General features: G+C 63.3%; 49 protein-coding genes and 2 pseudogenes (1 of these 51 running past the window's edge). 21 read left to right on the top strand and 30 right to left on the bottom strand.

What is annotated here, in order from left to right; translation table 11 throughout:
* The first annotated feature begins 136 nt into the window (after window positions 1-136).
* Window positions 137-769: a trimeric intracellular cation channel family protein gene (locus tag ISX93_RS10265; protein WP_195778641.1), complete on the top strand. Its 633-nt coding sequence runs from the start codon at window positions 137-139 to the stop codon at window positions 767-769.
* Between the two features lie 43 nt (window positions 770-812).
* Here ISX93_RS10265 and ISX93_RS10270 read toward each other — a convergent pair whose 3' ends face one another.
* Complete coding sequence (locus ISX93_RS10270; protein WP_195778642.1) at window positions 813-1,850, bottom strand: NAD(P)H-dependent flavin oxidoreductase; 1,038 nt, start codon at window positions 1,848-1,850, stop codon at window positions 813-815.
* 57 nt (window positions 1,851-1,907) lie between these two features.
* Window positions 1,908-2,609, bottom strand: coding sequence for a YebC/PmpR family DNA-binding transcriptional regulator (locus tag ISX93_RS10275; protein ID WP_195778643.1), 702 nt, complete (start codon window positions 2,607-2,609; stop codon window positions 1,908-1,910).
* A gap of 303 nt (window positions 2,610-2,912) precedes the next feature.
* Here ISX93_RS10275 and ISX93_RS10280 point away from each other — a divergent pair, with 303 nt between their 5' ends.
* The 5 genes from ISX93_RS10280 to ISX93_RS10300 all read left to right on the top strand — a co-directional run bounded on the left by ISX93_RS10280 (window position 2,913) and on the right by ISX93_RS10300 (window position 8,147).
* Window positions 2,913-4,244: a TAXI family TRAP transporter solute-binding subunit gene (locus ISX93_RS10280; RefSeq protein ID WP_195778644.1), complete on the top strand. Its 1,332-nt coding sequence runs from the start codon at window positions 2,913-2,915 to the stop codon at window positions 4,242-4,244.
* A 180-nt stretch (window positions 4,245-4,424) separates the two neighbouring features.
* Complete coding sequence (gene yejK / locus ISX93_RS10285) at window positions 4,425-5,432, top strand: nucleoid-associated protein YejK (protein ID WP_195778645.1); 1,008 nt, start codon at window positions 4,425-4,427, stop codon at window positions 5,430-5,432.
* Window positions 5,432-6,253: a hypothetical protein gene (locus ISX93_RS10290; RefSeq protein WP_195778646.1), complete on the top strand. Its 822-nt coding sequence runs from the start codon at window positions 5,432-5,434 to the stop codon at window positions 6,251-6,253. The genes yejK and ISX93_RS10290 overlap by 1 nt, the downstream gene beginning before the upstream one ends.
* 189 nt (window positions 6,254-6,442) lie before the next feature.
* On the top strand, window positions 6,443-7,225 hold the full coding sequence (locus ISX93_RS10295) for an alpha/beta fold hydrolase (protein ID WP_195778647.1): 783 nt from the start codon (window positions 6,443-6,445) through the stop codon (window positions 7,223-7,225).
* Between the two features lie 340 nt (window positions 7,226-7,565).
* Entirely contained in the window at window positions 7,566-8,147 is a 582-nt protein-coding gene (locus ISX93_RS10300) for a flavin reductase family protein (protein ID WP_195778648.1), read from the top strand.
* A gap of 24 nt (window positions 8,148-8,171) precedes the next feature.
* On the opposite strand, the gene ISX93_RS10305 is transcribed toward ISX93_RS10300, so the two are convergent.
* Both ISX93_RS10305 and ISX93_RS10310 read right to left on the bottom strand, forming a co-directional pair.
* Window positions 8,172-8,891, bottom strand: coding sequence for a TetR/AcrR family transcriptional regulator (locus ISX93_RS10305; protein WP_195778649.1), 720 nt, complete (start codon window positions 8,889-8,891; stop codon window positions 8,172-8,174).
* Window positions 8,892-9,190: 299 nt separating this feature from the next.
* Window positions 9,191-10,765, bottom strand: coding sequence for a bifunctional 3-(3-hydroxy-phenyl)propionate/3-hydroxycinnamic acid hydroxylase (locus tag ISX93_RS10310; RefSeq protein ID WP_195778650.1), 1,575 nt, complete (start codon window positions 10,763-10,765; stop codon window positions 9,191-9,193).
* 202 nt (window positions 10,766-10,967) lie between these two features.
* Here ISX93_RS10310 and ISX93_RS10315 point away from each other — a divergent pair, with 202 nt between their 5' ends.
* The 8 genes from ISX93_RS10315 to ISX93_RS10350 all read left to right on the top strand — a co-directional run bounded on the left by ISX93_RS10315 (window position 10,968) and on the right by ISX93_RS10350 (window position 20,503).
* Entirely contained in the window at window positions 10,968-12,041 is a 1,074-nt protein-coding gene (locus ISX93_RS10315; RefSeq protein ID WP_195778651.1) for a VOC family protein, read from the top strand.
* Window positions 12,042-12,231: 190 nt separating this feature from the next.
* Window positions 12,232-13,185 (top strand): fumarylacetoacetate hydrolase family protein, encoded by a 954-nt coding sequence (locus ISX93_RS10320; RefSeq protein ID WP_195778652.1) that lies wholly within the window; start codon window positions 12,232-12,234, stop codon window positions 13,183-13,185.
* Between the two features lie 120 nt (window positions 13,186-13,305).
* On the top strand, window positions 13,306-15,201 hold the full coding sequence (locus tag ISX93_RS10325; protein ID WP_195778653.1) for an acyl-CoA synthetase: 1,896 nt from the start codon (window positions 13,306-13,308) through the stop codon (window positions 15,199-15,201).
* A gap of 108 nt (window positions 15,202-15,309) precedes the next feature.
* Entirely contained in the window at window positions 15,310-16,182 is an 873-nt protein-coding gene (locus ISX93_RS10330) for a lysophospholipid acyltransferase family protein (RefSeq protein WP_195778654.1), read from the top strand.
* A 227-nt stretch (window positions 16,183-16,409) separates the two neighbouring features.
* The gene (locus ISX93_RS10335) at window positions 16,410-17,111 is read left to right on the top strand and encodes a nuclear transport factor 2 family protein (RefSeq protein ID WP_195778655.1); all 702 of its coding nucleotides are present in this window, start codon (window positions 16,410-16,412) and stop codon (window positions 17,109-17,111) included.
* 49 nt (window positions 17,112-17,160) lie between these two features.
* On the top strand, window positions 17,161-18,216 hold the full coding sequence (locus tag ISX93_RS10340; RefSeq protein ID WP_195778656.1) for an MBL fold metallo-hydrolase: 1,056 nt from the start codon (window positions 17,161-17,163) through the stop codon (window positions 18,214-18,216).
* A gap of 132 nt (window positions 18,217-18,348) precedes the next feature.
* Window positions 18,349-19,110 (top strand): NAD(P)-dependent oxidoreductase, encoded by a 762-nt coding sequence (locus ISX93_RS10345; protein ID WP_195778657.1) that lies wholly within the window; start codon window positions 18,349-18,351, stop codon window positions 19,108-19,110.
* 223 nt (window positions 19,111-19,333) lie between these two features.
* The gene (locus tag ISX93_RS10350; protein WP_195778658.1) at window positions 19,334-20,503 is read left to right on the top strand and encodes a fumarylacetoacetate hydrolase family protein; all 1,170 of its coding nucleotides are present in this window, start codon (window positions 19,334-19,336) and stop codon (window positions 20,501-20,503) included.
* A gap of 48 nt (window positions 20,504-20,551) precedes the next feature.
* Here ISX93_RS10350 and ISX93_RS10355 read toward each other — a convergent pair whose 3' ends face one another.
* Complete coding sequence (locus tag ISX93_RS10355) at window positions 20,552-22,210, bottom strand: acetolactate synthase large subunit (RefSeq protein WP_195778659.1); 1,659 nt, start codon at window positions 22,208-22,210, stop codon at window positions 20,552-20,554.
* Between the two features lie 28 nt (window positions 22,211-22,238).
* Entirely contained in the window at window positions 22,239-23,852 is a 1,614-nt protein-coding gene (locus ISX93_RS10360; RefSeq protein WP_195778660.1) for an FAD-binding protein, read from the bottom strand.
* Window positions 23,853-23,981: 129 nt separating this feature from the next.
* On the opposite strand from ISX93_RS10360, the gene ISX93_RS10365 reads away from it, so the two are divergent.
* A complete protein-coding gene (locus ISX93_RS10365; RefSeq protein WP_229732155.1) occupies window positions 23,982-25,004 on the top strand; it encodes an AraC family transcriptional regulator in 1,023 nt (340 codons plus the stop codon).
* A 100-nt stretch (window positions 25,005-25,104) separates the two neighbouring features.
* On the opposite strand, the gene ISX93_RS10370 is transcribed toward ISX93_RS10365, so the two are convergent.
* The gene (locus ISX93_RS10370; RefSeq protein WP_195778662.1) at window positions 25,105-26,367 is read right to left on the bottom strand and encodes an esterase/lipase family protein; all 1,263 of its coding nucleotides are present in this window, start codon (window positions 26,365-26,367) and stop codon (window positions 25,105-25,107) included.
* A 303-nt stretch (window positions 26,368-26,670) separates the two neighbouring features.
* On the opposite strand from ISX93_RS10370, the gene ISX93_RS10375 reads away from it, so the two are divergent.
* The 6 genes from ISX93_RS10375 (at window position 26,671) to ISX93_RS10400 (ending at window position 33,081) form a co-directional block, all read left to right on the top strand.
* Window positions 26,671-26,931 (top strand): hypothetical protein, encoded by a 261-nt coding sequence (locus tag ISX93_RS10375; RefSeq protein WP_195778663.1) that lies wholly within the window; start codon window positions 26,671-26,673, stop codon window positions 26,929-26,931.
* A 5-nt stretch (window positions 26,932-26,936) separates the two neighbouring features.
* Window positions 26,937-28,700 (top strand): arylsulfatase, encoded by a 1,764-nt coding sequence (locus ISX93_RS10380; RefSeq protein ID WP_195778664.1) that lies wholly within the window; start codon window positions 26,937-26,939, stop codon window positions 28,698-28,700.
* 72 nt (window positions 28,701-28,772) lie between these two features.
* On the top strand, window positions 28,773-29,678 hold the full coding sequence (locus ISX93_RS10385; protein WP_195778665.1) for a haloalkane dehalogenase: 906 nt from the start codon (window positions 28,773-28,775) through the stop codon (window positions 29,676-29,678).
* A 160-nt stretch (window positions 29,679-29,838) separates the two neighbouring features.
* Window positions 29,839-30,588 carry an SDR family NAD(P)-dependent oxidoreductase gene (locus ISX93_RS10390; protein WP_195778666.1) on the top strand — a complete coding sequence of 250 codons (750 nt, stop codon included), beginning with the start codon at window positions 29,839-29,841 and terminating at the stop codon, window positions 30,586-30,588.
* A 37-nt stretch (window positions 30,589-30,625) separates the two neighbouring features.
* A complete protein-coding gene (locus ISX93_RS10395) occupies window positions 30,626-31,735 on the top strand; it encodes a glutathione S-transferase family protein (RefSeq protein ID WP_195778667.1) in 1,110 nt (369 codons plus the stop codon).
* A gap of 377 nt (window positions 31,736-32,112) precedes the next feature.
* Complete coding sequence (locus ISX93_RS10400; protein ID WP_195778668.1) at window positions 32,113-33,081, top strand: NAD(P)H-dependent flavin oxidoreductase; 969 nt, start codon at window positions 32,113-32,115, stop codon at window positions 33,079-33,081.
* Between the two features lie 74 nt (window positions 33,082-33,155).
* Here the strand turns inward: ISX93_RS10400 and ISX93_RS10405 are convergent, their stop codons facing one another.
* The 23 genes and pseudogenes from ISX93_RS10405 to ISX93_RS10510 all read right to left on the bottom strand — a co-directional run.
* A complete protein-coding gene (locus ISX93_RS10405; protein ID WP_195778669.1) occupies window positions 33,156-33,893 on the bottom strand; it encodes a hypothetical protein in 738 nt (245 codons plus the stop codon).
* The gene (locus ISX93_RS10410) at window positions 33,890-34,615 is read right to left on the bottom strand and encodes a tyrosine-protein phosphatase (protein ID WP_195778670.1); all 726 of its coding nucleotides are present in this window, start codon (window positions 34,613-34,615) and stop codon (window positions 33,890-33,892) included. The genes ISX93_RS10405 and ISX93_RS10410 overlap by 4 nt, the downstream gene beginning before the upstream one ends.
* Before the next feature lie 302 nt (window positions 34,616-34,917).
* Window positions 34,918-36,939, bottom strand: a complete 2,022-nt coding sequence (locus ISX93_RS10415) for a polysaccharide biosynthesis protein (protein ID WP_195778671.1) — start codon at window positions 36,937-36,939, stop codon at window positions 34,918-34,920.
* Window positions 36,940-37,205: 266 nt separating this feature from the next.
* On the bottom strand, window positions 37,206-38,360 hold the full coding sequence (locus ISX93_RS10420; protein ID WP_195778672.1) for an MraY family glycosyltransferase: 1,155 nt from the start codon (window positions 38,358-38,360) through the stop codon (window positions 37,206-37,208).
* Window positions 38,361-38,811: 451 nt separating this feature from the next.
* Complete coding sequence (locus ISX93_RS10425; RefSeq protein WP_219841012.1) at window positions 38,812-39,642, bottom strand: nucleotidyl transferase AbiEii/AbiGii toxin family protein; 831 nt, start codon at window positions 39,640-39,642, stop codon at window positions 38,812-38,814.
* Complete coding sequence (locus ISX93_RS10430) at window positions 39,639-40,280, bottom strand: type IV toxin-antitoxin system AbiEi family antitoxin domain-containing protein (RefSeq protein WP_195778673.1); 642 nt, start codon at window positions 40,278-40,280, stop codon at window positions 39,639-39,641. The genes ISX93_RS10425 and ISX93_RS10430 overlap by 4 nt, the downstream gene beginning before the upstream one ends.
* A 523-nt stretch (window positions 40,281-40,803) precedes the next feature.
* Window positions 40,804-41,853, bottom strand: a complete 1,050-nt coding sequence (locus tag ISX93_RS10435) for a nucleotidyltransferase family protein (RefSeq protein ID WP_195778674.1) — start codon at window positions 41,851-41,853, stop codon at window positions 40,804-40,806.
* A 280-nt stretch (window positions 41,854-42,133) separates the two neighbouring features.
* Window positions 42,134-42,904 carry a glycosyltransferase family 2 protein gene (locus ISX93_RS10440; RefSeq protein ID WP_195778675.1) on the bottom strand — a complete coding sequence of 257 codons (771 nt, stop codon included), beginning with the start codon at window positions 42,902-42,904 and terminating at the stop codon, window positions 42,134-42,136.
* A 14-nt stretch (window positions 42,905-42,918) separates the two neighbouring features.
* Window positions 42,919-43,215, bottom strand: a pseudogene (locus ISX93_RS17330) (cupin domain-containing protein); the annotation flags it as partial.
* A 50-nt stretch (window positions 43,216-43,265) separates the two neighbouring features.
* Window positions 43,266-43,328: pseudogene (locus ISX93_RS17335) on the bottom strand (sugar phosphate nucleotidyltransferase); the annotation flags it as partial.
* Between the two features lie 197 nt (window positions 43,329-43,525).
* Window positions 43,526-44,500 (bottom strand): GDP-L-fucose synthase, encoded by a 975-nt coding sequence (fcl, locus tag ISX93_RS10450; protein WP_195778676.1) that lies wholly within the window; start codon window positions 44,498-44,500, stop codon window positions 43,526-43,528.
* 32 nt (window positions 44,501-44,532) lie between these two features.
* Window positions 44,533-45,657, bottom strand: coding sequence for a GDP-mannose 4,6-dehydratase (gmd, locus tag ISX93_RS10455; protein ID WP_195778824.1), 1,125 nt, complete (start codon window positions 45,655-45,657; stop codon window positions 44,533-44,535).
* Between the two features lie 118 nt (window positions 45,658-45,775).
* Entirely contained in the window at window positions 45,776-46,657 is an 882-nt protein-coding gene (locus tag ISX93_RS10460; RefSeq protein ID WP_195778677.1) for a glycosyltransferase family 2 protein, read from the bottom strand.
* Window positions 46,658-46,698: 41 nt separating this feature from the next.
* The gene (locus ISX93_RS10465; RefSeq protein ID WP_195778678.1) at window positions 46,699-47,334 is read right to left on the bottom strand and encodes a class I SAM-dependent methyltransferase; all 636 of its coding nucleotides are present in this window, start codon (window positions 47,332-47,334) and stop codon (window positions 46,699-46,701) included.
* Window positions 47,331-49,088 (bottom strand): carbamoyltransferase family protein, encoded by a 1,758-nt coding sequence (locus ISX93_RS10470; protein ID WP_195778679.1) that lies wholly within the window; start codon window positions 49,086-49,088, stop codon window positions 47,331-47,333. Before ISX93_RS10470 ends, ISX93_RS10465 begins: the two co-directional genes overlap by 4 nt.
* A gap of 19 nt (window positions 49,089-49,107) precedes the next feature.
* Complete coding sequence (locus tag ISX93_RS10475) at window positions 49,108-50,274, bottom strand: glycosyltransferase (RefSeq protein ID WP_219841014.1); 1,167 nt, start codon at window positions 50,272-50,274, stop codon at window positions 49,108-49,110.
* 77 nt (window positions 50,275-50,351) lie between these two features.
* The gene (gene asnB / locus ISX93_RS10480) at window positions 50,352-52,154 is read right to left on the bottom strand and encodes an asparagine synthase (glutamine-hydrolyzing) (protein WP_195778680.1); all 1,803 of its coding nucleotides are present in this window, start codon (window positions 52,152-52,154) and stop codon (window positions 50,352-50,354) included.
* A gap of 3 nt (window positions 52,155-52,157) precedes the next feature.
* Window positions 52,158-53,369, bottom strand: a complete 1,212-nt coding sequence (locus tag ISX93_RS10485; protein WP_195778681.1) for a glycosyltransferase family 4 protein — start codon at window positions 53,367-53,369, stop codon at window positions 52,158-52,160.
* A gap of 102 nt (window positions 53,370-53,471) precedes the next feature.
* The gene (locus ISX93_RS10490) at window positions 53,472-54,233 is read right to left on the bottom strand and encodes a class I SAM-dependent methyltransferase (protein ID WP_195778682.1); all 762 of its coding nucleotides are present in this window, start codon (window positions 54,231-54,233) and stop codon (window positions 53,472-53,474) included.
* Window positions 54,234-54,443: 210 nt separating this feature from the next.
* Entirely contained in the window at window positions 54,444-55,646 is a 1,203-nt protein-coding gene (locus tag ISX93_RS10495) for a glycosyltransferase family 4 protein (RefSeq protein WP_195778683.1), read from the bottom strand.
* The gene (locus ISX93_RS10500; RefSeq protein WP_195778684.1) at window positions 55,643-57,001 is read right to left on the bottom strand and encodes a hypothetical protein; all 1,359 of its coding nucleotides are present in this window, start codon (window positions 56,999-57,001) and stop codon (window positions 55,643-55,645) included. The genes ISX93_RS10495 and ISX93_RS10500 overlap by 4 nt, the downstream gene beginning before the upstream one ends.
* A complete protein-coding gene (locus ISX93_RS17235) occupies window positions 56,998-57,624 on the bottom strand; it encodes an acyltransferase (protein WP_308705322.1) in 627 nt (208 codons plus the stop codon). The genes ISX93_RS10500 and ISX93_RS17235 overlap by 4 nt, the downstream gene beginning before the upstream one ends.
* A protein-coding gene (locus ISX93_RS10510) for a hypothetical protein (RefSeq protein ID WP_195778685.1) crosses the window boundary here: on the bottom strand, window positions 57,618-57,671 show its 3' portion. 939 nt of this gene lie beyond the right edge of the window; only the last 54 of its 993 coding nucleotides appear in the window; its start codon lies beyond the right edge, outside the window — the gene reads right to left on this strand; the stop codon is at window positions 57,618-57,620. The genes ISX93_RS17235 and ISX93_RS10510 overlap by 7 nt, the downstream gene beginning before the upstream one ends.

Genomic DNA, 57,671 nt, shown 5'->3' on the forward strand with positions numbered 1-57,671 from the left:
CACCCGCCCACCCCACGCCACCCTGCGCGGGAAAAAGCACGTTCAACCACTAACGCCGACAGAGCCATAATCAAGCCCGGCGCAGCCACCTGCGGGTGCCGCGCCATCCGTACCCTCCAGCCGCGAGCAGCCCTGCATGCAGACCCTCAATTACCTGATCGGCATGACCGCCATCGCCGCCTTCGCCATGTCCGGCGTGCTCGCCGTGGCGCGCAAGGACATGGACATCGTCAGCCTGGCCTTCATGGGCGTGGTCACCGCCCTCGGTGGCGGCACCCTGCGCGACCTGCTGCTCAACACCAGCGTGTTCTGGGTAGTGGATTTCAACTACGTGTGGATCGCCATCGGCGCCTCGCTGCTGGCGTTCTTCCTGGAGAAGTACCTGCGCGACGAGAATGTCTGGGCGGCGATCCTCTACCTGGACGCCTTCGGCATCGCCCTGTTCGGCGTGCAGTCGATCGACAAGGCGCTGCTGCTGGGGTTTTCCGCCCCGGTGGCACTGGTAATGGCGACCATCACCGGCATCGGCGGCGGGCTGATCCGCGACGTGCTCGGGCAACGCCCGAACCTGCTGCTCAGCCGCGAGATCTATGCCACCACCATCATCAGCGGCAGCCTGGTCTACCTCGCCCTGCTCGGCCTGAGCGGCAAGACCCTGCTGACCAGCATGGTCGGCGTGGCGTTCACCTTCCTCTTCCGCGCACTGGCGATCTACCGGCACTGGCGCATGCCGAAGTGGCTGACCCTGCGCAGCCATCTGAATGGCTGACGGCCCGCGTGCGCGCAGGCGGGCCGGGCGCGCCCAGGCACACCTAGGCCAGGCCGGCCAGTTCCCGGGTCAGCTGCGCCGCGCCGATCGCCCGGCAGCCAGTGGCGTTCTGCCCGCACCAGAGCGGTGAAAAATCGCCGCGACCGAGGCTTTCCGCCCGGCTGCGCAGGGTTGCGAGGGCACCCCCGGCCAGCGGGAACTCCGGCGCCAGCGGGTTGAGCGGGCCGAAGTCGCGCATCAAGCGGTTGACGATGGCGCGCGCCGGGCGACCGGTGAACAGGTTGGTCAGCGCCGTGTGCCCGGCGCCCGGCGCCTGCAGGGCGGCGCGGTGCACCGCACTGGTCGTGGCTTCCGGACACAGCAGATAGGCACTGCCGACCTGTACCCCGGCGGCCCCCAGGGCCAGGGCCGCGCGCACCCCGGCCGCATCAGCAATCCCGCCGGCGGCGATCACCGGCACGCTGACCGCCCGCACGATGCGGGGTAGCAAGGCAAAGGTGCCGGCCTGTTCGGTCAGGTCCGCCGAAAGGAAATGCCCGCGATGGCCACCGGCTTCCAGGCCCTGGGCGATGATCGCGTCAACCCCCTGTGCCTGCAGCCACACGGCTTCGGCCACCGTGGTCGCCGAGGCGATGACCTTGCTGCCCCAACTGCGTACCTGTGCCAGCAGCGCCGGAGCCGGCAGGCCGAAGTGGAAGCTCAGCAGCGCCGGGCGGAACTCCGCCAGCAGCGCAGCCGCCGCGGCGCTGAATGGCGCGCGCCCGGCAGCCGCGGGAATCTGTGCCGGGTCCAGGCCCAGCTCGGCGTAATACGGCGCCAGCGCGGTTCGCCAGGCGGCCTCGCGCGCGGCATCCGGCGGCGGCGGGGTATGGCAGAAGAAATTGACGTTGACCGGGCGCTGCGTCTGCGCCTTGAGCGCCACCAGTTCGTCGCGCAGCGCGTCCAGGCCGAGCAGGGCCGCCGGCAGCGAGCCGAGCCCGCCGGCGTTGCTCACCGCCGCCGCCAGCCGATGGTCCTGCACCCCCGCCATCGGCGCCTGGATGACCGGCAGTTCAATCCCCAGCAATTGCTGCAACGTCATCGGTGGCACCTCGGAACGAAGGGTGGTGGCCGGCACAGCGGCCCGCCGCGCGCGGTCCTACTCGGCCAGGCCTACGTACATGTTCTGCACATCGTCGTGCGCGTCGATGGCGGCGAGGAAGGCCTCGACCTCTTCCAGTTCGGCGCCACTGAGGCTCACCGGGTTCTTCGAGCGGTAGCCCAGCTCCGCCGAATTCACGCTGAAGCCGAAGGCCGGCAAGGCGCGGCACACCGCGTCGAGGTCAGCCGGGTCGGTAAGGAACAGGGTCGCGCCCTCCTCGCCCGGCTCGAAATCCTGCGCGCCGGCTTCGATGGCGGCCAGCTCAGGATCGGCATCGGCGCTGGTCGGCGAAGCCTCGATCATGCCCAGGTGATCGAAATCCCAGGCCACCGAACCGGAGGCGCCAAGCTGGCCCTTGCGGAACAGCACGCGGATTTCCGCCACGGTGCGCTTGATGTTGTCGGTCAGGCACTCGACGATCAGCGGTACCTGGTGCGGGGCGAAGCCTTCATACATCAGGCGCTCGTAGTGCACCGCGTCACCGAGCAGGCCGGCGCCCTTCTTGATCGCCCGTTCCAGGGTCTCCTTGGGCATCGAGGCCTTCTTCGCCTGCTCCACCACCAGGCGCAGGCGCGGGTTCATGTCCACGTCAGCGCCGGCGCGCGCGGCGATGGCGATCTCCTTGGCCAGCTTGCCGAAAATCTTGCCGCGGGCATTGGCTGCCGCTTCTTTACCTTTGACCTTCCACTGTGCGCCCATGGCTGCTCTCTTGGTTCCAATTGAAAAAATGACCGGCCGGCCGTCACCGGCGCGGAGCGTTAAACCCCGCCATGTTAACAGGCCGTTGAAAAATGTTGGCGAGGCAGCCGAGACAAGGCGAAAGCAGGCGAGAAAGCGCAGTTTACGAGTGGTAAATGAGCATTCCGAGCCTGTTTTCAACGCCCCCTTTCTTTAATCAAGAGGGGCAACGTAGGTAGTTTTTCAACGGCCTGTTAATGCCTTCGACAGCTTCCGGGCCAACTGACTATTCTTGCAGAACCACCGACCACTCCGGAATAGCCCATGCCGCGCCTGCTCAACGACCTGAAGATCATGCTCCTGGCCAATGCCTGGATCATTCCGGTACTCGGCGCGCTGGTGGGGGCGGTGTTCTTCTTCGTCGCGCCACCGCCACCGATGACGGCCACCCTGGCCACCGGCCAGGCCGGCAGCGCCTATGCCGAGTTTGGCGAAAAATTGCGCGCGGTGCTGGCCCGGCAGGGCTTCGAGCTGACCCTGGTGAACAGCGGCGGCTCGCGTGACAACCTGCAGCGCCTGCTCAACGAAGACAGCGGCATCAGCCTGGCGATGGTGCAGAGCGGGCTGGAACGCCAGCTCGATGCCAACCAGCGCGAACGCCTGCTGAGCCTTGGCGCGCTGTATCAGGAACCGCTGTGGCTGTTCCACCAGAAGCACCTCAACGTCGACCGCATCGCCGACCTGCGGCAGCTGCGCGTCGGCCTGGGCGGCCGCAACAGCGGCACCGCGGAAGTCAGCGAAGCGATCATGCAGGCCAACCAGATCGCCCCCGCCGACTATCCTCCGGGCTGGCAGTCGCTCGGCGGCAGCACGGCGGCCCAGGCACTGCTCAAGGGCGAACTCGACGCGGCCTTCTTCATCGCCACGCCGGACAGCCCGCTGGTGCAGCAGCTGGCGCTCAGCCCGGCACTGCGCCTGGGCAGTTTCACCCGCACCGCTGCCTATGAAGCGCGCCTCCCGTTCCTGCGCCATGTCGCGGTCGGTGAAGGCCTGCTCAACCTGGCGCAGAACAGCCCCGACCGCGACATCCTCACGCTGGCGCCGGTGGCCACCCTGGTCAGCAACGAGCAGTTCCACCCGGCGCTGGTACCGCTGCTCCTGCAGGCCGTGCGCGAGGTCATGCAGGAGGGCAGCCTGCTCGATGCGCCCGGCGCCTATCCGAGCGCCGAACCGACCACCTTCAGCCTGTCGCCGGATGCGGCGCATTACTACGCCAAGGGTTTGCCGCTGCTGCAGCGTTACCTGCCGTTTCGCATCGCCTCGCTGGCCGACCGCTACATCATCCTGCTGATCCCGCTGCTGGTGGTGCTGATCCCGCTGTTCAAGGCGGTCGGCCCGCTGTACCGCTGGCGCATCCGCGCGCGCATCTACCGCTGGTACAAGCACCTGCGCGAGATCGACCGGCAGCTCAACGCCGGCACCCTGCCCGAGCGCCTGGATGCGGAAATCCTCAAGCTGGAGCAGCTCGAGGATGAACTGGCCAAGGTCGACGTACCGCTGTCCTACTCCAACGAGCTGTACGAACTGCACGTGCACCTGCGCTACGTGGTCGAACGTCTACGGGCCTTGCAGCAGCGCCAGGGGCTGAACGGCTGAACGGTCACGCGCAGCAATTGCAGGAGCGCCGCCCCCGGCGCGAGCTGTTGCTTTGGCCTGGCGGCGCGAAGCCGGCTCCATCGCGGCGAGGGCGCCGCTCCTACAGACCCGCGCCAACACAGGCAGTCGTGCCGCAGCCTGTTAAACTGCCGCTCCCGATGACCCGATGACCGAAACCCCATGCCGATCCGCCACTGCATCGTCCACCTGATCGACAAGAAACCCGACGGCACCCCCGCCGTGCTGCACGCCCGCGCCACCGAACTGGGCAACAGCGCAGCCATGGAAAACCTCCTGGCCGACCTCAACGAAAGCTACAACGCCAAGCAGGGCAAAGCCTGGGGCTTCTTCCACGCGGAATCCGGGGCCTACCCGTTCAGCGGCTGGCTCAAGCTGTACCTGGAAGACAGCGAAGACTTCACCACCTTCAGCCGCAAGGCCGTCGAGCAGCTGAAGAAGCTGATGGAGGAGTCCAACCTGTCGGTTGGCGGCCACGTGCTGCTGGCGCACTACCAGCAGGGCATGACCGACTACCTGGCGATCGCCCTGCTGCACCACAGCGAAGGCGTGACCGTCACCGAGGCGCTGGATGTGGAACCGGCGCGGCACCTCGACCTGTCGCAGCTGCACCTGGCGGCGCGCATCAACCTCTCCGAATGGCGCAACAACGCGAATTCGAAGCAGTACATTTCTTTCATCAAGGGCAAGAACGGCAAGAAGGTCTCGGAGTACTTCCGCGACTTCATCGGCTGCCAGGAAGGCGTGGATTCGCCCGGCGAGACCCGCACCCTGCTCAAGGCCTTCAGCGACTTCGTCGAAAGCGAAGACCTCGGCGAAGACCAGGCCCGCGAGAAGACCGACGTGCTGGTCGACTACGCCAGCAGCCAGGCGCGCATCGGTGAGCCGATGACCCTGCGCGAACTCTCCGGGCTGATCGACGAAGAGCGCCCGCAAGCCTTCTTTGATCACATCCGCAACAAGGACTACGGCCTGTCGCCGGAGATTCCGGCGGACAAGCGCACCCTCAGCCAGTTCCGTCGCTTCACCGGGCGCGGCGAGGGCCTGTCGATCAGCTTCGACGCGCACCTGCTCGGCTCGAAGATCGAGTACGACGAAAGCCGCGACCTGCTGATCATCCGCCAGCTGCCGACCCAGCTGCGCGACCAGCTCAAGCGCAGGAAAGACTGATGCTCGAGCGCCTGGCCGACACCCTGCTCGACAGCTGCCGCTGCGATCCGGATGCGCCGCTGGGCGGCGATCCGGCACGCACGCTGGGGCTGGACAAGGCCAGCAGCAAGGCGCAGTTCGACACCCTCAAGCAATACCTCGACGAACAGCAGCAACTGCTCTGGGCCAACCGCGCACCCGCCGTGCTGCTGTGGCTGCAAGGCCCCGACTGTGCCGGCAAGGACGGCGTGATCCGCCACCTGTTTCGCGGCATCAATCCGCAAGGGGTGACGGTGTGCAATTTCCAGCAACCGACACTCGCCGAGCGCAGCGAAGACTTCCTCGCCCGCTATCGCCGGCGTCTGCCGGCCGGCGGGCGCATCGGCATTTTCAACCGCACGCCCTATGAAGGCGTGGTCAGCGACCTGCACGACGGCTTTATTCAGCCCGGGGATGTTGCCGGCCGGCTGCAACAGATCGCCCGCTTCGAGGACGAGATCCGCGCCAGCGGCATCCACCTGCTCAAGGTCTACCTGCAGATCTCCAAGGCCGAGCAGAAGGCGCGCCTGCAGCAGCGCCTGCTGGCCCCGCGCAAGCAATGGAAGCTCAGCGCCGGCGACCTGCCGGCGCACCGCCAGTTCACCCAACTGCAGGCCGAATGGGCCGAAGTGCTGCGCCACAGTCAGCGTGACAGCGCCCCCTGGTACGTGCTGCCGGCCGACCACAAGTGGCTGCGCAACCTGCTGCTCGCCAGCCTGGTCGCTCGCCAGCTCGACAGCCTGCAGCTGCACTGGCCGCAGCCGCCGCTGCCGTTCAGCCTGGAAGAGCTGGAAGGAAGCTGAACTGCAGGCTTGGATTGATTTCATGGGGAAGATTGGCTGTACACCGCCATTAGTGGATGGTGGACTCCACGCCTATGATTCCGTGTTGCGCCCGAAAATCATGTCGTTTTTTTCTGGTCACCAAGGTCGTATAAAAACAGTTAGGCTTCACAGGACCACCCCGCATGCTTCATCACCGAGGAGTCCATCGTGCCCACTCTTGAGAACCGCAACGTCCGAATTCACTATGAAGTACACGGGACCGGACACCCGGTAGTTCTTCTCCACGGAGGCACCGTCAGTTTCAAACACAACTATGCGGATTTTGGTTGGATCGAGTCCCTCAATGAAGCTGGCCTACAAGTGATTGGCCTCGACTTCCGCGGACATGGCAAAAGTGCCAAGCCCCATGAAATCGAGTCGTATGGCGTGGCCAATCTGGCCAGCGATGTCCTCGCCGTCCTTGACCAACTGTCGCTGGCGCGCGTATCGATTGTTGCCTACTCAATTGGAACGGCGGTTGCACTGCACTTGCTGCAAGTAGCACCCGAGCGATTTGACAGAGCCGCACTGGTCGCCACCGGGGATGGACTAATCGGGCATCCGCCTTACATTTTCGACAGCATTCTTCCGGCCTTGAAACAAGTACTCGATAGGGACGAGTATCCGCGCGACCTTCCAAAGCATCTGGCGACTTATTGGAACTTTGTCGCTGCAACGGGTGGCGACAAGCAGGCGTTGCGTGCGCTTGCGCAGGCAAGCTATCCAGCACTATCAACGACAGATGCTGCCGCTATCACTGTCCCGACACTTGTGATCAGTGGACAGAGCGACATGGTTCTTGGTCGCGGCTCACTCCTCGCAGCGGCTCTCGGTCAAGGGGAGTACCTCGAAGTTCCGGGCGCAGATCATTTTTCGCTCGCCGAGGATGCCAGCGTCAAAGCGGCCGTTTCTCACTTCATGAAACCCGCCATCGGCGAGCAGCGACAGTGACGACTGACCGATTAAAGGATTAAAGGGGCCGGCGGTAATTCAGGCCGCCCCCTTTAATCCAATCTACTTGCCTGACTGAGCCACTGGCTCAGGAATAGCCTGCAGCCCGTAGGGTGGGCAACGTTTACTTGCCCACCTGCTGCGACAGGGTCGCTGCGGGTTGTAATAAGCCTTCGCCAGCTAAAGGTTTTTAGCCCGTCCATCGGCATAGAACCCCTCCGCGATTAAACTTCCGTCTATCCACAGCTAACTTTGCCCACAGCGAAACTGACGTCGATACCTGACTGCGCGTGGTCGGCGAATTCCTTACCGAACTGGCTGACTGAAACGGAGCCCGAGAATGAATCATCTGCACGACGTAGAACTGGCCAAGGCCTACCGCCTGCTTAATCACGGGCCGGTCTCACTGGTCACCTTCGAACACGCGGGAGCCGGCAATGTGATGGCGGCTTCCTGGGTGATGCCGCTGGATTTCGAGCCACCCAAGCTGCTGCTGGTGCTTGATCGCAACACTTACAGCCGTGACTTGCTGGAGGGTTCGGGCGCCTTCGTGATCAATCTGCCGGCACGCCAGCAGGCGGAGCTGACACTGGCCGTGGGCAATTGCACCGGGCGGGGGCAGGACAAGTTCGCCCAGTTCGGCATCACGCCGCAGCGGGCGAAAGTCGTGACGGCGCCGATCGTGCCGGACTGTCTGGCCTATCTGGAATGCCGGGTGATCGACGAGCCGGGCGTGCAGCAGCGACATGACCTGTTCGTAGCCGAAGTAGTTGCCGCCTACGCCGATGCGCGTGCTTTCTCCAATGGCCGCTGGCATTTCCCCGACGATGATCTGCGCACCCTGCATTACTCAGCGGGCGGCACCTTCTACCCGACCGGCAACCCGTTCAAGGTGACCATGCCGGAAGGCTTTGATGAATGAGAGGGGCTGCCGGATGACGCGGCGCTAATCTGATCTAGCAGTTTTCGGCGGGCGACCACGACGGCGAACCGGTGTTGCTTCGACCAATGCTTTGGCTTCGGGCAGCGGCAGGAAAGCAAAGTACCGCGCGGCCTCGGCCGGGACGCCCAATGCGCGCAAGGTCATCTCCGCCGTCTTGCTGGCCCGGTCCGGTGCGGCGCGGCCTTCCACCACGCTGCGCAAACCGCCCAGGGTGATGGAGATGAACAGCTCCAGGGCCACCTGCTCGTCGCTGTAGCTGAAGGCCCCCTGGCGCAAGCCGGCCTGCAGGTCGGCGCGCAGGAACTCGATGGCGGCCGAGCGCATGCCCTCATCGAAATGCATGACCCGCACGATGGCCGCCGCCCAGTCCGGATCGACGAAGGCGCGTTCGATCAGCATGCGCATGGCGATGGCCACCCGCTGCGGTGCAGGCTCGATGCCGGTCATGGTGGCGTCGATCAGGCTGGAAAACTGTTCGATCAGCGCCACGCCGACCGCCGACAGGACTTCCTCGCGGGTGGTGAAGTAGTTGTACACGGTGCCGTTGGACACCTCGGCCTCGGCCGCCAGCTCGTTCAGCGCCAGCTCACCGACGCCCTTGTGCGCATAAATGCGCAGGGCCGCCTCGATCAGTGCCTGCCGCGTGCGCGCACGTTTCTTGTGGCCACGGGTCAGCGGCTGGTCTGCGGAATCATGCGCGGGTGCCGCGGTTACGGAGTTCATTGCCTTGCCTGTCTGAGCCTGTCGCTGGCTGCATGATAATGAGAAAGTCCCAATATTGGGATGTTGTTCAAGGACCTGTGCTCCTTATGGATTGAACGGGCTTTTGCAAGATGCGCGTAGGGTGGGCTTCAGCCCACCACACAGCGCGGGCCGATATCGGTGGGCTAAAGCCCACCCTACGCCCACCCTACGGCCACCGACAAAATCGAGCCGCAACCGCTAACGGGTGCATTGACAACCAAGAAGGCCGACAGCGCCTTGATCAAGGTCATCGTCCTTTACGTGGGCGCTTCCAGCCATCAATCCAGCAGCGCCAGGCACTCCTCGAGCAACTGCCGGGCCTGTGCCGCCGGGGCGCTGTGCATGATCACCCGGTCCGGCCGCACCACGGCCAGCTGCCCGGGCTTGATTGCCGGTACCAGCGCATCGCTCATGTCCTCGACGAAGCGGGTGTTGCCCGCCGGGCGCTGGCCTCGCAGGCCGACCTGCAGGAACTGCCCGCCGCGGGCCAGCCAGCGCGTGCGCGTCGGCTCATCGAGACCGGCCTGCGGATCGACGCCGAAGCCGACCAGGCTCAGCTGGTCGCCGAGCACCTCGTCGCTGAGCAGAATGGCGCTGCCCAGCGGCTTGACCAGGCCCTGCGCCAGTTGCCCGCCGCTGCTCTTGCCGGCGACGAACAGGCCGCTGGCGAAGTGGTTGGCCGGCTTGATCTTCAGCTCCTCGAACAGCCGCCGCAGCGGCGGCACCAGCCCGGCCAGGCGCATCAGGCCATGCACCAGCAGCGCCTTCAGCTGGCTGCGCGGCATGATCAGATGGCCCATGCGCTTGGCCAGGTTGATCATCTTGTGCGCATGCGGGCGCCGTTCGCTGTCGTAGCTGGCCAGAATCGCCGGCGCGGCGTGGCCCCTGCAGACCCAGGCCAGCTTCCAGCACAGGTTGGCCGCGTCGCGCAGCCCGGCCACCAGCCCCTGGCCGACAAACGGCGGGGTGATGTGCGCCGCATCGCCGGCGAGAAACACCCGGCCCTGCTGGAAGCTGTCGCAGCAGCGGGCATGGAAGCGGTACACCGCCTGGCGTTCGATGTGCAGGTCCTGCGGCTGGATCCAGCGCCCGAGCAGCGCGGCCAGTTGCTCCGGTTGCTCCATCTGCGCCGCGCTCTCGCCAGGTTGCAGCATGAACTCCCAGCGCTCGCGACCGCCCGGGGCCGGCATGTGCGGGGCCGGCCGGCGCGGATCACAGATGAACTCGACGTGATCGATGGCCTTGCCCTCGCGCTGGCCGGCATCGACGATCAGCCAGTCCTCGGCATAGGTCGTGCCCTGGAAATCCTGGCCGATCAGGTTGCGCACCCTGGAGCTGGCGCCGTCGGCGCCAATCAGATAGTCGGCACGCACTTCTCGGCGTGCGCCGGCGGCGTCCTTGAGAATCGCCGTGACTCCTAGCGCATCCTGCTGCAGGTCGAGCAGTTCCAGGCCGCTGCAGAACTGCACGTTCGGCCACTGCGCCACCTCCCGGCGCAGGGCCTGTTCCAGCTCCGGCTGATAGAAGGTCACCAGGCGTGGGTGGCCGTCGATGCTGCCGGCGGTGTTGGCGCGGGCGAACTGGCCGAGCAGCGGGCTGTGCATGCGCACCTCGGGAATGGCGATGCGGGCAAAGGCATCCTCGCCCAGCCCGGCCATCTGCAGGATGCGCAGCGCTTCATTGTCCAGAGCAATGGCGCGCGGGATCAGCAGGATCTCGTCGAGCCGGTCGATCACCAAGGTAGCCACCCCATAGCGCCCGAGCAGCGCGGCGATGGTGGCGCCGACCGGCCCGTAACCGATCACCAGGACAGTAGTGGATGCAGGCAGCACAGCGGTGGACGATTCAATCATGGCGACTCGACTCTGGCAGATGGGGTCTGGTCGGGGGACCGGACGGATCGCTGCGGAGCGGCTCGGCAGCGGGGTGATTAATTTTATAGCCTATATTGACACTTGTTTCAATATTGAGTTTTAATTCATTTCATTGGGCAGCGACACACTTGTTTGCTGCACTCCAACCCCGACCGACCCTCTATTCAGGCGAGCTATGACCATGGTCCAGTTGAGCACCCCGCAACCCGCCAGGCAGACGAACCCCACCATCAAGGCACAGGCGCTGGCCTACCTGATCTTCGAACGCCCGGACCTGCAGGTGGCCGAAACCTTCCTCAGCGATTTCGGCCTGCGCCTGGCCCGCCGCGATGCCGATGCCCTGTACTTCCGCGGCACCGGCACGGCGCCCTGGTGCTATGTCGTGCGCCGCGCCGCCGCGCCACGCTTTGTCGGCTTCGGCTTTGCCGCCGGCAGCCGCGCCGACCTGCTGAAGCTGGCCAGCCTGCCCGGTGCTTCGGGGCCGCAAGCCTGCAGCGCACCCGGTGGCGGTGAACTGGTGCGGCTGACCGATCCGGCCGGTTTCAGCGTCGAGGTGATCCACGGCCAGGCCCCGGTCGCGGCGCTGCCCCATCGCCAGCCGTTGCCGGCCAACCAGACCGACCAGCTACCGCGCATCAATGCCACCCAGCGACCGCCGCACGCAGCGGCGGAAATCGTCAAGCTCGGCCATGCAGTCATCGAGGTCGCCGACTTCCAGGCCGTCTGCGCCTGGTACACCGGCCACCTGGGGCTGATTCCCAGCGACGTGCAGGTGCTGCCGGACGGCTCACCGATCGTCACCTTCATGCGCCTGAACCTCGGCGACACCCCGGCCGACCACCACACGCTGGCGATCGCCCAGGGCTTCATGAATGGCTACAACCACAGTGCCTATGAAGTGGTCGATGTGGATGCCCTCGGCATGGGCCAGCGGGTGCTGCGCGAACAGGGCTACCGGCATGCCTGGGGCATCGGCCGGCACATCCTCGGCAGCCAGCTGTTCGACTACTGGGAAGACCCCTGGGGCGACAAGCACGAGCACTACTGCGACGGCGACATGTTCACCGCGGACGTGCCGACCGGCATCCATCCGGTCAGCGCCGAGGCCATGGCCCAGTGGGGGCCGGCCATGCCCAGAACCTTTACCGCGCCGAAGATGAACCGTGCCGCGCTCAAGGCGCTGTGGCATAACCTGCGGCACAGCCCGGATGTGACGCTGCGCAAGCTGATCACCCTCAAGCGCCTGTTTGGCTGAGCAACAACCAACTAACCGCTGCCGGCCCCTATGCATTTGGCCCGCACGTAGATCGATTTCGTGTAGGAGCCAGCTTGCTGGCGATGTTCTTCAAGCAGCGAATCGCCAGCAAGCTGGCTCCTACAATAATTGCAGCATTGAACACCTTACTTATTCGGGCCGGCCCCGAAAAACCCACAGGAGCACTTAGATGGCGATCAACATTGTCCGTTTCGAACACCTGAGCAAGACCCACTGGGGCGTGCTGCGCGGCCAGCAGATCGCCCTGATCCCCGGGGACTTCGCGACCACCGGCGACCTGATTCGCGGCGTCGACATCAGCACCCTGAAGACGCTGGCAACCTCCGAACTGAGCCTGGCGCAGGTCACCCTGCTCTCGCCGGTGACGCGCAACCAGCAGTTCGTCTGCCAGGGCGCCAACTACCGGCAGCACATGATCGAGTCGGGCATGGACCCGGACGCGAAGAACTACAACATGATCTTCACCAAGGCGCAGAGCTGCATCGTCGCGGCCGACAGCGACGTGATCAAACCGTCGATCGTCAACTTCCTCGACTATGAGGTGGAACTGGGCCTGATCATGCGCCGCGAGATCACCGGCAAGGTCGCCATCAGCGAAGGCAACCTGCACGATTTTGTCGCCGGCCTGGTGATCGTCAACGACTACTCGGCACGCGACATCCAGATTCCGCAGATGCAGTTCTACAAGGGCAAGAGCTTCCGCACCTTCGGCCCGGTCGGCCCGTGGTTGTGCCTGCTGGAACCGCAAGACATTCCCTACCTGAAAAAACTGCAACTGCGCCTGACGGTCAACGGTGAAGTGCGCCAGAACGACAGCACCGCCAACCTGGTGCACGGCCCGGTGGCCACCCTCAACGAGCTGGCCGGGGTGCAGGACCTGGCCGCCGGCGACCTGCTCGCCACCGGTACCCCGGCCGGCTGTGCGCTGAGCATTCCGTCACCGACCAAGATGCGCATCGCCGCGCTGCTGCCGGAAGCCAAGAAATGGGCGCTGTTCCTCAAGGCCCAGGCCGCGCGCCCGCAGTACCTGAAAGTCGGCGACCGGGTCGAGACCAGCATCCGCAGCGCCGACGGCGTAATCGACCTGGGCGTGCAGCACAACCGTATCGTGGCGGAAGCCTGATGCTCTATTTTGCGTAGGAGCGAGCTTGCTCGCGATGCCCCTGGCCTTGATCGCCAGCAAGCTGGCTCCTACCGGCGAGCAACCCCTGTTCAACCCATCACCTCCGGGAAATTTGATTCGATGAGCATACGCACCCTGCAGGACATCCTGACGCTGGAACAGAACCCGCTGCCGACTGCCGGACTGGACAGCACCTACGCCCTGCTCGCCCGCGGTGCGGCCATCGATCCGCAGGCGCCGGCGCTGTCGTTCTTCGTCCGCGTGGAAGACCACGCCACCCCGGCGCGCTGGAACCATGCCCAGTTGCTGGGCGAGATCACCCGCGCGGCCAACCTGTTCCACCGCCTGGGTATCCGTCGCGGCGGCGTGGTGGCGTGCATCCTGCCGAACCTGCCGGAAACCCATTTCACCCTGTGGGGCGCGGAAACCGCCGGCACGGTGTTTGCGGTCAACCCGCAGCTGGACGGTGCGCAGATGGCCGAACTGCTGCGCGCCGCCGGCGTGCAATGGATCGTCACCCTCGGCCCGCAGCCCGATGCGGACATCTGGCGGCGGGTGGCCGGGGCGATTGGCGGACTGGCCGGCCTGCAGGGCATCCTCGCCGTTGACCCGCTGCATCACCTGCCCGGGCACACGCCGGCACAGAGCCTGCCGGCCACGCTGGAAGGCGTGCCGGTGCTGGACTTCCATGCCGAACTGGCCGCCGAGGACGCCCGCGCACTCGGCTTTGCCGCGCCGGTCGCCAGCGATATCGCCTCCTACTTCTGCACCGGCGGCACCACCGGCCTGCCGAAAATCGCCCAGCACAGCCAGGCCAACGAAGTCGCCAATGCGCTGCAACTGGCCGCGGTGGCCGGCGCGCAGATCGCCGCGCCCGGGCGCACCACCCTGGCCGCCCTGCCGCTGTTCCATGTCAATGCCCAGCTGGGCAGCGGCCTGACCCCGTTCGCGCACGGCGGCCATGTGCTGCTGGCACCGGCGGCCGGCTACCGCAGCCCGGGGCTGATCCCGCGTTTCTGGGAGATCATTGCGCGGCACCGGGTGAACAGCTTTTCCGCGGTACCGACCATCTACGCCGCCCTGCTGCAGGTGCCGCGTGACGGTCAGGACCTGTCCAGCCTGAAACTGGCCATTTGCGGTGCCGCGCCGATGCCGGTCGAGCTGTTCCGCAGCTTCGAGCGCGAGACCGGCATGCGCATCGTCGAAGGCTACGGCCTGACCGAAAGCACCTGCGTCGCCTCGATCAATCCGCCGGATGGCGAATCGCGGATCGGCTCCATCGGCCTGCGCCTGCCCTGGCAGGAGATGCGCGTGATGCGCTTCGACGCCGCGGGCAACTGGCAGGGCGAAGCAGCACTGGATGAAGTCGGGGTGCTGTGCCTGAGCGGGCCGAACGTGTTTGCCGGTTACCTCAGCCCGCAGCACAACAAGGATGCCTGGCTGGAAACCGGCGCGGCCGACGGCCGCCCGCAGCGCTGGTTCAACACCGGCGACCTCGGGCGCCTGGATGCCGAGGGCTACTTCTGGCTCAGCGGGCGCAAGAAGGAACTGATCATCCGCGGTGGCCACAACATCGACCCGAAGAGCATCGAGGAAGTGCTCGCCGGCCACCCGGCCGTGGCCCTGTGTGCCGCCGTCGGCCGCCCGGATGCCTACGCCGGCGAAGTGCCGGTGGCCTACGTGCAGCTGCGCCAGGGCGCACTGGCCAGCGAAGCCGAACTGCTGGCCTATGCCGCGCAGCACATCAGCGAACGCGCGGCGGTGCCCAAGGCCATCCACATTCTCGACGCACTGCCGGTCACCGCGGTGGGCAAGACCTTCAAGCCGGCGCTGAACCTGCGCGAGATCGAGTCGGTGGTACGCGAGGAAGCGGCGCAGGTCGGTGCCACGCTCAGCCAACTGACGGTCGAGCAGGATCCAAAACTCGGCATGCTGGCCCGCTACCGCGTCGAGGGTGACGGCAGCGCGCTGGCCAGCGCACTGGGCCGGCATATCTTCCGCAGCGAAGCCCTTTAGTGATTGAGCGTGCTGCTGTAGGAGCCAGCTTGCTGGCGATCCGGTGCTCGAAGAACATCGCCAGCAAGCTGGCTCCTACAAAAAATCTGCAAGCAACAGGGACATGCCATGAACGACTCCACCAGCCAAGCAGCGCACATCCCCGGCGTCACCGATTTCCAGCCGCCCACGGTGCAGTCGATGCAGCGCGCGCTGCGCGTGGCCAACGCCTGGTTCAACCCGCTGTTCCTCGGCCTGGACAAGCTGGACCTGGGCAAGCCGGCGCTGTGGGTCGGCAACCACACGCTGTACGGCCTGCTCGACGTGCCGCTGCTGGCCGAGCACCTGTACCGCGAGCACGGGGTGTTCCTGCGCGGCCTGGGTGACCGCGGGCATTTCCTGGTGCCCGGCTGGAGCAAGCTGCTGGTCAATGCCGGCATGGTGCTGGGTACTCCGGAGAACTGCGCGGCGCTGATGCAGACCGGCCAGCACGTGCTGGTGTTCCCCGGCGGTGGGCGCGAGGTGATGCGGCGCAAGGGCGAGGATTACCAGTTGATCTGGAAGAAACGCAGCGGCTTTGCGCGGCTGGCCATCGAGCACGGCTACGACATCATCCCCTTCGGTTCGCTGGGTGCCGACGAGAACTTCGACATCCTGCTCGATGCCAGGGACATCAGCAGCTCACGGCTGTGGAAGCTGCTCGACGGCACCCTGAAGCTCAGCGAGCGCACCCGTGGCGGCGACATGATCCCGCCCATCGCCCGCGGCATTGGCGTCAGCCTGGTACCGCGCCCGCAGCGTTTCTACTTCGGCTTCGGCAAGCGCATTTCCACCGCCCGCCTGCACGGCAAGGCCGACGATGCCAAACGGGTCTGGGCGCTGCGCGAGAAGGTCGCCCGCTCGATTGAGGAACAGCTGGAGATGCTGACGGCTTACCGCGAGCAGGACCGGCCACAGAACTGGAGCGCCCTGCGCCGTTTTCTGGCGCCGGTGCGCAAGTAACGAGGCCGAATGATGCTGGCCATGTCCCGGCCAACGGTTGCAGATCGATTTTGTAGGGTGGGTTAGCCGCGCAGCGGCGTAACCCACCATCGATGCCAACGGCATCGCCCTTGCCGGCCTCGCGGCCGGTTGGTGGGTTACGGCCGTTGGCCTAACCCACCCTACAGGAGCGCGTGCAACCAATAACGACACTGAGCAATTAGTTAACCCTCAGCCACGGAGTCCACATGCACCCTCATCAACAGCCGGCTGCGCGCCGCATCGCTATCCGCCACGGCCTGGCCCTGGTGTTCGCCTACGCCATGGCGCTGGCCAGTCCCGCGGTGAGCGCCGCCAGTGCCGTGCAGGACCAACTGGCCATCGCCGCCAACGTGGCCAATTTCGCCCGGCGCGACCAGGGCGACTGGGCCGGCCTGCGCAACCTGTTTGGTGCCGACGGGCAGATCGCCGTGACCTGGTACCGCGGCAGCATCGACGGCTTTATCGCGGCATCACAAAAAATGGCCGAGGACGCGGGCACCCAGTCCAAGCACTGGATCGGCACGCCGCGCATCCGCCTGTGCGGCGAGCGCGCCGTCAGCGAGACCGATGTGGCGATCATGGCGCGCAGCCAGGTGGCCTCGGTGGAGGTCGACGTGACCAGCTACGCGAGCTTCCTCGACACCTTCGCCCGCGACAGCGACGGCCAGTGGCGCGTGGTGCAACGCACCGCCATCTACGAAAAGGACCGCATCGACCCGGTCGCGCCCTCGCTGCTGTTCAGCCTGATCTACCCCTTCGCCGGCTTCGACGACTACCCGCCGGCCTACCGGCACCTGGCCGCCGGCCTGGAGCGCAAGGGCTTCCAGCTGGCTGAGCCGATCATCGTGGCGCACAGCCCGGCGGAAGCCGAACTGAAAGCAGGCGCCGCGCAATGGGCCGGCTGCTGAGCACGCCCAGCAACCACGCCACCACAGTACCCACACAACGGAGCATTCCATGCACGCGCAAGTCCCTCGCCACGCCTCCCGTTCTCGGCATCTTCTGCCCGCCGGCCTGCTGCTCGTCACTGCGCTGCTCGGCGGCTGCGACAAGCTGCAGGAAACGGCCATGGACTACATCGTCAAGGACCGTACCGACTACACGCTGCTCACCGACAAGCAACATATCCGCGTGATTCTCTGCGGCACCGGCACGCCGCAGGTCAATTCGCCGCGCGGCCAGGCCTGCACCCTGGTGGCGGCCGGCGGCCAGCTGTTCCTCTTCGATGCCGGCGAGAACGCCATGCGCAACCTGGAGAACAGCCACGTCCCGCTGAGCGAGCTGAGCAGCGTGTTCATCACCCACCTGCACTCGGACCACATCAGCGGCCTCGGCGGGGTGATCAACTACACCTGGGTCAACCGCCGCGAGGTACCCCTGACGGTCTACGGCCCGCTCGGTACCGCCGGGCTGGTCAAGGGCCTGGAGCAGGCCTACGCCGACGATGCGCGCTTCCGCAGCAGCCATTTCGTGCCGCACCCGGAACTGGCCTTCGCCCGCGCGCAGACCATCCTGTTCAACACGGGCGTGGAGTCGGTGCGGGTGTATGACAAGAGCGGCGTCACTGTCGATGCCTACCGCGTCGACCACCGCCCGGTCGACCCGGCGCTCGGCTACCTGCTCAGCTACCGCGGCAAGAAGGTGTTCATCAGCGGCGACACCCGGGTCAGCGACATCTACCTGCCGGCCCTGCAGGATGCCGACCTGGTGGTGCACGAAGCGATCAACCGCCAGCTGGTCGAGGACGCCGCTGCAGCCTTGCGCCGGCAAGGCATGACGGTCGAAGCCGAGCGCGCACTGCGGACCCTCGAGTACCACTCCGACACCCTGGAACTGGCGGCGCTGGCCGAACGGGCCAAGGTCAAGCACCTGCTGCTGACCCACCTGATCCCCAGCCCGGACAACTTCGTCACCCGCTGGCTGTATGTGCGCGGCATGGCCGACAAGTACCACGGCCAGCTCAGCCTCGGCGAGGACGGCATGCAGCTCAGCCTGCCGGCAGCGCAGCCGTGACGCGTCGCTGCCGGGTAATGGCAAGGCTTTGAGCGCGCTTGCCTGGCGGCGGCTGGAGATCGTATCCAGCCACTGCCGGCGCTCAGGAACACTCATCCACCCCTTCTGGTACACACACGGAGAACCACCCGCATGGCAAGAATCATGGTCCTGGGCGCCACCGGCTCACTGGGCAAGCATGTAACCCGGCAGGCGGTGGCCGCCGGTCACGCGGTGACGGCGCTGGTGCGCACGCCGGCAAAACTGCCGACTGATCTGCGCGGCAAAATGACCGTGGTACAAGCGGACCTTGCCACGCTGCCGCTTGCCGAACTCAGCGCGGCCTTCCGCGGCCAGGATGCCGTGATCAATACCGCCGGCCTGGTAACCGAGGGCCAGGCGTTTGTCCGTCTGGTCGATCGGCTGGTGACTGCCCTGGAATCCATCCCGCCAGGTCAGCGGCCGGTGTGCTGGTTCATGGCGGGTGCGGGCCTGCTGGATATTGATGACTCGGGGCGCAGGGGTGTTGATTTGCCTAAAGTCGGCAGCACTTACGGCCCGCACAGGGTCAATTTCGAGCGCATTCGAGCCACCGATCTGGACTGGCGCGAGCTGTGTCCGGGGCCGATGGTCGAAGGGCCGGCGCTGGGCATCGACAAGCTGCGACTGTCGCTGGACAAACTGCCAGTGCAAATGCCGACCTTCGTGCAGCACCTGCCCGGCGCGCTGGTATTGCCCTTTTTTGCCCTGCGCATACCGCAGATGATCATTCCCTACGCCGATGCGGCAGCCGTGATACTGGCCAATCTTGCCGGTGACAGTGCCATGTCTCGCCACCGGGTCGGGCTGGCCTTGCCGGAGGGCATGCGCGGCAAGAAAGGCGAATGGGCAACCAGACCCGGGGATCCGGCCTGATCGAGCTGCCGGGGTTGCCGTGATGCATTGTTTCACGCCGCCCACGGATGACCACGCCTCGGTGCGTCAGCGGCCACCTGCTGCTGCACGCAGGAGCCATTTTCACGCTAGACCAACTGCACACGCGGCCTGGACTGAAGCGGTCCCTGAGCCGCACCCTGCCAGCGAGAGCACGGCTCGCAGGTAACTCATTCGACAGGGCCATAGCGCCCCGGGACCCACGATGAAAAAGACCTTCCTGGTTATTGCTGTACTGCTGCTGGCCTGGGCGAGTGCCTGGCAAATTGCCGACCGGCCGGCTCCCGCCGGCGCTCCGCTGTTCAGCGAGCGCCTGCAGCCGCAGCGCCTGCAGACCCTGGCCATCGCGGCGCCAGCCGAAGCATTGACCTTCGCCCGCTTCCTGCGCGACGGCGAGCCGCACCTGCTGCTGGTGCAGCGCTACGCTGCCGGCCAGGTCAGCGGCATTGACCTGCAACAGGCCTTGCCCGGCAGCGCGAACGATCCGATCACGCTGTTCAATGCCCAGGGCTATGCGGCTCTGGAGCAGCTGCGCGGGGCGCAGACCAGCGTGAGCGCCGACGCATTGCTGCTGCCCTTCGACGGGACTGCCAGCCAAGTGGCCATCGGCATCAACTACCCGGAGCACGGCAAGGAAGTGGCGCTGGGTGATTCCTTCGTGTTTCCCAAGCAGACCGCCGCCACGCCGCACAACGCCAGCGTGCCCGCCCGCGACTATTTGCTGGACTACGAGATCGAGCTCGGTTTCGTCACCCTCGAGCCGCTCAAGCGCGGCACGCCACCCGAGTACATGGGCCTGGTGCTGGCCAGTGACTACAGCGACCGGGCGGCGCTGATGCGCCACGTCAACCTGATGGATGTCGGTTCCGGCGCTGGCTTCACCCAGGGCAAGAGCGAGCCCGGATTCATGCCGGTTGGCAATCTGTTGGTCATCCCCAGGGACTACCAGGCGTTCTACCAAACCTTGCAGCTGGAACTCTGGTGCAACGGCGAGAAACGCCAGGAGGCCAACCCGGCCAGGATGACCTGGGGCATCCAGCGCATCCTCAGCGAAACCTTCGCGCGCGAAGGCCGCACCTGGCAATGGAACGGGCAACCGGTGGCGCTGCCGGTGGACGATGGCACCATCCCGCCACGCACCCTGTTTCTTTCCGGCACCCCCGCAGGCGTGATCTATCAGAAACCCGCCCTGCGCCAGCTGTTCGCCGGGCTGTCCGAAGCCTTCTTCACCCTGCGCTGGAATCAGCCGCAATACATCGTCGAACCCTTCCTGCGCGATGCCTACCGCTCCGGGCGCTTCCTGCAGCCAGGCGACACAGTAGTGATGCGCGCCGATCGGCTGGGGCTGATCAGCAACCGGATCGTCGAGCAGTGAGCGACGGGCCGGCAGCCATGCAGCTGGCGGCTTGAACTGCCGCCAGACTCAGGGCGCCAGCTTGCGCTTGAGCGCGCTGGCCACTGGCTGCGGCAGGTTGGGCATGGCGCGCAGCAGCCAGGGCAGGATCTTGCGCTTGGCGCCGCTCAGCGACTCCGGCACCACGGCCTCGATCAGGTGCGGGCCGGGATGGGCAAAGGCGTACTCCATGGCCTTGACCAGGTCTTCGGCGGTGCTCACCCGCACCGAATGCACGCCCATGCCCTGGCCCAGCTGGGCGAAGTTCAGCACCGGGCCGCGCAGGTCGAGCTGCGACTTGGCCTTGGGCCCGGCCTCCTCCGCGCCAACGCGCTCCAGCTCGACATTCAGCACCGAGTAGGAAGCGTTGTTGAAGATGATCGAGGTGACGTTGAGATTTTCCCGCGCCATGGTCCACAGCGACTGGATGGTGTACATCGCGGTGCCGTCGCCGATCAGCGCCAGCACCGGCCGCTCCGGACAGGCGACGGCCGCGCCGATGGCGCTCGGCAGGCCCTGGCCGATGGCGCCGCCGGTCAGGGTGATCAGGTCGTGGCGCGGCGCGCCGGCGGTCATGGCCGAGAGCAGCAGCCCGGAGGTGATCGCCTCGTCGACCAGGATGGCGTTTTCCGGCAGCAGGTGGCCGACCGCCTTGCACACCTTGGCGGCGCTCAGCTTGCCGCGCGGACGCCGCGGACGCTGGGCGGCCTGCAGCGCCGGCTGGACCTGGCTGGCGCCGAGCGCGGCAGCCAGTTTTTCCAGGCTGGCGGTGCTGTCCTGCGCCGGCGTGGCCAGGGTGAGCACGTTGCAGCCGTCAGGCACCAGGTAGCTCTGCTTGCCCGGGTAGGCGAAGAAGGACACCGGCGCCTTGGCGTCGACCAGGATCAGTTCCTCGATCCCGGCCAGCTGCACGCCGGCCATCTCGGCCATGTAGGCGATGCGCTCGATGGCCGGCAGGCCGGCACCGCGCTGCAGGCGGGTGGGGAATACCTCGGCGTACAGCTTGACCCCGCTGTGCGCGGCAATGCGCGCGGCGGCCAGCAGGTCGGCCTCGCGCAGGGCGCGCCCACCGAGCAGCAAGGCGACCTTGCGCCCCGAGCGCACCGCAGCCACCACCGCGGCCACGGCAGCATCGTCCGCCACCGCGGGATTCGGTTCCGGCGGCGGCGGGCAGGCCACCCCGCCCTCGCCCCAGGACACGTCCGCCGGCAGGATCAGGGTGGCGACCTGGCCGGGGTAGCCGCGCGCAACACTGATCGCCTCCACCGCGTCGCGGCACAGCTCGGCGGTGCTCTTGGAGGTGCGCACGAAGCCCGGCGAGACATTGCGCGCCACCGTCTCGATGTCCGACTGCAGCTGGGCGTCGTACTGGGTGTGGTAGGTGGCGTGGTCGCCGACGATGTTGACCACCGGCGACTTGCCCTTGCGCGCGTTGTGCAGGTTGGCCAGGCCGTTGCCCAGCCCGCAGCCCAGGTGCAGCAGGGTGGCGGCCGGCTTGTCGGCCATGCGCGCATAACCGTCGGCGGCGCCGGTGGCCACGCCTTCGAACAGGGCCAGCACGGCGCGCATGCGCGGCTCGCTGTCGAGGGCGGCGACGAAGTGCATTTCGCTGGTGCCGGGGTTGGTGAAGCAGACTTCGATACCGGCATCGGCCAGGGTCTTCATCAGGGCTTGGGCGCCATTGGGCATGGGGTTTCTCCTAAACAGTAGTGGTCGGTCAGCCGGCGTTGAACGAACGCGCGGCGGCGCGGGCGGTAAGAATGCAACCGGGCAGGAAGGTGCCCTCCAGCGAGCGCTTGCCGCTGGCGCCGCCACCGCCGAAACCGGCGGCCTCGCCAACGCAATACAGGCCGCTGACGGGTTGGCCGCGGGCGTCCAGCACGCGGCTGTGCAGGTCGGTCTGCAAGCCGCCGAGGCTCTTGCGCGAGATCAGCTGCATGTGGATGGCGATGTACGGACCGGCGCCGGGCAGCTGCAGCGGCGCCGGCTTGCAGGTGCGCAGGCGGTCCGGCCCCCACTGGCGGGCGTGCAGGATGCGGCGCAGCTGGTCGTCATTGTGCAAGCGGTTGCCACCGGCAAAGTTGGCGTCGAAGGCATCGGCGGTGGCCTGCAGCGCGGCGGGATCAATGTCCAGCGAGCAGGTCAGCGCATTCATCTTCGCCGCCAGCCCGGCCAGCGTGTCGTCGACCAGGAAGTGCGTGCTTTCGCGCTGCATCTGCTGGATCAGCCGATGGTTGCCGAGCAGGGTTTCCTTGAGGAAGGCCGGGAACTGCATGTCGCGGATGCGCTGGTTGTGCTCGGCGCCGGAGATGGCGAATTCCTTGACCGCGATGCGCCAGTTCAGCAGGTGCCAGGTCCAGGGTTTTTCCTGCTCGGCCACGCGCTGGCACAGCCAGTGGGTATCAAAGCCGGTGACCAGCGGCTCAGGGCCGATGCGCCGGCCACGGTGGTCGAGCCACAGCGCCGACTTGCACGGAATGGTCGACAGGCCATGGCCTTCGAAGTGCGGATAGGGATGCGGAAAGCCGGCGGCGTAGTTCCACATCTCGCCGGCATGGGTGATCTGCCCGCCCAGCTCATCCGCCACCAGGTGATGCAGCTTGCCGTCGGCGAAAGGATGCGCGCCGTTGAGCATGCTCGCCGGAATGGCGCGGTGCTTGGGCCAGTTGGCCCGTGTCTGCGCATGGCTGCCGTTGATGCCGCCCATGGCCAGCACCACCACCGGCGCCTGCAGGCGCACCTCGGCGCCGGTCTCTTCGCAGACCGCCACGGCGCCATTGAGCTGCCCGGCCTGATGCTCCAGCGCGGTGATGCGATGACGGTGCAGCAGCGTCAGGCGGCCACCGCTGTCGGCGGCGCGCAGCGCGGCGATCATGCGCCGCGTCAGTTCGCGCGAGGTGCCCCAGACCACGTGGTAGCGTGGCAGGCTGTTGCCGTCGCCCTGCAGGCCGCGCTCGACCCAGTTCACCGCCGGCATGAACTTCACGCCCTCACCGAGCAGCCAGTCGTAGACCTCGCTGCGCGAATGCTCGACGTAGTAGCGCGCCCACTGCTGCGGGTAGTGGTCGTCCGCGGCGATCTCGCCGAAGCGCAGCCAGTCGCGCAGGGCGATTTCCGGGGTGTCCGGGATCTTCATGCGCGCCTGCAGCGCGGTGCCGACCAGGGCCATGCCGCCGAAGGCCCACAACGCCAGGCCGCCGAAACGCTCGGGGCTGTCGCGGTCCACCAGGGTCACGCGCTTGCCCGCGCGCAGGGCTTCCAGCGCGGTGACGATACCGGCCAGCCCGCCGCCGGCCACCAGCACATCCGCTTGCACAGTCGTCGTTGCCAACCTCGATCTCCTTGCACACGCGCGCCCGGATGGCCCGCAGTCATTGTCGAAGCCAACGATAGCTGCATATCATCCACACACACTTGACTTTACAGGCCACGCAGATTGACTTTACAGGCCACCGTCTCCATGAGCTGGGTCAACACCGTGCTGGTGGCTGCACAGCGCCTCGGCGTGGAACGCGACGCCCTGCTCGCCGCAGCCGGGATTGCCAGCGCGGAACTGCAGGCCGAGCGCTGGCCGATCGACCACATCACCCGCCTGTGGCGCGCGGCAGCCCAGCTGACCGGCGACCCGGGCTTCGGCCTCAAGGCCGGTACGCTGGTCGGGCCGGCCAGCTTCAATGTGGTCAGCTACCTGTTGCAGTCGGCGCCGACGCTGCGCGCGTCGATCAGCGTGGTGCAGAAATACCAGCGCCTGATCAGCGACGGCGGGCGCCTGCAGATGATCGCCGGCGCCCAGTCGAGCTGGCTGGTCTATCACCCGCGCCAGGGCCAGCTGCCGTTCAGTCCGCACCAGATCGAGGCGGTGCTGGCGGCCATGCTGGCGTTTGCCCGCTGGGTGTCGGGCACTGCCCTGCGCCCGCTGAAAGTGCAGTTCAGCCAGGCGCCGATCGGCACCCCCGGCGACTACCACGGCGTATTCCAGTGCCCGGTCGAATTCGACCAGGCGTTCAGCGGCGTGCTGCTGGACAACGCCCTGCTCGACGCGCCCCTGCCGCAGGCCGACGCGCAACTGGCGCAGGTGCACCAGCAGTACGCGGCAGCGCGGCTGGCGGCATTGTCTCCGCCGGAGACCCTGGTACAGGACCTGCGCCGCTGGATCGGCAGCCAGCTCCACGGCCAGCTGCCTAGCCGCGCCAAGGCCGCGCAGGCACTGGGGTTGAGCCCGCGCACGCTGGCGCGGCGCATGCAGGCGCAACAACTGGATTTCTCCACGCTGGTCGACCAGGCCCGCCGGGATGCCGCCCTGCACGCCGTGGCCGAAACCCGGCAAGCACTGGCGGATATTGGCCAGAGCCTCGGCTTTGCCGAGCCCAGCACCTTCTGGCGCGCCTTCAAGCGCTGGACCGGACAGACCCCGGCGCAGTGGCGGCGGCAGCGGGAGGCAACGACCGTCGGCGCAGCCATAAAACCTCCAGACAATCCGTAGGTTGGGCTGAGCACAGCGAAGCCCAACAACACCGGCGCGTAACCTGAGCGTTGGGCTTCACCGCTGCGCGGTTCAACCCAACCTGCCGGTTCATCCCAACCTACGGGCTGGGCGCCCGCAACCAGCCGAGCAACTGCTGGTAGACCGCCTGGCTGGACAGCAGGTCGAAGTGATCGATGCCGTAGACCACCGCCTGGTGCGCTGCATCGATCGGCAGCGACAGGGCGGGATCCTTGTGCCGGCCCAGCGCGCTGTGCACCGGTACCAGGCCGTCGCCGGGCTGGCGGGCGACCGGCTCCTTGCGCTTGGTCGCCGCCAGCACATAACAGTCGACGCCCGCGGGCAGCGCTACCGGCCGCCGCGGATCGTGCCGGTGGTTGCCGTCGTGGTTCTGCCAGTCCTCGTCCAGCAGGTTGCCGAAGCGCAAATCACGGATGCCGGAACTGCGGATCATGCCCAGGCGGGTAAAGGGCGCGCTGTAGGGACTGATGCCGATCAGCAGGTTGGCGCGGTTGCCGGCACGCTCCAGCGGCGCGCCGTGGTGCGGGGTGCCGAGGAAGACCAGGCGGGTCAGCACGTTCAACCAGCCGTGGCCGGCCGCCGCCGCGTAGTGACAGGCACTGCGCGTCACCAGCCCGCCCATGCTGTGGCCGACGATCAGCAGCTCGCGCACCGGCACCGGCCAGTGACTGACCAGTTGCTCGAGGGTGGCGGCGAACTCGCGGCCGTTGCTGGAGATATGCCGGCCGCTGTTGTAGCTGAGGTACAGCGGCGTGCAATCCAGCTCCCGGGCCAGCGCCTGGCCGTGGTCGTGGCCCTCGCGCAGCCATTGCAGGTCATTCATGCACAGGCCGTGGACCAGCACCAGCAGGCGCCCGTTGGAGTCGGCGAAGTGACCGGCCAGCGCCGGCGCGCTGAGCTCCAGCGGCACCCCGCCCTGGCGCAGGCGCATCGGCAGGGCCAGCGGGTTGCCGGTGCTGATCAGGTAGTCGCCGAGCACCCCGTTGAGCGCTGCCAGCAGGGCCTCGCGGCGCGGCGAAAACGGCTGGCCGGGCAACAGCGGCTGCAACTGCGCCAGCGCCGTGTCGAGCAGCGTACCGACCACCCGGGTCACGCCGCGCACGCTGCGGTAGACCATCCCGGTAATGCCGCGCGTGCGCCCTGCCGGCGCCTTGCCGATCAGCGCCACGGGCGAGGCGATGGTGCTGTGCATGTCCTCGACGATGTCGGTGACCCCGGCAACCGCATTGATGATCAACTGGCTGACCCCGCGCAGATCCGCCCCGCTGTCGCTGTCGCCCGGCGGCGTGCCGGCGAGCGTGTCTGACGGTGCCGGTGCTGCGGGTTGCTCGGTGCTGGCCATGCTGAACTCCTGGGGGTGCGGGTGGGCTGCGCGCTGGCTGGTCGCGGCGGCGCTCGTGGGCGACAACAGCCACCCGACGGTGGCGACAAACATTTGCGGCAATGTTATGGCACTATAAGTGACACTATATCGACAGGCACGGCGCGGACTGACAAGATGCCTGCACGTGGCGCAAAACCAATTCGTGCATTCTGCGACCAAACAGCTTGGCACGGTCAGATTTTCGGCAATACTGCGCAAGCCGGAAGTCCGGCAACCCGCTTTTCCCATAACGACAACAGCCCCAAGGGGCGGAGTAAATCAATGAACAACGCCAAAGTCGTCATGCTGGCCCTGTACGCCATCACCATCCTGTCCCTGCTGGTAGCCATACCCGGGGGATCGGTCCTGCAAACCATCAGCCTGGTGATCGTGGTCGCGCACGTGGGCGAAGTCCTGGCTTGCCAGAAGCAGATCCGTCTCTATCAGGGCCCGTTGGTGGACAGCATTGCCTTGACCCTGCTGTTCGGCTTCGCCCACTGGAAGCCCATGGCCGACAAAGCAGCCCGCGAAACCCAGGCCTGACCGGGATGCGCATCCCTTTCGCCGGTTACACCCTCGGCCTGCTGCTGGCGCTGTTGGCCGGGCCGGCGGCTGCGGCGCAGCCGAACATCGTGCTGCTGCTGGCCGATGACTGGGGCTTCAGCGATGTCGGTGCGTTCGGCGGCGAGATGGCCACGCCCAACCTCGACGCCCTGGCCGGACAGGGGATGCGCTTCTCCAACTTCCATGTGGCGGCATCCTGCGCGCCGACCCGTTCCATGCTGCTGACCGGCGTGGACAACCACCGCAACGGCGTCGGCAACATGCCGGAAACCATCCCGCAAAGCCACCAGGGCCAGCCGGGCTACCTCGGCGTACTGGACACCAATGTGGTCACCGTGGCCAGCCTGCTGCGTGACAGTGGTTACCACACCTATATCTCCGGCAAATGGCACCTCGGCCACGAGCCGCACAACCTGCCGCCGGCGCGCGGCTTCGAGCGTTCGGTGATCCAGGCCGACAGCGGCTCGGACAACTGGGAAATGAAGCCCTACCTGTCGCTCAAGCCGGAGGTGTCCTGGTACGAGAACGGCGAGCGGCTGCATTCGCTGCCGGAAGATTTCTATTCTTCGACCTTCTTCGTCAGCAAGGCCATCGAGCAGATCGAGTCCAACCGCGACAGCGGGCAGCCGTTCTTCTCCTACATCGCCTTCCAGGCCAACCACATTCCGCTGCAGGCACCGCAGCAGTTCATCGACAAGTACAAGGGGCGCTACGACCAGGGCTGGAATGCCCTGCGCCAGCAACGCCGCGACAAGGCCATCGAACTGGGCCTGATCCCGCCCGGCACACCGATGACCGAGATGGCCACCACCCTCGACTGGGCGGCCCTGAGCCCCGCGGAACAGGCCTACCAGGCTCGGCGCATGGAAGTGTATGCGGCCATGGCCGAAGCCATGGACCATGAAGTCGGCCGGCTGATCGCCTACCTGAAGGAAACCGAAAAGTACGAAAATACGGTATTCCTGTTCCTCTCCGACAACGGCGCCGAGGGCTCCGACCCCTATGCCACGCTCAGCGGGCGCCTGTGGCTGGATCACAACTACGACCGCAGCATCGAGCGCCTCGGCGGCAAGGGCGCCTACTCGATCATCGGCCCGAGCTGGGCCAGCGCGGCGGTGGCACCGCTGAACACCTACAAGTTCTGGGCCGGCGAAGGCGGCATCCGCGTGCCGCTGATTGTCGCCGGCGTGCCCGGCGCCCTGGCCAACCGGATCAGCCCGGCCTTCACCCACGTCACCGACATCGCGCCGACCCTGCTGGCCCTGGCCGGCGTCCAGCAGCCGGACGGCCGTTACCAGGGCCGGGCGGTCGAACCCATGATCGGGCGCAACCTGCTCCCGGTCCTGCGCGGCCAGGCCGACGCGGTGTACCCGGTCGACCAGCCGGTGGGCTACGAGCTGTCGGGCAACGCCGCCATCTTCAAGGGCGACTACAAACTGCTGCGCAACCTGCCGCCCATCGGTGACGGCCAGTGGCACCTGTACGACATCCGCCGCGACCCCGGCGAAGTGACGGACCTGCAGCAGCAATTGCCCGAGCTGTTCCAGCAGCTGATTGCCGACTACGCCGACTACGCCCGCGCCAACGGCGTATTGCCGATGCCCGATGGCTATGACCCGATCAAGCAGGTGTTCATCAACGCCATGATCAATGTCTATCTGCCCAAGCTGAAACTGTGGGGCATTCCCGCCGTGCTGCTGGTGCTGGCCGCCATTTACCTGCTGCGCCGGCGCCGCCGGCAGCGTTGATTCTCAATTGACACCCTCTCCCAACCCCTCTGCCCGGAGGGGCGAGGGAGCACAACCAGCGAGGATTCGAACATGCAGTCACTGCGCACCCCCGATGAACGCTTCGCCAACCTGCCCGGCTATCACTTCGCGCCACATTACCTGCAGGTGGACGACACCGAAGGTGGCGAATTGCGCCTGCATTACCTGGATGAGGGTGCCGCTGATGCGCCCGTGGTGCTGTTGCTGCACGGCGAGCCGAGCTGGTGCTACCTGTACCGCAAGATGATTCCGCTGCTGGTGGCGGCCGGCTACCGGGTGATTGCCCCGGACCTGATCGGCTTCGGCCGTTCCGACAAGCCCAGCCAGCGCAGCGACTACACCTACCAGCGGCATGTCGACTGGATTCGCGCCCTGCTGCTGCAGCTTGAGCTGACCGGCATGACCCTGGTCTGCCAGGACTGGGGCGGCCTGATCGGCCTGCGCCTGGTCGCCGAGCACCCGGAGCGCTTCGCCCGGGTGGTGGCCGCCAACACCATGCTGCCGACCGGCGATCACCACCCCGGCGAAGCCTTCCTCAAGTGGCGCGAGTTTTCCCAGACGGTGCCGGTGTTCCCCACCGGCATGATCATCCAGCGCTCCGTCACCTGCACCCTGCCGCCGGAGGTGATCGCCGCCTACGACGCGCCCTTCCCGGATGAAAGCTACAAGGAAGGCGCGCGGCAGTTCCCCACCCTGGTGCCGGCCACCCCCGATGACCCGGCGGCCCCGGCCAACCGCAAGGCCTGGGAAAGCCTGGTGAAGTTCGACAAGCCGTTCCTCACCGCCTTCAGCGACAAGGACCCGATCACCGCCGGTGGCGACAAGGTACTGCGCAAGCTGATCCCCGGCTGCGCCGGCCAGCCGCACACCACCATCGAGAACGGTGGGCACTTCCTCCAGGAAGACCAGGGCGAGGCACTGGCCCGGGTGGTGATCGCGTTCATGCGCAACAGCTGAAAACCACTGTTTCTTTGTAGGAGCCAGCTTGCTGGCGATCGCTGGCAGACAGCTCATATCGCCAGCAAGCTGGCTCCTAAGATGTTGCGTTTTGCTCAGTACGCACGCTCAACCCAACCCTGCATAACGCCCCGCCAGCCGGCGGGGCCAAAGGAAATCCATGAACAAGACCATCGTCATCACCGGCGCGTCGGCCGGTATCGGCCGCGCACTGGCCGAAGCATGCTTCACCCGCGGTTACCACCTGGGCCTCACCGGGCGGCGCATGGAGGCCCTGAAAAGCCTGCGCGGCGAACTGCTTGCGCGCCAGCCGCAGAGCCAGCAGCGCATCGAACTGTGCAGCCTCGACGTGGACGACAGCGACAGCGTGGGGCCGACCCTGCACGAGCTGTTCGAGCGCCTGGGCGGGGTCGACATCGTGGTGGCGAATGCCGGCATCAACGACTTCAGCAAGGTCGGCCGCGGCGACTTCGCCAAGGAACGCCACATCCTGCAGACCAACGTGATCGGCGCCATCGCCACGGTCAACGCTGCCGCCGAGCACCTGCTCGCACGCGGCGCCGGGCAGATCGTCGGGATCTCCTCGCTGGCCTCGCTCAAGGCCATCCCGACCCAGGCCGCCTACTGCGCGAGCAAGGCCGCCTTCTCCATGTACCTCGACGGCACGCGCATGGAACTGGGGCCGAAGGGCATCGCCGTGACCACCATCCTGCCCGGCTTCGTCGCCACCGGGATCATGCCCAACGTCGAGAAGTACCCCTTCGCCGTGTCCGCCGGCCAGGCCGCGCGCGAGATGCTCGACCTGATCGAGAAGCGCCGGGCGCGCGGCATCGTGCCGGCCTGGCCATGGAAATACCTGCGTCCGCTGTTCGGCCTGATCCCCGACGGCCTGTGGAAAAAGATGCTCTGAGCTGTCCCCGTCACCGACCAACCGCAGCGAGATCAACATGCACAAACCCTTCGTCCACTATGGCTGGCACCTGTCCTATTTCTCCGGCAAGACGCGCTGCTACCTGACCTACAAGGGCATCCCGTTCGAGGACAACCAGGTCAACCTGTACAACCTGATGGTCCGCAACAAGCGCAAGACCGGCGTGGTGGTGATGCCGATCCTGCGCACCCCGGAAAACGAATGGCTGCACGACACCAGCCTGATCATCGACCGCCTGGAAGCGCGCTTCCCGCAGGCGCCGGTGATTCCGCAAACGCCGCTGCAGCGCAGCGTCGCCTACCTGCTCGAAGCCTGGGGCGACGAATGGTGGATTCCCATCGCCATGCACACGCGCTGGAGCTACCCGGAGAACTATGCGCTGTGGGAGCAGGATGCCGGCCCGGCGCTGCTGCCGCATTTCCCGAAGTTCCTGCAACGGCGCATCGCCGCCTTCCCGGCCGGCAAGATGCGCGTGATGCTGCATGCGGTGGGCGTGCGCCCGGAACAGGCGCAGCTGATGAACGACTGGACGGCGAACATGCTCGACCACCTCGACCGCCACTTCGCCGAGCACCCCTACCTGCTCGGCGGGCACCCGACCCTGGCTGACTTCGGCCTGGTCGGCAGCATGTACGGCCATCTCGGCCGCGACCCCTGGCCGGCCCGCGAGCTGGTCGCGCCGCGCCGTCACCTGCGCGCCTGGATCGACCGCATGGCCAGCCCGCCAGCGCCAGGCACCGCGCAGCAGCCGCTGCTGGCGGATGACCGCATCGCCGACACCCTGCTGCCGGTGCTGCACAGTGTGTTCAGTGAATTCGTGCCGATGCTTGAAGCCATCCTCGCCCAGGTCAACCGCCTGCTGCCAACCTACCCGGCCGGCAAGCCGCTGCCGCGCAGCCTCGGTGAAATCGAAATACCCATGGCCGGGCAGACCTTCCGCCGCAACGCCCTGCCCTACAGCCTGTGGATGGCGCAGCGGGTGCTCGACGGCTACCGCAACCTGCCGCCCGCGCAACAGGACACGGTTGGCAACTGGCTGCGCGAGCACGGCGGCAGCCGCCTGCTGGAACTGGACTTGCCGCGCCTGCGCATGGCCGGCCTGCGGGTGGCGCTCGAGGCCCAGTGATACGGCCCTTGAGTAGCAGCGACGCCCCCGCCGCGACGCAAACCGCCAGGCAACAACAAAAGCTCGCGCCGAGGGCGACGCTCCTACGGGCCAGGGTGGCGCCAGGCTGCTCTTGTAGGAGCGGCGCCCTCGCCGCGAAGCGAACCATCAGCCAACAACTAACCCTCTCGCCGAGAGCGGCGCGTATTCAACGGCCCGGTTATTCAAGGCGCGCAGCAATATGTGCCGCCCGGCATGCTTGAACTCGGCGGTTTTGACCTCGACTGGAGCGGCCCCGGCGGTTGACGCAAGCCCGCCCGAAGTCGCATGGTTAGCCCTGTTGCAGTGCACCGGCGGCGCCGCAGGGCCCCGCCATCCATCAGTCCCGGAGCCTATGCATGAGCCGTTTGCCCCCCGTTCTGTCCAACCTGCCGTTCCCCGTGATCGGCAGCCCGATGTTCATCATCAGCACGCCCCAGCTGGTGATCGCCCAGTGCAAGGCCGGCGTGATCGGCTCGATGCCGGCGCTGAATGCGCGCCCGGCGGCGCAACTGGAAGACTGGCTGGCGGAAATCACCGAGGAACTGGCGGCGCACGACCGCGCCAACCCGGACCAGCCGGCCGCGCCGTTCGCCATCAACCAGATCGTGCACAAGAGCAATGACCGCCTAGAACACGACATGGAGGTCTGTGCCCGCTTCAAGGTGCCGATCATCATCACCTCGCTGGGCGCCCGCGAGGACGTCAACCAGGCGGTGCATGCCTGGGGCGGCGTGACCCTGCACGACGTGATCAGCAACCTGTTCGCCCACAAGGCCATCGAGAAAGGTGCCGACGGCCTGATCGCGGTTGCCGCCGGGGCTGGCGGCCACGCCAGCGTGAAGAGCCCGTTTGCCATGATCCAGGAAATCCGCGACTGGTTTGACGGGCCGCTGGCACTCTCCGGTTCCATGGCCTCGGGCCGCGCCATCCTCGCCGCCCAGGCGATGGGCGCGGACTTCGCCTACATCGGCTCGGCGTTCATCGCCACCGAGGAAGCACGCGCGGTGGAGGAGTACAAGCAGATGATCACCGCGAGCAACTCCGACGACATCGTCTACAGCAACTTCTACACCGGCATCCACGGCAACTACCTGAAAGGCAGCATCCGCAACGCCGGCATGGACCCGGACAACCTGCCGCAAAGCGACCCGAGCAAGATGAACTTTGCCAGCGGCGAAGGCTCGAACAGCGCCAAGGCGTGGAAGGACATCTGGGGTTGCGGCCAGGGCATCGGCGCGATCAGCGAAGTGCTGCCGACCGCCGAACTGGTGGCGCGCTGGAAGCGTGAATACGCTGCAGCCAAGGCCAGCCTCTGCGCCAGCTGAGGGGTTTTCGTCGCGGCGGCTGGTTTGCTGGTTGAGTGCCGCTGCCACTGCAGACAGTTGCACTTGCAGAAGCCTCAGTCAGCGCAGGCCTTCAGCTTGTGGGCCGTCTTCAGTTCGGGGCTCAGCGCCGCGCACAACGACTCGAGCCGGCCGGTCTGCCCGGCCAGGGCGAGCAGGCGTTGCGCCTCGCCGGGGCTGTATATCAAGACGCGGCGGGCCGATTCGAGGCCGGCCTGCTGCTGGCCGGCAGTCAATCTCGGCCAGGCGATCAGGGCGATTTCCGCCAGCTCGCGGTTCACCTCGAGAATCCACGGGCCAAGGCTGAACGCCTGCTCCAGGGCATTGGCGAACTCGTCGTCGAACTCCTGCAGGTACAACTTGGCATGGGCCAGGCGCGCCCAGGTGTTCGGCCAGGTCGGGCGCACGCCGAGCGAGGCGCGGTAGGCCGCCAGTGCGGCACGCCGCGACTCTGTGGCAATCGGGGCGGCATACGGCTGGCGGAACTGCTTCCAGCTGTAGATGCGCCCGAGCCGGTCCAGGCGCTCGCCATCCGCTACCGGATACAGTTCGATCGCCCGCTGCGCCGCGCCGTGGGCGATGTTCCAGGCGCGCGCGTCGGGTTCCACGGCGGCGGCTTCCCAGGCGCCGAGAAAGGCTTCGGCCTGATAGTCGGCAATGCCCACCAGCAGCAGGCGGCCACCAAACAGCAGCAACGCACTGGCCGCGAGCGCAACGCCGAGCGCCGCCGCCCGCCGGCCGAGGCGAGTCGCAGGCTGCCGCGGCAAGCCCAGGCTGGCGGCAGTGTCACTCACTGGAAATGGCCCTGGGCGATTTGCCAGGGCGTGTGGCTGACCAGCGCTTCGGCCCGGGCCTCGCCGATCAGGCGGGCCGCTTGGCGCACGCCATCGGTGAGAATCGGCGGGCGATATTCCTGATTGTGCGCATCGCTGGCGAGGATGGTCACCAGGCCTTCGCGCAGCAAGTCGTGGGCGATGGCCTCGGCGGCCGGGCCGAAGCCGCCGGCGACCGAGGCCGCGGTAACCTGCAGCAGGCAGCCCTGCTCGATGAACGGCTTGAGCCTGGCCGGCGCGCGCATGATGCCCTTGTTGCGTTCCGGGTGGGCGAGCATCGGCACAATGTTGCGCTGCAGCAGCCAGCTGATCATGCGCTCCGCGCCAAACGGCACCTCGCCATGGGGGAACTCCAGCAGCAGGACCTGCTTGCCCTGCCACTCGCCGAGGAACGGAATCTGGCCGGCGCCGATGCCGAGCATCAGCTCCGCGCCGAAGCGCACTTCCGCGGCGGTGGCGACTTGCAGGGGAATGTCGGCCGCCTGCAGCGCCGCGACAAACTGCGCGTGCGCACCCTGGATGATCGCCGGCGTGTTGTCGTAGCGCCCGGGATGGATATGCGGCGTGCACACCAGATGGGTGATGCCATCGGCCACCGCGATGCGCGCCAACGCGAGTGAGGTGGCGAGGTCGGGGGCGCCGTCGTCTATGCCGGGCAGCAGGTGGTTGTGCAGGTCGATCATGGCAGCTCTTGGGGCGTAGCGTTGTTTAAGGCGCTGTCTGCGTTAGTGATTGAACGTGCTTTTTCTCGCGCAGGGTGGGCTTTAGCCCAGCAATGCCCGACACAGTGTTTCGGTGGGCTGAAGCCCACCCTACGCCCACCCTACGACAAGCAGGTCTTCAACCCATAACGCGTACATAACCTTGTTTAACCGGGCAGCAGGGCGAATTGTAGGCTTATCGACCGGCAGAGATAAGGCCAAACCCGGCAAAATCAAGCGCTCGCGCCGGAGGCGGCGCTCCTGCAAAAGAAAGACCGGCGCGCCTACACCGGATCCCTGCCCGCCTGGCGCCGATAGATCCAGTCGACAATCTCGCCATCCGGGGTGTAACCGCTGACCGTGTCGCGCAGCAGCTGGCGCACCTGCGGGTAATCGTCGCGCTCGACTGCCGCCAGCAGCTCGTCCAGGGTCGTCCGCAGCGTCGCCCACGGCAGGTGATCCTCGTTGGCGCGCATGATCATCGGGTGCTCGGTAGGGCTGACGTTCTCGCCGATCAGCAGTTCCTCATAGAGCTTCTCGCCCGGGCGCAAGCCGGTGAACTCGATGGCGATGTCGCCCTCGGGGTTGCTCGCCGAGCGCACCGTGAGGCCGCTGAGCAGGATCATCTTTTCCGCCAGCTCGGCAATTTTCACCGGCTCGCCCATGTCCAGCACGAACACATCCCCGCCCTGCCCCATGGCGCCGGCCTGGATCACCAGCTGCGCCGCCTCGGGGATGGTCATGAAATAGCGGGTGATCTCCGGATGCGTCACGGTGACCGCCTGGCCGCGGCGAATCTGCTCGTGAAAGCGCGGGATGACCGAACCCGAAGAGCCCAGCACATTGCCGAAGCGGACCATGGTGAAGCGCGTCCGGTTGACCGCCGGCAACCCCGTCGCAGCTCCCAGCAGCTGGGGGGCGGGCTCGCGGCTGAGGGCCTGCAGGACCATCTCGGCCAGGCGTTTGGTGCTGCCCATGACGTTGGTCGGGCGCACCGCCTTGTCGGTGGAAATCAGCACGAAATGCTCGACCCCGGCCAGCACCGCCGCCTGAGCGGTATACAGCGAACCCAGCACATTGTTCAGCACGCCCTCGGCGATATTGTGCTCGACCATCGGCACATGCTTGTACGCCGCCGCGTGGTAGACCGTATCGACTCCCCAGCCGCGCATCACCTCCAGCAGGCGCTGCGGCTCGCGAATGGAGCCGAGCAACGGCACCAGGCGGACTGCCAGCGCTTCACGGCCAATGCGCTGCTCCAGCTCGGCGTGGATGCTGTAGAGGTTGAACTCGCTGTGCTCGAACAACAGCAAGGTAGCCGGCCCGGTGGCCAGGATCTGCCGGCACAGCTCGGCGCCGATCGAGCCGCCAGCCCCGGTCACCAGCACCACCTGGTTGCGGATGCAGCGCTCGAACAGCGCCGGCCGCGGCGGCACCGCGTCACGCCCGAGGAGGTCGGCGATATCCACCTCCTGCACGTCCTCGACCTTGACCCGGCCGCTGGCCAGATCCATGAAGCCGGGCACGCTGCGCACACGCAACGGGAAGCGCTGCAGCAGCTCCAGCACTTCGCGGCGCCGGCCCCGCGAGGCCGAGGGAATGGCCAGCAGGATCTCCACCGCGTCGGTGTCATCGAGCATCTGCTGGATATCGTTGGCGGCATACACCGGCAGCCCGGCGATCACCCGATCGACAATGCCCGGATCATCATCGATGAAGGCCACCGGGTGCATGCCGCGACCAGAACGCAACGCCGCCACCAGCTGATTGCCGGCCGCACCGGCACCGTAGACGGCGACGTGGGGAATATCCTTGACCCTGCCCTTGTGCTTGAAGCTGAACGGCTGATCCACCGAGTACCAGGCACCCATGAAGTACTGCCGCATCAGCAGGCGCAGGCCGCCCACCAGCAACAGGCTGAGCAGCCAGTAGATCAGCACCATGGAACGCGGAATCAAGGTGGGCGCCTGATACCAGTACACCGTCAGCGCCAGCAGCAACGCGGCAATCGACACCGCCTTGGCGATGGCAATCAGCGCCTCGTTGCCGAAATAGCGCATCACCGCACGGTACATGCCGTAGCGGATGAACAGGGGAATGGCCAGCGCCGGCGCGGCGACAAACAGCCAGGCATGCCCGCCCAGCGGCTCAACCGTGTCGACATCCCCCAGCCGGATGACAAATGCCAGCCACAGGGCAGCCCACAGCAGCAGCACATCGGTCGCGATCTGCAGCAGTCGCTTGTAACGCCGGGGCAACGCCACCAGGCGGCTGCGCAGCTGGTAGGCAAGTCCTAACACACTCATTCATCACCCTTTTCAACGTCTGAACAGCGACGACCGCTACCGACAAAATCAACAGCTCGCGCCGAGGGCGACGCTCCTGCAAAAACCTGCGACCACACACGCCCTGTAGGAGCGGCGCCCTCGCCGCGATACAGCCAGCTCCGCGGCATACTTCAACCACCAAACCTCGCGCCGGGGGCGACGCTCCTACAAAAACCTGCAACCATGCTCCCCTGTAGGAGCGGCGCCCTCGCCGCGAAAACCGCGCCCCGCCAGCACCAGGCCAATCACTCCTCCGGCTTTTGCGACCCCGGCCGCGGCCCGTTCCTGACAGCCCCGGCACCACCATTCAAGCGCTCCCGCTTGACCATCAGCTTCGGCGTGCGGAAGCGCACAATCCGCCAGTACAGCCACACATACAGTGCCATGAACCCGACAATGCAGGCCATCAGCGCTTCGGTGTTACGCCAGAACAGCAATGCCGGAAACACCGAAGCCGAACACAGCAACCACAGATACGGCGAGGTAGCCGAGTTCTGCCGGGTGCGGAGATGACCCAGGTCCCCGGTTGCCCAGCGCACCAGCCGCCGGAAAATCAGCGTGTGCAGATGCAGGCCATCCGGCCGGCCAGGCGAGACGCCCTGCAAGACCTTGCGCCGGTAGATCGAGAACAGCGTCTCGAACACCGGGTAGATCACCAGCAGCAGCGGAAACCACGGCGACACCTCCGCATGCCGGGCCACCAGCAGCACCGATACCTCGCCGATCAGGAAGCCGATCAGGTAGGCACCGCCATCACCGAGGAAGATCAGCCCGCGCGGATAGTTCCAGACAAAGAAACCGAGAATCGCGCCGACACTGGCGATGCACACATTCCACAGCAGGTGGTCGCCCAGCACGTAGGCCACGTAGCCCATCGCCCCGAGAATCATCACCGAGACCATCGACGCCAGGCCATTGAAGCCATCGATGATATTGACCGCATTCGCCACGCCGGCCACCGTCATCGCCGTGATCAGCAGGCCCATGCCGCTGATCGCCAGGAAGGCATCCACCAGCTCGACATCCGAGCGCGACAGCAGCGCCCCCAGCAGCCAGAAGCCGAGCAGCGCCGCCAGCATGGTCAGCAGCAGGCGCGGCAGCACGCCGACCCGCTTGGTGAAGTCCTCCACCAGCCCGCCAAAAAAGGCCGGCGTCGAGGCCAGCAACAGCAAGGCAAAGGATTCCGCCACCGCGGGGCGCAGCACATACAGCATCACGGCGACCGCGATCATCCCCAGCGCAATGCCCACCCCGCCGATGCGCGGGATCGAGCCCTGGTGAAACTTCTGCACCCCGTCATTATCGTGGTCACCGGACAAATGCTCGTGCAGATGCTGGTAACGAACAATCAGCAGGGTGACCAGCACCGAGACCAGAAACGCCAGAATGAACGTGTGCATGCAAGTACCGAAATCAGAAACGCAATCAAAAAGCCAATGTGCCCGTTACTGCACACGCTCCCGTAGGGTGGGTTAGCCGCATCGCGGCGTAACCCACCATCAATGGCAGAGGTATCGCCCTTGCCGGCCTTGCGGCCGGTTGGTGGGTTACGGCCACAGGCCTAACCCACCCTACGGGAGCGCGTGCAACCGCTAACGGGTACAGCGCCAATTAAAAAGTCTACCGCAGTGTGCCCGATTCCCGCCCCGGGGCGACTGCAACAGATCAACAACAAAGCAAAGACAGCTCCGCACAACCAAGCACAAGCAAAGGCTCGCGCCGGGGGCGGCGCTCATACAAAAGCAAGGCAACACCGCAACACGATGCAACCACACAAATCCGCGCAACACCGCCGAACCTGTAAGAACGTCGTCCCCGGCGCGATAAAGCCAACTGCAGGCCCTGCGCAGTTCAATCAATCCGGATCATCCGGGCCAGCTGCAAAAAATAATCCTGCGACCAAATGTCCAGCTGTTCTGGTGTCTTGATAAAGCGGACGACATCCTGTCGGGCCGAGTTCACATCCAGCGTGTGGATACGGGCTTCAAGCAGCGCGCGAAACTCCTCTGCGCTAAGCACTGGCGCTGCAAGATCACCACTTTGCCTGGCCCGCTCGGCAAAATGCTGCAGATTCAGCGAGCACCCTTGACGGACATACCACTCGAAATCAAACCAGTCCCGCCCCTTGACCCGGTTCTGCCATTGGCGAAAGAGCAGCGCATGCATCTTGCCGGCAAAAAGATCCGGCAAGCTGAAACACTTGACGAAGAACGAGTACGGCTGCAACAGCAGTTTTTCTTGGCTGGAAAAGCCCGCAGGCGGATCGGTATCCACCTCGAACTTGATCTTGATGACCTTCTGCCCGGCGATCCGCAGGTCATACACACTGGCGGTTTTCTTCAGAAAAGCCGAAGCAATATCGGAAACGCCGGCCTTGTGCTTGGCAGAAATTTCCACCGCAAAGCCGAAAGCCGCGAACTCGTCCTGCATGGCCTTGAAATACGGCTGCAGGGAAAACTCCGGATCCGGGTTCAGCAGTGAAAAATCCAGATCTTCCGAAAAGCGCGGCAAACCATAAAAAATCCGCAGGCAGGTACCGCCGTAAAATGCAGCCCGCTCGAAAAAGCCGCCGCGATAGAGCCCCGCCAGCGCAATTTCCTGCATTACCTCACGTAGTGCATGTGCCCGGGCTTCATGGCTGTCCTGTGGATAGCGCTGCAGCATCTGCTCAATGACCTTCACTGCAATGACTCCAGCAGCTTGCACAAGGCCTGCAGCTGACGCGGCTTATAACCTGCCGCCAGATAGTGGCGAACGGGCGTCAAATCCAGCCTGGCCAGATCCTCGATATCCATCCGCAAATCCTCGAGTAAAAAGCTGCGCATGGCGGCGGCGGTATATGCCGAGAGGTTGCGCGTCAGCAGCAGCTTGTCGCACAAAGCTTTTTCCGCGCCGGCGAGCAAAAAACTGCTGCCATCCGGATTTTGCTCCATCTGCACGCCTATGCCGTAAAGCCCGGCGGGAATGTGCGCATAGGAAAACACGCCCAAGGGAGTGTCGTACTGCCTGCTGCGGCGCGGGGTAACCGAGCTGAGCTGAAAAACCCCCTCGGGAATCAGGCCATGCCAGGACAGGGCGAAATCCAGCGAAACGCAGGAAGGCCCGTACAGCAAATTGGCCACCAGCGGCAACGAAACCGGCGTTGCGCGATGTTCGGCACCCAGTACATAGAGGCCTTTCTTTAGCTGAACAAGATCACCAGCCGCCAGCAGACGGGCGATCTTGTCATTGGGCCGCCGGTACTCCCCCAAATAAGAAAGCAGCGCCCCATGCGTGAAGGGAACGCTGCCAAAGGCCTGAAGCTGCTTGATCAAACGCATGGTTGTAGTTCTCTGCATGCAAAATCGAATAATAGCCGATTATCCATGCAAAAAATCGCAGGCAAGGGACATACCAAGGTTTTCTCTAATCACCAAAAACTCGCGCCCGGGACGACGCACCGCAAAAGCAAAAGCAGCCACACAACCCTGTGCAACCCCACAAACCCTGTAGGAGCGGCGCCCTCGTCGCGATAAAGCCAGCTCCGCGCCATCCGACCAACCGAAAAGCTCGCGCCGGGGGCGGCGCTTACAAAAGCAAGGCAGCACCATCCAAACCCTGGTGTCGGCTATAGGCTGAATATGTGTCCCCCCGTAGGGTGGGCTTCAGCCCACCACATCGGATGCAATGGCTTGGCGGGCTAAAGCCCACCCTACGACAAGCCACTTATCATTGATGGTTCCCACGCTCTGCGTGGAAACCATCCAGGGGCGCTCTGCGTCGCAGCGGCGCAAAGCGCCGCCACCTGCATTCCCACGCGGAGCGTGGGAACGATCAACCCCCCCCCTCACCCCGTTCAGCCACTTACTCCAACCCACCAGCCTCGCGCCGGGCCCTCAAAATGGCGCGGACGGCGCGAATCACATCGCTCAACCGGTCGTGGGCCGGCAAGGTAAAGCCCAGCTGAATCAGCAACGGCCGCCCCAGCAGCCGCGTTGAGTAGTTTTGCGCAATCCAGTGTGCCAGGTAGCGCCGGCGCATGGCGCCCGGGCGAATTGCCCGAGTAAAGTCCTCCGGCGGCAGCTTGCCCGTCAGCAAGCGCAGCCACTCCAGCATGATCCAGGCAGCGGTTTTCAGCCCCGCCCGCTCCAGCAATTCCGCCACCCCGGCCCAGTCCGGTTTTTCCCGGTCCATCCACCGCACGATATCCAGCAGGCGGATGACCGAGGAATAGGGCGTGGTGCAGTATTTGGTGATCACCGGATGCACCAGCATCAGGAACAGGCTGGCCTCCGGACTCGGCCCCCAATGGCTCGAAAAATCCCTGCGTTGCCGGACAAACTCAGCCGTCAGCGGGACACGGGTGCGCCCGGGCCGCAAAATATCCCAGTGCAGGTCTATGTCCAGACACCCCTTGGTCAGGGTCAGTTCGTGGCTGATGGTTTCCGGGCTGATAACCGCGCCAAAACCGGCCCGGCCTAATGCCTCGACAGCCGCCTGCCGGTCTGCAGGCTGCACCAGCAGGTCGATATCCGTGGCAACGCGCAGTGCCGGCTGGCGGTAGATCAACTCGCGCAGATGCGTGCCCTTGAACACCACATGGGCAATACCCTTTTCGTCCAGCACACCACGAATCGTCGCCAGGGCATTTTTCTGCAGCAGGTACACCGCCGCGGCATTGAAGCGTTCGGTCTTCAGCTGCTGGTGAAAGTCACTGCTGAACGGGTCTTCGGCAAGCGCCGCCAGGTGCTCATGCCACAGCGGCGCCAGGCCCTGGGCGATGACAAACTCGGCAAACGCCGGCTCACCCAACTCGCCGATGGTTGCCAGACAGTCGGGCGACAACGCCCTGCCCGGGCTGTCCAGCAAAGGCACCAGCGCGGCACGGTGCAAGGGGTAGAGAAACTGGGTCATGTGCCTGGATATTGGAATACTGAAAGGATGATTTCGCGGCTGAAACTATTTGCGGCTCAAGCCCCACTGGTTCGGATAGCCCGGGGATGGTTGTCGCATCGAGGCGTCTGCGTGCGGCCAGGCGGCAAACCGTCGAACCGGCACGGCTTAAGTGTGAACACACAACCAATGTAGGAGCCAGCTTGCTGGCGATCAGGATCGAGCAAAACATCGCCAGCAAGCTGGCTCCTAGCGGCTCGCGCAAAACTGCTCACGCATCCGGCAGGATACGGATGTGTTATCAACCCCGCTCACCCGCAGGTTTTCGGAACAATTCCAGCAGCTTGAACGGCAACTTGGTGAGGACAAATAGCAGATTGGTATACACCCCATTGCTGCGACAGGCCCTGACGTCCTCCAGTGTGCCGTTGAGCTTGCTCCTGAAACCCGAGGCACTGACACCACCTACGCGCATCCTGACCAGTACTTTTGCCAGACTGGTGAAGCGCATCTTGTGCACCAGCAGCAGCCGCACAAACATTTCGTAATCAGCCGATATCTTGTATTCCAGCGAATAGCGTCCAACGCGCTCGTAGGCGCGCTTGCTGATGAAGGTCGCCGGATGCGGTGGCATCCAGCCGAAGCGCAATTTCCACGGCTGGAAATGCCCCGCGCCATAGAAACGCACTACCTTTTCAAGGTTTTCCGGTTGCACATAAACCAGATCGCCGAACACCAGATCGCTGTCCGGGTGCTGCTCAAAGCAGGCTGCGACATCGGCCAGCACGGTTGCGGTTTCATAAAAATCATCTGAATTCAGAATGCCGATTACATCGCCACTGGCCGCCTGCACACCCTTGTTCATCGCGTCGTAAATGCCTCTATCCGGCTCGCTGATGATCCTGGCAATGCGCGTCTGGTACTCATTGACGATGGCCATGGTGCCGTCTTTGGAGGCGCCATCCACCACGATGTATTCGGTATCGGGATGGCTTTGCGCAAGCACGGATTCAATGGTGTCGCGGATGGTCGCGGCGCTGTTGTAGCACACGGTAACGATAGAAATTTTCAAGTAGCCAACCTTTTTCAACTGCGGCCGTAACGGTCATTGAGACGCACGATGTCGTCTTCGCCCAGGTACGAACCGGACTGCACTTCAATCAGTTCCAGCGGAATGACGCCGGGGTTTTCCAGCGAGTGGATTTCACCAACGGGAATATAAGTGGACTGGTTTTCCGCGAGCAGGAAGGTTTCCGTACCGCGAGTCACCTTTGCTGTGCCGCTGACGACAATCCAGTGTTCCGCGCGGTGGTGGTGCATCTGTACCGAAAGCCTGGCGCCCGGGCTGACCGTAATACGCTTGACCTGGTAGCGAGTGCCACTATGGACAACTGCGCATCGGCCATAGCAAGAAATTGCTTGGGATTCAGCTGGCGCGACAACGGCCACAGGCGCGAGCCTGAACCGCCAGCCATAACAACGGGGGTAATCAACATTCACTTCCTTGAATAGGGGTCGCCGGCACCGCCTGGCTGCTGCGTGCATAACCATCAGGGTTGTTCGATTGCCAGCGCCAGGTAACGACCATCATCCATTCAATGGCTTGGCGGGCTAAAGCCCACCCTACGACAAGCCACTTATCATTGATGGCTGCCACGCGGAGCCTGGGAACGATCAACACATCACAACCCCATCACTTCCGCGCCTGCTCCACATTCGCCACAAACCACTCATAAGCATCACGCAAGCCGTCTTCCAGGCCGATGCTGGCTTGCCAACCCAATGCCTTGAGGCGCGAGACGTCCAGCAGCTTGCGCGGGGTGCCGTCCGGTTTGGTTGCGTCAAACACCAGCTGCCCTTTGAAGCCGGTTACCCGGACAAGGGTTTCCGCCAGCTCGCGAATACTGCAATCCACGCCGGTGCCGACATTGATATGGGAAAGCATCGGTTGGGTATTGGCCTGATAGGTTTCCGCCTCCAGCTCCATCACATGCACGCAGGCGGCGGCCATATCATCCACATGCAGAAATTCGCGCATCGGCGAACCGCTGCCCCAGATCACCACCTCTGCATCGCCGCGTTGGGTGGCGGCATGAAAGCGCTGCAACAGGGCGGGAATCACGTGGCTGTTTTCCGGGTGGTAATTGTCATGCGGCCCATACAGGTTGGTCGGCATCACACTGCGGTAATCGCGGCCATGCTGGCGGTTGTAGCTTTCGCACAGCTTGATGCCGGCGATCTTGGCAATCGCATACGGCTCGTTGGTCGGCTCCAGCACGCCGGTCATGAGCGCGTCTTCGCGCATCGGTTGTTCGGCATGCTTGGGGTAAATGCAGGATGAACCGAGGAATAGCAGGCGCTGCACACCATGCACATGGGCTGCCTGAATGATGTTGGCCTCGACCATCAGGTTTTCGTAGATGAAATCCGCCGGATAGGTGTTGTTGGCATGGATGCCGCCCACCCTGGCTGCCGCCATGTACACCTGCTGCACGCCATTGCCGGCAAAGAAGCCCTGCACAGCGGCCTGATCGAGCAGGTCGAGTTGATCACGCCCGGCGGTCAGCACCCGTGTGTAACCCAGGGCTTGCAGGCGCCGCACAATAGCGGAGCCAACCATGCCGCGATGGCCGGCGACAAAGACAACTTCATTCAGATTGCGGTTCATTCACAGTTCTCCAGCCAGATTGCGACTCACGCTCAATTCTCCACCGACATCGACAAGTCATGCCCGTGCAGCTTGAGCAAGGCATGCCGCTGGGCGACCTTTAGGTCCTCGCGGACCATTTCGGCGCACATTTCCTGCACGGTAATTTCCGGCACCCAGCCCAGCTTGTTTTTGGCGTTGCCCGGGTCACCCAGCAGGGTTTCCACCTCGGCCGGACGGAAGTAGCGCGGATCCACCCGCACCAGCACATCGCCAACATTCAGCGCCGGCGCCTTGTCACCCTCGATGCGCTCGACAATCCCCAGCTCGTCTACGCCAGCTCCCTCAAAGCGCAGGCTGATGCCCAGCTCGGCCGCCGACCAGCGGATAAACTCGCGCACCGAATACTGCACCCCGGTGGCAATCACGAAATCCTCGGGCTGTTCCTGCTGCAGCATCATCCACTGCATGCGCACATAGTCCTTGGCATGGCCCCAGTCACGCAGGGCATCCATATTGCCCATGAACAGGCACTGCTCCAGGCCCTGGGCGATATTGGCCAGGCCACGGGTGATCTTGCGCGTCACGAAGGTTTCCCCGCGGCGCGGCGACTCATGGTTGAACAGGATGCCGTTGCAGGCATACATACCGTAGGCCTCGCGGTAGTTCACCGTGATCCAGTAGGCGTACAGCTTGGCCACCGCATAGGGCGAGCGCGGGTAAAACGGTGTGGTTTCCTTCTGCGGAACTTCCTGTACCAGCCCGTAAAGCTCCGAGGTGGACGCCTGGTAGAAGCGGGTTTTCTTGCCCAGGCCGAGCAGGCGGATGGCTTCAAGGATGCGCAGGGTACCCGTGGCATCCACATCCGCCGTGTATTCCGGCGCCTCGAAGCTCACCGCCACATGGGATTGTGCGCCGAGGTTGTACACCTCATCCGGCTGCACTTGCTGAATGATGCGGGTGAGGTTGGACGAATCGGTCAGGTCACCGTAATGCAGGACAAAGTTGCGGTTATCCACGTGCGGGTCCTGATAGATCTGGTCTACCCGCTGAGTGTTGAACGAAGAAGCGCGACGCTTGATGCCATGTACCTCATACCCCTTCTCCAGCAGCAACTCCGCCAGGTAAGAACCGTCCTGACCGGTAATGCCGGTGATCAAAGCCTTTTTTCTCAAAATGAAACTCCTTTGCTGAAACTGTCTACACAAGCAAACCGCATGGCCCACATGACTGACGGAGACCATTCCCCTAGCGGCTAAAGATTATTCATAAATAATGTCGACGGGCCTGGCCGCCTCAAGCACTATCGCGCAACCCCAGCTCAAATATTTTTGCCCGGACCTGTGCGATATAACTGGCGCGAATCTGGCAGGCGATCAAACCACGCCGCCCCTCCAGAAACGCCATTCTGAAAACATAGTGGTAGCCAAACCACAGCCAGTGCTCGAACGGCAGCCGGATGATCAGGGATTTCAGCGCTCTTCTTCGCTCTTGAGAATTACCCAACAATCGAGGGGCAATTGTTTCCTGGCCGTAAGTGCCGGTATCCAGATAGCGCTTGCGCAATTGTGCTTCCCAGGAAGAGTACTTGTTGTGGCGGGCGATATAGGCTTCCAGCCCCTTGAAGTCCTCGTGGATCAGTGGCGTTTTGATAACGCCCACCCTGCCATTCACCAGTACGCGCTCATGCACTTCCATGTCTAGACTGCCGAGGTCGTCGTCGAAGATGCGCTCAAAGTGGGCCTTGCCAGTCTTGAACAGAAGCACGGCCGAATGCGAAAAACCGCCATGCCGCATGGGCTTGCCGAGAAAGTGAAAGCCTTTGGTAATCATGTAGGCATCGGATGGCTCGGCCGCATTGATCGTCTGCGCAATCTCTTCCCACAGTGCCGCAGGGATGACTTCATCCGCATCCAGCAGCAGTATCCATGGCGTGTCGACGCGCACATTTTCCAGTGCCCATTGGCGCTTCTTCGGATACCCCCCCGCATAGTCGAACTGCACCAACTCGGCACCGAATTGCTTCGCTATGGCGGCTGTTTCATCTTCACTGTGAGAGTCCAGAAGGACGACGCGCTCAGCCGGCTGCAGGGCGCTCAGGCATTTGGGCAAATTGACGGCTTCATTCTTGACCGCAAGCAATATGGTGACAGGCAGCTTATTTACAGGTTCAGCCATTACTCTTCACTCAGTGACCCAAAAAGAAGAAACAGCAATAGTCATGGCTTACGCGCGATAGCGATCATGGACTTGGCCAGGGCCGGGATGCGCCCGACCCGGCGGAAACGAATATCCACAAAACCAGCCTGCTGCAACAACTTGGTGAGCGTTGCAATAGACCAGAACTTGATATGTCCGTGATCCCAAAGCGCCGTGAAATGGCCGTCCATTTTTCCGCTCATGGCCAGCGCAAGGTTCTTCCAGTAACCATGAAAAGGCGTGGATACAATCGCAGTCCCCCGCGCCTCAAGCAGCGAAAACAAGGTTGCTGCGTAATGCCGTGGCGCATAGACGTGCTCAACCACTTCCAGACTGGTAACCACAGGAAATTGGCCATAGCGCGATACCAGATCGTCATAGGCCGAGCCCATTTCCAGCTTCAGTTCAGGATATCGGGCGTTGGCTTGAGCAATGCCTTCGCTGGAAGGATCGACGCCCGATACATCCCAACCTTGCTGCGTCAGCACGTTGGCGACACTACCGTTACCACAGCCCAGTTCAAATACACGCCCACCTTTACCCGCTTTTTTCAGAAGCGTCATTTCCTCCAACAACGCCGGCAGCAAGTAGTCGTGCGCACGGGTCAGCGCTGCATTGCCCCAGCGGAAGCCATCTATGCTGATCAACTTGCTCATGTTGTGCTCTGTGCTTTGAGCATCACATAGCGACCTAAACACAGTGCATCCATATCGGTCCTTTTAAAGCAGTCAAATGCCTGCTCTGGCGTGTCCACTACTGGTTCATTTTCATTGAAGCTAGTGTTCAGCACCATGCCGATACCAGACTTCTTCTTGAAAGCTGAAATCAGTTGGTAATAGAGCGGGTTACTTTCCGGGTCTACTGTCTGCAGTCGTCCCGTGCCATCCACGTGCGTCACCGCCGGTAAGCGTTCGCGCCATTCAGTGCGGATTTTCACGACATGCATCATGAAAGGGCTGTCAACCGTCTGCTCAAAGTAAGTGCCAACGTCTTCCTTGAGCACGCTTGGCGCAAACGGACGGAACGATTCACGGCGCTTGATCTTGGCGTTGATGGTTTCCTTCATTGTCGCGATGGCGGGGTTAGCCAAAATCGAACGATTACCTAACGCACGTGGCCCCCACTCACTGCGCCCCTGGTACCAGCCGAGGACCAGCCCATCGGCAATCAGACGGGCAGCAACCTCCGCCAATTCGCTGTCATCCGCACAGACTTTAAACAAGTAGCCACTTGCCTCGGCAACAGCCCGCATGCGCTCGTCAGGATAAGCTGGCCCCCAAAAGGCATGCTTCATGTGAAAGCGCTCTTTCCTGCCCAGCACCTGGTGCCAGACTACATAAGCCGCACCCAAGCAGGTGCCATCGTCCGAGGCTGCTGCCTGCAAGTAGGGTGTAGTGAAGGGGGTTTCACGCAAAATACGCGCATTAGCCACTCCGTTGAGCGCACAACCACCTGCCATAACCAACTGTCCAGTTGGCACCAACTTATGCAAGCGATTAAGGCAATGCAAAGCTGCCTCTTCGAAACGCACCTGGGTTGAACGTGCAATATCCATTTCGCGCTGAGTGAGCGGTGCATTGCGCGGCCGGGGGTTACCCAAAACACTTATCAGTCGATCAGTGTAAAAGCGGCCCATTGCAACTTGCCCAGCGTTGTCACTTGCGCCACTTTCGCCGCCATCATGCATGCCGAAGTAGCCCGCACCCAGCCGGAACCAATCATCATCGTCCAGTAACACCAGTTGCGACATGACTTCCCGATAACGGTCTTCTCCATAGGGGGCCAAGCCCATTACCTTGTATTCCTCCCCGAAATGATCAAAACCTATGAACTGACACATGGCCGTATAGAAGAATCCCAGACTGTCCGGCAGCGTGACCCGGTCAAGGATTTCTATCTGATTACCCTCGCAACGAGCAACCATCATGCTGGCGAAATCTCCCGAGCCGTCATATGACAAGGCTGCGGTAACACCCTCAAACGGCGACAGGTAGTAAGCACTCGCAATATGCGCCAAATGGTGCTCTACCCCAATTACTTCAAACTTCAAACTGGCGGGATCCTCTCCGCAGACTTCAGCCAACAATTGAAGGGTGCTTTGGGACTTTCTATTGCGGCGGAAATGCTCCAGGACGGCACCCGCAGCCTTCAGCGGCCTCTGCGCCACATAAGTCATTTTTGCCAGGTAATTAGCTTTGGGGTCACGTGCCACAGCAACGTGTGTAACGTCTTTCAAGGTAAGACCAGCATCCCCAAGCAGACGACGAATAGCATTTTCAGGGAACGCCGAAGAGTGCTTGACACGTGCCCCCAAACGCTCCTCAGAAACGGCACCAATAAGAACCCCGTCAACCACCAGACAGGCTGCCGAGTCGGCATGAAAGGCATTGAAACCCAAAATCACAGTCATCTTGTTTATCCGTAATTATCTAATCGAGTCGTACGTTATCGGGCTTTGTTTGCTGCCCTAATAACCAGCGATAAACCGCCGCTGTCTGCTGTGCAATATCCACCCAGTCATAGCGCTGCACATAAGCCTTACCGCGCTCGCCCATCGCCACCCGCTGCTCGTCACTCAATGCCAGTGCCTGGCGCAGCGCGACTTCCAATGGTTCAACGCCTATCGCTACCCACCAGCCACAGCCATGGGTCACCAGCTCCGCCCAGGGCGCACCCTGCGTGGTGATCACGGGCAAGCCGTGCGCCAGTGCCTCGGCCACCACCACGCCAAAGTTCTCGCTGAACGTAGGTAACACGAAGAGGTCGGCTGCGTGATAAATGGCGGCTTTCTCTGCCCCATCGACTTCACCCAGATAGTCAATCGCTGTCTCGATACCGGCCTTGCGTGCTGCAGCCATGACCTCGGCCAAATGCCCGCCTTCATCAGGCCCGGCAATCTGCAGACGCCAGCCCTGCGGCTGCAGCGTGGCCCAAGCCTGAACCAGATTGAGCAAACCCTTTTTCTGGTGAACGCGCGACAGGAACAGTGCCTTGCGTACCCGCACAGGAGGTTTTGCCTCAGTAGCTGCCGGTATGTGCAATTGAATCCCGTTGGGTATGACCGCTACAGGCAGTTCAAGACCGAGACTGCGGAAATTCTGATACTCATCCTCGGAGGTAGCCATCAGCACGGCAGCAGAATCCAGATCACGCCGTTGAAACACTGCCATGGCCAACTTTTTCTTCCATGACTTATGGTTTATCGCCCAGGGCTCCAGCATCCCGCGCGGATGAATGATCAGCGGAATCCCCAACTGCCGGGCAGCCCTGCTGGCCCAATGATTAACTGGCAGCCACAGCCCATGACTGTGTATCAGCGAGGGAGGGTTGTGCATGCAGAGATGCAGCAATTCCTTGCGCAGGGGTAAACCTGTTCGCAAAGCCACTCTCGATCTGGATTCGCAGATTCTTCGATCCACGCGGGGGCAACTTGATGCCACCGCCATATCGCCAGCAAGGCCCTGGCTTAGCAGTGTGATCCCTATAGCAGCGTCATCAGCCAGGGCATCGGTGAGCTGAACCACCGTACGTGACGGCCCACCTGCTTTTGGATCAATGCTTGCTACGACATGCAGACAACTAATGGAAGTTGTCATTAAAAATAAACTCGTTTCAAGCGGCTATTTCCTTATGGGTGCCGGGGTACAACCAACCGATACTCTTTGGATAATTTTCATACGCTGCCTTTGCTGATGAACCTGGCAGCAACTCGCTTCGCCCACTCCCGGCTCTGCTCACCACGCCTGGTCAGACCGATATCGCCAAGCCACACATCCATGGGCACACCGAAGCCTATTTTCCCGCGTTGCGTAACCTCATCAGGCAATGCGGGAGAAACGCATTGCGCCAACAGTGACTTGCCCGGATAGCCACCGAACTGCCCTAGCAGCGGGCTTAACCTGCGCAACAGATGCGCATCAACCAGCGGCGTACGCAGCTCGACACTGTGCGCCATGCTGGCCCAGTCGCTGTCGCGCAGCAGCTGATTGCGCAGATACGTGGAGGATTCGATCTGGCTCAAGGCCAGGCGGTTGTCGGCAGGCAGGCTGCCGCACATGGCTGCTATCCAGAGCGCAACATCCACGCCGCGCAACGCCGGTACTGCAGCGGCCTTGCCCATCAAGGCCGGCAAATCCTCTGGCGCGTAGAGGCTGCGCCGCAACCACCAGGCCCCGGCCATGCTGCGCAGGCAGTCGGCAGCATGACGCCAGCGGGCATTGCCACTGCGCCAGACCTGCAGCCGGCTTAGCAGCCTTCCGGCAGCGAGCATCCCGGGAATCCGCAACAGCCCGCGCCAGCGTGCAACCAACCGCGGCAACTCCTCAAAGCTCTCATAGCCCTGGAACAGCTCATCGCCACCCACGCCGGAAACCACCACTTTCAGCCCCAGTTCGGCGACGGCCTTGCTGGCGAACCAGGTGTTTACGCCGTCAATGGTCGGCTGATCCATGGCCTGCAGAATTTTCGGCAAGTCCGCCTGGAACTCCTCCCGGCTGACCCAGCGGACGTGATGCCGAATCCCGTATTTTTCGGCAATGCTCGCCGCCACTGGCGCCTCGTCGTCATTCGTACCGGCAAACTCCCGAAAGGCCACGGTAATACCGTGCAGCTCACGGGCGCCAAGCTCGACCATCATGCCCGCCAGTGCGCCGGAATCGATGCCGCCGGACAGAAACACGGCCACTGGCACGTCGGAGACCATGTGCTCGCGCACCGAATCGAGCACCGCTTCCCGCACCCTGACGCGCAATTCGGCTTCTGGCACCACGGGCAGGCCGGCGGCCTGAAAATCATCGGCGATACGCCACCAGGCGTGAGGAGCCGAGGTCAAAGCGCCCTCGCCGAAGTGCACACAATGCCCGGCCGGCAGCGCCTTGATCGCGGCATACCAAGTATGTGGTTCAGGCACCGAGCCCAGTTGCCAGAAACCGGCCTGGCCCTCGGGGCAAGGCGAATTGTCGATGCGCCCGGTCGCCAGAAGCGCCTTGACCTGCGAGCCGAACCAGACGCCCTCGGCAGTCTGCGCGTAGTACAGGGGCTTGATGCCATAGGGGTCGCGGGCAGCAAAGCCGAACCGGCTTACGCTGTCCCAGATGACGAATGCGAACATCCCGCGCAGCAGAGGCAGCATGTCATCCCCATGCCGGGCATACAGGGCCAGGAGCACCTCGGAATCACTCTCGGTGCGGAATGCCACACCCTCGTCCTGCAGGACTGCCTTCAGCTCGCGGAAATTGTAGATCTCGCCATTGAAGGCAAGCAGATAGCGACCGCAGGACGACTGCATCGGCTGTGCCGCACGCGGATCAAGATCAATGATCGATAGCCGACGGTGACCGAGGATCATCCTCTCGTCCTGCCAGACCCCCTCGCCATCCGGGCCACGGGCCTGCATGCTCTGGAGCGCAAGCCGAATGGCATCTTCATCCGTGTTTTGGAGTCCAGTCCTGGCATTGAACGCAATCACACCACACATGAATCAGACCCGCCCCTGCAACAAGGAATCCCACATCTCGACAAAGGCCTGACCAGCAACCTCTTCGGCGTAACGCGCTTCAATGGTGGCCCGGGCACGCCGACCCATTTCCGCGTTGAATGGCTTGTCCTGAATCAACCGGGCAAGACGCTCCGCCATGGCGGCTGCATCATCCAGCGGCGTCAGGAACCCATCCATCCCATCGGTGATGATCCCGTCCGGGCCACCGCTACGGGTGGAGACCACCGGCACATTGCAAGCCATAGCCTCAAGAATCACCACCCCCAGCCCCTCTTCATCCGAGGGCAGCGCAAAGACACAGGCGTGCTGGTACAACTGGACCAGCTCAGCGAGCTCAGGTTTAACCACAAACTCGATGCGCTCGCTAAGCCCCAGCGCAGCGGCACGCTGCCAAAAGGATTCTGACGGACCACTGGAGCCGGCCAGTTTCAGCTTCACCTGATCGCGTAAAGCAGCGGGCAACAAGGCATATGCTTCAAGCAGCAGCTCGACGTTTTTGCGCGGATCGCTCAGGCGCGCCACGCAAAGAATATAGGGGCTTGGATTGTCGAGCCTACCTGCTACCGGACAAAAAAGACGTGTATCGACACCGGGCGGCGCGTAGCGCAAGTTGAGTTGCCGGCCCGCATTCAATACCTTGCAGTACTCAAGCATCCAGAGATTCTCAACCTGAATACCATCCACTGCACGCAAAGCCCGGTCATCAAGCCTGTCGGTAATGCGGGTCATCTGCCTGCGCCACCAACTAGCAATACCCTTGGATTTTGTATCGCGCTGTCGGCGCTCTACAACGGCACGCGTAGCCACCTGCAATGCCACCGGCTTACCCAAACCCACTACAGTGTTGGCCCAGGCTGGCGTACCGCACACCACCTGTACCAGATCAAAATCGGCCAGCAGTTCGGTCAGCACCCGACGAGGCCGATAACGCTGAAACTCCAGCTCGCCAAAGTTGGCACCCACATGAGTAAAAGGCAGCCCTTCCCATTCACCCATGCTTGCTTGCGGGCCCCGCAGCCAAGTAGAGGGCTGGCACAAGAGACGACTGGAACGTTCAGTGCTGGCCATGCACAAGGAAATCAGCTTCAACTCATAGCGACCTGAACGCAGGGCCGCATCCTTGACGAAGCGGGCTACGGCGGGGACGCCGCCACCATTGGTTAGGGAGGGGACAACGAGGGCAAGTTTTTTCATCTCAACATCCATTGCAAGCACTGGAATACACCAGATAGCTAAGTGCTAGCTGGTTCATTATTCACGTCTTTCTCCAGTAAATCTTGGATCTAACCTTAAAGCTCACCGACGTAGTAAAGAAGAGTCCGGTTCAGCGCCTTGCTGGACGACTTGTTTCTTGATCCCTAGTAATGCGACATGACTTGCTGTTTTATACGGATCAATCAAACCGTCTTTTGTATTGAGGATATGAACGCTCTTACAAAAACTTTGTATTTGTCTGTAATTGTTAAAAACTGAATAGGAATAAGCCAGTCCATCCCCTTCAGATATCGTATACCCCTTGCCTCTTGTCTTTATAAGGTCAGCAACTTTCCATAAACCAACGAAATTAATAAATTGCTTGATTTTTCGCGCCAGTATCGATCCTTGCCCAAAGTTGTTTGAGTCAGAAATAAATATAGCTTTATTGGATACACGCAACATCTCCGCAACCGCCAGACAAGGCTCCTTTATATGATGCAGAACTCCGAACTCGCAGACTAAATCGAATTCGGCACTCTTAAAATCTAAGCTTTTAGCATCTCCGTCTATTAGCTCATCTGTGGATAATCCCTTTAAATATCCGATCTCACGGAGCTCTGTCACTGGCTCAACTCCGACGACTCTTAGGTCTGGCCGGATTTTCTTGAGGAATTGAACCGCTCGACCTGTACCAGATCCAATATCGAGTATGGATTGGATACCGAGATAGTCGATTACGCCAACCATAAAAGATAATGCGAAGAAATGTTCATCGTTTTCGTCAAGATGCATTGAGTCATACCGACTTGCGGTTTCAGCGTAATAGCGCCGCTGTGTCTCGATTTCGTCAGAATTGGTCATTTTATACTCGGTGGTTGCAGGGGCTGAGTGCAACACAGGACGGATGCAGAATCTGAGTGCAACACGGTTATTGAATAGAAGCAGGCGCAGTATGATGCGTTCACGTTCTTCTGGGTGCCCTGACAGAATCGAAGAGTCTCTCAATGCTTAACTGACCCTGGAAAGATCCGTTGGTACAACAGATGGCGCCTTCGTTTACAAGCATGTGTCTCATGCACTCTCTGTGAGCAGCGGCTTGAAAATTTCCACTGCCCGCCTTGAGTAATGTGACCAGTCGTGGTCTACCGCAGAGCGTGTGCACGCGTCATGCATTGAGCGCACGCGCTCAATTTCGCGGCAGCAGGTTAGCATGCGTTGCAGCAGCGCTGGCTGATCACCCGCTGGGATAACCCAGCCATTTTCGTCTTCCGTGACCGCCTCCGATGCCCCCGCGTGATCGGACACAATCACCGGCAACCCGCTCGCCAACGCCTCGACCACCACCATGCCAAACGAATCCAGCCGCGAAGGCAGTATCAGACAATCCATTTTCCCCAGAAGCACGCTGAGCTGCTCGTGCGACAACTTGCCGTGAAAATGGATGTTTTTGCAGTCACCCAATCGGTCGGCCATGGTGGCATCACCCGCCACATGCAATTCGGCCTCTGGATAAGAGTCCAATAACCCCGCGAAACTCGCAGCAAGGCAATCAAAGCCTTTGTGGAAAACCGGAATGCCAACAAAGACAAATTTCGGTGCGCCAGAACGCGACATCTCGTGTGTGGGCCTGAACTTTGCGATGTCACAACCCACTTGGTTCACGGTGATGCGCTGCTCATTGACACCAGCATCGATGTAGGTCTGCCTGGCCAGCTGAGAAACACAGATAATCTTGTCGGCAAGATCAATCTCACGTTTCTTGCGTAGCCGCAGTTGCCGGCCTGCCCAGGTTTTTGCACCGTATTTGTCCTCGTCAAGAATCTTGTCTTGCAGCGCATGATGGAAGGCTGCCGCATCCAGCACACAGGTTATGCCCAGGGACTTCGCAACCCTGAATGTTTCAGCGCAGCACATCTCGTAACCCACCACCACTTTTGGACGCAAGCGAGGTAGCTGATTCGCCACCCAGCGATCCAGGGCAGCCCACGTCATCCATTCGCCCAATTGGCGTAAAGCTACAGAATGCTGTCTAGAGGCAATTTTCTGGATCAACAGCGGCCCAATTAGTGCGTGCACCTTGTCGCCCGGTAAAAATTGCAGTGAGTGGCGCAAAACGGCCGAAGGCAGCCAGCCATCAAGACCGGCGGGCAACCATGCAAGCGCCCGCCGGTCAGGCAACAAGGTCCAGTAGCTATGCAGCAGCCCGGCATCCTGCAACGCCTGTGCCAGCCGGTGCGAGTGCTGGCGGGTTGGGTGTGCAACCAGCACGCTCATCGCGCAGCAACTCCCGGTGATCCCTGCGCACGCAACCGAACCCGCTGCTCCAACGCCTGCCTGTGTTCAAATTGCGCCATCGCCAATAACCCCACACAAAACCAGTAAAAAACTGCCCCGACGGGAGGGGCGAACACCCCGTTGCCTACATACATCCCCAGCGCCATGGCAGGTAGCGCCAGCACGGCTGCCACCCTCACAGTGCGCGTACGGCCTTTCATCACAAGCTTGGCCGCCCAAAAAAACAAGGCAACCCTCATGGTCAGGCTGAAAAACCAGCCAAGTATTCCAAGTTCCAGGACCAACCTGCCGGACTCTTCTTCGAATCCAACGCGGGGTGGCAACCACGAAAATGGTCGCACCCCCTTTGCCAGTGCAGGTGAACCCAGATTGGCCGCGCCACTGCCGTAGCCGAACAACCCCGCCGTGTCGAAAAAACGAAAAGCGTTGGTGAAGGCTGTGAAAGTACGGTCTGTGTCGCCATGAGCTTGTGCGGCGAGTGCTGTCCGCTGCTGCAGTGCAACCCAGGCTGTGTCCTGCGTTTGCAAGCTGATTGCACCCAGTACCGCTAAGGCTACTATGATGCGCACCATCCTTTGGACGCCGAGCAAGCGCGAAGCGACCCCGGCAAACAACATGATGATTGCCGAAGCCGCGGCGATGACAATCACTCCACGCGAACCCGTTGCTGGCAGGGCGGTCAAGGCAAAACCCAAACCGACCAGAAAATTGCGCGAACGTGCACCATAGAGGAACAGGGCCACGCCCAACACCGTGACCGTCTGTACAAACGAACTCATTCCGCTGATATACGAGAAAGGCCCGGTCACCCGCACCAGGTTGGCTTCCCCGAAGTAGGCTACCCCTTCCACGCCGCCCCGAACCTGCTGGTTGAGGAAACTGCTTGCAGGCAAGGCCAATTGAGCAAACGCCAAGGCACAAACGGGTATGGCCACCCAAGGGTATATCTTTACCAGCCAGAGAAATAATTCGTCCAGATTGCGGAATGCCAATGGGATCAGAAGAATCAGGCTGGCATAAAGCAGGTGTGCCTTTATGCCCCATATACCGACAGGTAGATTGGGCAAATAGACGTTGACGGATTCCAGTAACACCCAGGTGGCATAGACAAAAAACAAGCCGCGCACCGCGGGCTGCATTTTTGCGTTGCCCTGCCCTTGCCGCTTAAGCACCACAGTCACCAGCAAGCCCAGCAGCAGGACGTCTTTGGCGATGAAGAGCAACTGCTCCGCACCCGGCAGCACCCATTTACGCAAGGCGCCATCGTAGATCAGCAGAAACAGAAACAAGCCGAGGCCCAGGCGGACATGTAATGGCCCTTTGTGCGAACTCATGCCACCCCACCGCTTTTTTCCCGCTCAAACTCCGGGCCAACCCAGGCTTCGAATGGGGCATTGAGCATTACTGGCGAGTAGCACAGCGAGTCAATACGACGAATCTCCAGCTGTGTGGCCGGGTTGCCTGCCACTACTGCATAATCCGGCACATCCGACCTCACAACTGAACCTGCGCCCACAACAGCCCCGGTTCCAATTTTCACACCCGGCAGGACCAAGGCATTTGTCGCTATCCATGCAAAATCGCCGATGAAGATAGGCGCCTTCTTTTGGCCCCATTGAGGGTCGGTAAGCGAATGTGACGCTGTCAGCAGAATGGCACCGTCATTGATCACCGCGTTTTTACCGATTGTGACCTTATCGTGCAGCGCAATCTCGCACCGGCCCAACGAAGCCTCACTGCCTATAATCAGGTTTGACAAGCGGCCCCCAATTTTCGCCTTGCCTACTACAGCAAGGCGGCCAATTACTGCTCCTTGTAAACGGAGAAAGGCAGGCCGCATCAGTAAGCGCGAAGTACCATATGAATGATAAAGGCGCTTGCACCAAACTTTGAGCAGACGCAAGGAGTTCGCTGGTTTCTCGCGATTGCGCCAGAGAAACAAGAAGTCGTTCAACATCGACGTTCACCAGTGCATTGGCCAATCAAGGCCAGCAGTGTATTTGC

Source organism: Pseudomonas sp. N040 (assembly GCF_015637705.1).
Taxonomy (GTDB): Bacteria; Pseudomonadota; Gammaproteobacteria; order Pseudomonadales; family Pseudomonadaceae; genus Aquipseudomonas.

Excerpts from the sequence above, each read along its gene's own strand:
- ISX93_RS10465 (WP_195778678.1), bottom strand. The coding sequence starts at position 47,334 with ATGAGCAAGTTGATCAGCATAGATGGCTTCCGCTGGGGCAATGCAGCG.
- ISX93_RS10400 (WP_195778668.1), top strand. The coding sequence starts at position 32,113 with ATGAGCCGTTTGCCCCCCGTTCTGTCCAACCTGCCGTTCCCCGTGATC.
- ISX93_RS10275 (WP_195778643.1), bottom strand. The coding sequence starts at position 2,609 with ATGGGCGCACAGTGGAAGGTCAAAGGTAAAGAAGCGGCAGCCAATGCC.
- ISX93_RS10430 (WP_195778673.1), bottom strand. The coding sequence starts at position 40,280 with ATGCGTTTGATCAAGCAGCTTCAGGCCTTTGGCAGCGTTCCCTTCACG.
- ISX93_RS10420 (WP_195778672.1), bottom strand. The coding sequence starts at position 38,360 with ATGCACACGTTCATTCTGGCGTTTCTGGTCTCGGTGCTGGTCACCCTG.
- asnB (WP_195778680.1), bottom strand. The coding sequence starts at position 52,154 with ATGTGTGGTGTGATTGCGTTCAATGCCAGGACTGGACTCCAAAACACG.
- ISX93_RS10300 (WP_195778648.1), top strand. The coding sequence starts at position 7,566 with ATGAATCATCTGCACGACGTAGAACTGGCCAAGGCCTACCGCCTGCTT.
- ISX93_RS10290 (WP_195778646.1), top strand. The coding sequence starts at position 5,432 with ATGCTCGAGCGCCTGGCCGACACCCTGCTCGACAGCTGCCGCTGCGAT.
- ISX93_RS10325 (WP_195778653.1), top strand. The coding sequence starts at position 13,306 with ATGAGCATACGCACCCTGCAGGACATCCTGACGCTGGAACAGAACCCG.
- ISX93_RS10390 (WP_195778666.1), top strand. The coding sequence starts at position 29,839 with ATGAACAAGACCATCGTCATCACCGGCGCGTCGGCCGGTATCGGCCGC.
- ISX93_RS10395 (WP_195778667.1), top strand. The coding sequence starts at position 30,626 with ATGCACAAACCCTTCGTCCACTATGGCTGGCACCTGTCCTATTTCTCC.
- ISX93_RS10265 (WP_195778641.1), top strand. The coding sequence starts at position 137 with ATGCAGACCCTCAATTACCTGATCGGCATGACCGCCATCGCCGCCTTC.
- ISX93_RS10485 (WP_195778681.1), bottom strand. The coding sequence starts at position 53,369 with ATGAAAAAACTTGCCCTCGTTGTCCCCTCCCTAACCAATGGTGGCGGC.
- ISX93_RS10495 (WP_195778683.1), bottom strand. The coding sequence starts at position 55,646 with ATGAGCGTGCTGGTTGCACACCCAACCCGCCAGCACTCGCACCGGCTG.
- ISX93_RS10500 (WP_195778684.1), bottom strand. The coding sequence starts at position 57,001 with ATGAGTTCGCACAAAGGGCCATTACATGTCCGCCTGGGCCTCGGCTTG.
- ISX93_RS10470 (WP_195778679.1), bottom strand. The coding sequence starts at position 49,088 with ATGACTGTGATTTTGGGTTTCAATGCCTTTCATGCCGACTCGGCAGCC.
- ISX93_RS10350 (WP_195778658.1), top strand. The coding sequence starts at position 19,334 with ATGAAAAAGACCTTCCTGGTTATTGCTGTACTGCTGCTGGCCTGGGCG.
- ISX93_RS10435 (WP_195778674.1), bottom strand. The coding sequence starts at position 41,853 with ATGACCCAGTTTCTCTACCCCTTGCACCGTGCCGCGCTGGTGCCTTTG.
- ISX93_RS10380 (WP_195778664.1), top strand. The coding sequence starts at position 26,937 with ATGCGCATCCCTTTCGCCGGTTACACCCTCGGCCTGCTGCTGGCGCTG.
- ISX93_RS10305 (WP_195778649.1), bottom strand. The coding sequence starts at position 8,891 with ATGAACTCCGTAACCGCGGCACCCGCGCATGATTCCGCAGACCAGCCG.
- ISX93_RS10270 (WP_195778642.1), bottom strand. The coding sequence starts at position 1,850 with ATGACGTTGCAGCAATTGCTGGGGATTGAACTGCCGGTCATCCAGGCG.
- ISX93_RS10330 (WP_195778654.1), top strand. The coding sequence starts at position 15,310 with ATGAACGACTCCACCAGCCAAGCAGCGCACATCCCCGGCGTCACCGAT.
- ISX93_RS10410 (WP_195778670.1), bottom strand. The coding sequence starts at position 34,615 with ATGATCGACCTGCACAACCACCTGCTGCCCGGCATAGACGACGGCGCC.
- ISX93_RS10475 (WP_219841014.1), bottom strand. The coding sequence starts at position 50,274 with ATGACAACTTCCATTAGTTGTCTGCATGTCGTAGCAAGCATTGATCCA.
- ISX93_RS10345 (WP_195778657.1), top strand. The coding sequence starts at position 18,349 with ATGGCAAGAATCATGGTCCTGGGCGCCACCGGCTCACTGGGCAAGCAT.
- ISX93_RS10370 (WP_195778662.1), bottom strand. The coding sequence starts at position 26,367 with ATGGCCAGCACCGAGCAACCCGCAGCACCGGCACCGTCAGACACGCTC.
- ISX93_RS10385 (WP_195778665.1), top strand. The coding sequence starts at position 28,773 with ATGCAGTCACTGCGCACCCCCGATGAACGCTTCGCCAACCTGCCCGGC.
- ISX93_RS10375 (WP_195778663.1), top strand. The coding sequence starts at position 26,671 with ATGAACAACGCCAAAGTCGTCATGCTGGCCCTGTACGCCATCACCATC.
- ISX93_RS10355 (WP_195778659.1), bottom strand. The coding sequence starts at position 22,210 with ATGCCCAATGGCGCCCAAGCCCTGATGAAGACCCTGGCCGATGCCGGT.
- ISX93_RS17235 (WP_308705322.1), bottom strand. The coding sequence starts at position 57,624 with ATGTTGAACGACTTCTTGTTTCTCTGGCGCAATCGCGAGAAACCAGCG.
- ISX93_RS10460 (WP_195778677.1), bottom strand. The coding sequence starts at position 46,657 with ATGGCTGAACCTGTAAATAAGCTGCCTGTCACCATATTGCTTGCGGTC.
- fcl (WP_195778676.1), bottom strand. The coding sequence starts at position 44,500 with ATGAACCGCAATCTGAATGAAGTTGTCTTTGTCGCCGGCCATCGCGGC.
- ISX93_RS10310 (WP_195778650.1), bottom strand. The coding sequence starts at position 10,765 with ATGATTGAATCGTCCACCGCTGTGCTGCCTGCATCCACTACTGTCCTG.
- ISX93_RS10340 (WP_195778656.1), top strand. The coding sequence starts at position 17,161 with ATGCACGCGCAAGTCCCTCGCCACGCCTCCCGTTCTCGGCATCTTCTG.
- ISX93_RS10280 (WP_195778644.1), top strand. The coding sequence starts at position 2,913 with ATGCCGCGCCTGCTCAACGACCTGAAGATCATGCTCCTGGCCAATGCC.
- ISX93_RS10315 (WP_195778651.1), top strand. The coding sequence starts at position 10,968 with ATGGTCCAGTTGAGCACCCCGCAACCCGCCAGGCAGACGAACCCCACC.
- ISX93_RS10365 (WP_229732155.1), top strand. The coding sequence starts at position 23,982 with ATGAGCTGGGTCAACACCGTGCTGGTGGCTGCACAGCGCCTCGGCGTG.
- ISX93_RS10415 (WP_195778671.1), bottom strand. The coding sequence starts at position 36,939 with ATGAGTGTGTTAGGACTTGCCTACCAGCTGCGCAGCCGCCTGGTGGCG.
- yejK (WP_195778645.1), top strand. The coding sequence starts at position 4,425 with ATGCCGATCCGCCACTGCATCGTCCACCTGATCGACAAGAAACCCGAC.
- ISX93_RS10335 (WP_195778655.1), top strand. The coding sequence starts at position 16,410 with ATGCACCCTCATCAACAGCCGGCTGCGCGCCGCATCGCTATCCGCCAC.
- ISX93_RS10490 (WP_195778682.1), bottom strand. The coding sequence starts at position 54,233 with ATGACCAATTCTGACGAAATCGAGACACAGCGGCGCTATTACGCTGAA.
- ISX93_RS10320 (WP_195778652.1), top strand. The coding sequence starts at position 12,232 with ATGGCGATCAACATTGTCCGTTTCGAACACCTGAGCAAGACCCACTGG.